Consider the following 56981-nt stretch of genomic DNA (forward strand, 5'->3'; position numbering starts at 1 on the left):
CGGTCCCGGCCGGGCGCACCGCTGCCTTGGGTCGTCCACCCCCTCAGCGGCAAGGCGCTCATCCTCTCCGAGCTTGACGGAAGAGACAGGGGCGTCCCCCCAGCGGTCATGAGCGATGCGAGGAGCGGGAAGCATGCCTTGGCCCCCGGGGGTGACGGGTGCTTTGCCGGGAGCGGTGCCCCATCGAACCAACTGGCCTGTCAGTGGGCGCGGTTAGGGCCGAGGCTGGAAGCAACAGGTTGTTGAGCGGGCAGGGGGCGGTGTCGGCATGGGGGACGGTATTCAGTGGCTGGTCGACCTGGACGATTGGATGTCCAGCGTGGTGTTCGCGCGCGGGATCTCCCCGCAGGAGCTGGCGGTGCGGATGGGCGGTGCTGCGGAGTGGACGAGCGAACCGATCACCGACGCCGAGGTCAACGAACTCGGCATGATCGGGTACCGGCCGGACGGGGACGGAGACGGCGTGGTGCGGGTCGGGGCGTGCGCTGGCTGGTCGTTCGCTCTGGAGTACGGCGACTCCACCGGCGGCGACCGGCTCACGGAGATCTCCTGTAGCGGTGTGGAAGTCATCAACTACTTCCCGATGGGCGCACGTCCACCAGCCACCGTCCGCTACGCCCGCGATGGCCGGTACGTGTGCGGTTTCGGACTCAATGAAGAGCACCGCCGCTGGGGTGCGGAGCCAGATCTGCTGCTGGCCGAGCTCGTCGCAGCAGGGGTGCTCGCGCCCGACGGGTATACGCGCTGCGCACCGGAGGATGAGCACTACAAGATCACCTATCGGCGCACCCTCGCCGTGGTCGAGGCACACTTCAGCCTCTCCCTCTCCCCCACCTGCCTCAATGAAGCCCACTTGCCCGCCTATGCGGTCCGTGGGACTCCGCGCATGAACACGCAGGCGGACCCCGACCTCGACGTCATCCGCAGCTGGGCCCAAGCCCAGGGTTACACGCTCGACCGGATTGGCCCCAAGCGGGTCCCGGTCGACATCCGTGAGGCGTACGCCAGAGCGACCCGCATCTGAGGCGCGCGCCAGAAGAATGGAGTTGCGGTGCTTCCGCCAGACCGGGACACTCGCCCGATGAGCCCCCGCACACCACCGGGTAGCTGGGACGGACCCTGGTACCGCGTTTCCACACAACACTTCGAAGCCGCCTTCCTGCCGGACGCCGACGAGGACCGCGAGTCCGTGGACAACGTCGAGGTCTTCGTGGACCTCAGGGACGGCTCCCGGTGGAGCGCGACCATGATCACTCTCGCTCAGGTCGGGGCCATCTCCGTCGGGCCGCCGACTCGCGATCACCGCGGAGGGGGTGTGCTGAGGGGTGACCGCACAATCGCGTGGCTGTTCCGATCACTGGCCATAGTCGGCTTCTGCGCGCCGCGTCCCCGGCTCTGGGCCCTGTGAGCCTGGACGAACCAGTGGCGTTCCCGCCGCCCCTCCCCGCGAACACAGCCTGGCCGCCCCCTGCTCGGACTCGGCATGCCGTCGCCGAACTCAAATCGGGGCGGGCGGGGGTGATTCGGCTGCCAGCTGTACGGAGTCCAGCTCCAACCAGACGTCAGCCATTTCAGCCAGCGGAATGCCGCCAGTACCCAGCCTTCCGCTTCCCGGTAACCAAGCTTCGCTTGGTGCGGTCATCAACCTCGGTTGCGGGTGATGCGACGCTCATGTGCTTCGCCTGCTTCGACGGGCGTCTAAAACGTGTCCCGTAAATGGTCTACGGCGTGCTCGTTGGCCGCCCGGATCTTCGTCATCCGGAGAGAGTGAGGTTATGCAGGCAGGCGACACCGAGCATCCTCATGGGTCTTCGGGCGCCGTCCAGCTGGAGTCGTGCGGGCGGTCGTCGGTGTCGCCTGCCTGCACGGTGGGGGCGTGGCTCAACCACTGGGGGGTTCGGAGCGGTACAGGCGCGTGTGGACGCTGTTGGCGAAGCTCATCATCTCGGTCTGCAACGCTTGGGTCGTGGCTTGGTAGCGTTCGGTGTCTCGGGCTGCGCGGCTCTCCTCGGTCTGATCCCCTGCCAGCCATGCGTCCGCGTCGTCGATAAGTGCCTGGTGCGTGGTGTAGACGGCGTTGACGAGGTCGGTGACCGAGGCCTGTTCCTCGTCGGCGAGCATGAGCCGCAGCACCCATTCGGCTGCTTGCATCTCCCGTATCCGGTCGTGGACGAAGGTGCGCTTCTCCTGGAACTCCGAGTCTGTTCCACGGGTGGGCCAGTTTGTCCGCATGTGCTGACGCACCATGCGCATCTGCCGACGTGTGGCGTCCGTGGTCAGGATGAGGTCGGCATACGCGGACCGCTTGCGCGCGATCGTCTCCGACTCACGCTGCGCGGCGTGCTCCAGTTGCGCTGCCCGGAGCTGAACGCGGGCTTGGAGCCTGACGTTGAACCACGACACAAGCGCCCCGACAACGGCCCCGCTGGCCCCCAGCCCGGCGCCCACGACAACCGCCCACTGTCCGTCCATGGGCCAGACGGTAGAGCACACAGGCTCCTTGACGAAGGCCCTTTGCGCGTTGGTGAGTGACGGCGTGGGTGCTCCAGGCGCATGGACGGAGATGAGGAGTTGCTGCGTGGCCGGGTCGACAGCGTCGACCACGGCGATCATGAACGGCCACCGGCCCCTGCGCCACGACTCCGACTTCGGCCGCGCGATCGCCGTCCTCGCCCGGGCCCAAGAGGACGCCACGTGGAATCTTCAACAGATCTCCAACCAGCTCCGCTCCCTGCTGCGGGAGTACTACCCCTCCACACTCGCGGCGGCCCGCGGCTGTACGCACCGTCTGTGTCGGCCCGAGATCCGGGAACTTCTCCGGGCCGCCCCACCCCCAGCTCCAGGGCACGCTCAAGCGAGCCGGCCGCCAGCGCGGATACCGAACGTCTTCGTTAGGCCTTCCGCGCTGAGCGGGTCCACCAGACGGCGCTCGTCGAGGAAGCCCTTGACAAACCAGATGCTGGCCCTCTTCATTCACCTCGGGGCAGCCTGCACCGCCGCTGACCACCTTGCCGAGCCGCCGGAATGGGTGCAGGCCCCCCGTCCTGCCCCAACTCGCCACTCAGTGCGACCCAGAACCGACACCCGCCGCACTGCTCGTCATACCACTCGTCCCGGTAATCGGGCGCTCCGGTCTTCCTGCTCAGCCCACGCAGCCATCGCTCGTGAATCCCATCGTTGTGTCCAGGGTCGTCCCCCGTCCAAGGCTCCCCCAGACATCAGCTGATCTCCCCGCTCTTCTTCGAACAAATCAAGAGGCTACACACGGATAGAGAGCACTGGGCTCGACTTCTTATGCGCCTGAGGTGTCGGCCACTACTTGCGCTCCAGCCCCGCAAGCGGCTTTACAAGAACGTGTGCACCGGTGCCGTTCCCGTGACTACCAGGCCGGGCGTGCTTCGCGTAGCTCCTCTGGGGTCTGCTCGGCCAGCGGATTACCCAGGTCGGTACGGACCAGGTGTCCCGGGTCTGGCGGGTAGTCGTGGTTGTCCGGGGCCGGCCGGTGAATCCGCTGCGTGCGCGGGAGGGCGACCTCGACCAACTTTCCGTCCTGGAGCATCCACAGGCCGAAGCAGTCGTCGTCCTGGTCGTGGATCAGCACCTGCACGCTCCCGGGATAGGGCCACGGCAGCGACTCCAGATGCGTGAGCAGGCCGCTGCGGTTGCGCACCCTTTCAAACTCCGCGGCCCAACCGAAGCCGAACGAGCCGCCCCACTGGCTCTCGATCGGCACAAATCGTCCGTACCACGTGCGCTCCGGGTCCTCACGGGTCAGTGGCTCCATGACCTCGTCCGCGTAGAGGGCCAGAACAACAACCTCTGCGTTTCTACTCATCAGGGAATAGCACCAGGTCAGCCAGCCCTGCCACAACCGAGTTCGACAGTCTGCGACGTTGCCAGCTCGTCCCGCAGTCGGCGCAGGGCGCCCTGATGCACCTCCGGGCCGTCGTAGCACCCGTGAGCCGTGGCGCGCGTCCACGAACCGTCTTCATGGAGCAGGTAGATGCTCCGGGGCGCGTCTTCGTGGTTACTGTCCGAGCGGTATTCCGATTCCGGGCACCAGCAGGTGCATCATCGACCGCACATCCCATGCGTCCGTCGGGCACCGGAGCGGGCAGCGGCTGTGGCTGACCTCGGACCCTTCGGCGGACTGGGCGTGGGCGAACAGGTCGTTCAACGCGCCTTGGTCGTTGTCGTAGCCGGCGCTATGGCGCGTGCGCATGAACGAGGGTGTCGACGGGGACATGTCCGGTGGCGCTGCCGTCTTCGGCCTTGTCCGCGACGATGATGAGGCCGGCGCCGCTCAATGTGGTCATCAGGCGTCCGCCTGGCCGCAAGGCGTTGAGCCACGACGTCGGGGGCTTTCGACCGAGTATCCGCAGCCTTCGGATGACGTGCTGAACCGCGTGTAGCCCGGTGGCCTGAGCAGACTCTGCCGTGCAGAGCATCGCTCCGTCACCGCACTTTCCACCCGCGGGGAGCGCCGGAAAGCTCTACGCGGCGCAGGACAGGGGTGCCCGGGGGGCAAGGATGTCGGTGCCGTTCACCACGTGCAGTGCGTAGAGCAGATCCCGCGTGCCGGCCGGCGAGGTCAGCTCACGGCCGATGAGAGCCTCAAGAGACCGAAGACGGGAGCGGACGGTGCCCTGGGAGACCCCGAGGACCTGTGCGGTCTGCTCGGTGTGGGCGTCGTGCGTCACCCAGGCATCGGCTGTGAGGATCAGAGGGCGCCGGTCCTGGAGCGCGGGAGCCAGCAAGGACGAGGCCCACGCCGCGATTTCGGGGGCGGACAGCAGCGACAGCAGGCTCGGCGGAGTGGCGTAGAAGCGGTCAGGGCCGGCCTCCTCGCGGCGGGTGACAATCTCCAGCGCCAGGGCGAGGGCCGTGCGTGTCGTCAGGGCCGCGAGGTCCATGCGCAGCAGTGCGGAGGCCTTGGACAGGTAGCGCGTGACGGTGTTGCGGTGCAGGCCGAGGCGGCGTGCTGCCTCGGTATGAGGGTAGGACAGCGCGATGGGAAGCGTGTCGCGCAGTTGCTCCCAGTCGGCCGTCTCTCGCATCAGAGGGCGCAGCAGGCAGCACGCCCAGGCATAGGCCTGCGGCTGGTGCAGCAGGTCGATGAGTTCGGTCGCCTGGGCGGAAAGAGCCACCGAGTCCGGCAGGTGGCGGGCCAGGGCCAGGGCGCCTTCGGCCTCCTGGCGCGCGTCGGCGAGCAGTCCCATCGCGTAGACGCTGCTGCCCCCGAGCCAGACGGAGGGGCCTAGTTCGCGGACCAGTCGGACGAGTTGCGCCGGAAGGTCTTCTGTGTCGACGCCGGGCTGAATGGGGTGAACGATCAGGGTCCGTCCGGTCAGGCTGGGGTCGGGTACCACGAGCGCCTGGTCAGCGCCGAGTCTGTCGCAGCGCTCTCTGACCTGGTCGCTCTTTGCGGTGTCGGCCTCGATGACGAAGACCCGGGCGTTCGGGGGACTGAGTAGTCCCGGGGTGAGCCTGCTCATGATCCGACGCGCTGCGGCTACCTCGGATTTGAAGAGAAGTTCCGCCACCGCTGCACGGGCGGCCCCGGTGGCGTCGGAGACGCGGCCGTATTCACGTTGTGCCTGATCGACCAGGCCAAGGAGCTTGGCCGCGTGCCGCAAGAGCTGCATCTCCTGGCTGGTGAAGGGTGTGTCGCGGGCGACCGCCAGCACGGGTTCGCGACCGCGGACTACGCCGAGCGGGAACAGCTGGGTGTGGGTGTCGCGAGCGGGTGGTGTCGGCGTGCCGGAGGTGAGTGTCTGGCGGATGACCAGCGGGGCTAGGTACTCGGCGGCGCTGGTGGGTGACGCCGCCTGTACGCCCCCCGGTTCGCTGACCATGACCTGCGCCGAGAGACTTGTGGCGAGCCAGCCGACGATGCGCTGCATGGCCTGGTGGTCGGCGAGCTGCGCGGGAAGCTGCTTGACCAGGGCCGTCATCTGCGCGGCCGTGCGCTCAGCGGCCACCACCCGGCCCCGCTGGATCTTCTCGTGGATGCTGGGCCATGGGTGAGCCGGGGCAGTGGAAGCCATCAGCCCGATGGCCAGCTCGTCCGCGAGATCGCGGACGGCGTGCGGGAGGGTCAGGCGCGAGCCGTGGCTGGTGGTGAACACGAGCACGGCGGCGTGTCCGGCCATGTGCCGCAGCAGACGGTCAAGGGCCGCCAGGTCACGACCGCGGAAGGGGCCGGGGGCGCCGGTCAGGACCACGACGCTCCCAGCAGGTACTGGCTCCAGCGGGCGCCCCTCGTGCAGCCGGGCGAACGGCAGGACAAACAGGCCCGTGACCGGCACGTCGCGGTACGGAGTGCTGACTTGGGGGCTCAGGAATGCGAGGTGCGCTTCCGGGTGGTCGGTGGGGAGAGAGCCGATAGTCGGCATGCGGCGCTCCTCGGTATGGCCCGTCTGCACGGGGTCGAAGGGCTGGAACAGGGCGGTCCTGGCAGACGCAGTCTGGTGGCACTGCGCACGCTGCGTGGCGTGCCGGGCGCTGGACCAAGAACGCGGTGGGGCCGGCACCGATGCCTTTCGCGTTGGCTACCTGTGCGAGGTGTTCGCTATCGCTGGACGTCTCGTCCTAGCGGCACGCTCCGCTGCTGCGTGACTGTGCGGTGTGCCTCGTCGCTGGTTGCCGCAGCAAGTCCTTCATGCTCTCCCCCGTCGGTCTTCCGTCTGTCCGTCAGTGGGGCTGCCGTCACCGAGGCAGCAGGGCGTTGGGCGCAGCTGCCGGCAGCGTGTGGGGCGAAGTCGGCGTCATATTCCGCGCGTTGCAGATCCTCGGGTACACAGCGTCATATTGTCAACGATTGTTGAATAGCTGGTGCGGCGTGTCGCCCTGGACTACCGGTCGAGGATTGCCATCACCCCGGTGACGAGGAGGATCCGGACAGCTAGAGTCAGGGTGTCGCCCCTTGGCGATCTGCGTGCACGACCACAACCTTCTTGGAGACCGCAGCCCCATGGATGCTGATGTGGCGGTGCCAGATGAGCTCGACAGCGTCTGGGAGTCCATCAAGGAGCTGCTGACTGCCGTCGATCTCACTGCCGATGACGTCATCGACTTCGGGCAGATCTCCCAGGTGTCGGGCTTGCCGGAAGAGCGGATACGGCAGTTGCTGCAAGACCCAGCGACACCGGCGGAGGATCCCGACACCCGCTTTCGAGAGCGGCTGGCCCGCTTGCGGGACCTTCGTCGGCGCCCGGACGGCCGCAAGCTCACCCTTGACGACATCGGTACGGGCATCGGCTGTTCGCACGCGCAGGTCGGCTATCTGCTCAACGGTGAACGGCAGCCCAGTCTGCGCCACGTCCAGGGTCTCGAGCTCTTCTTCCGGGTTTCGCCCGGGTTCTTCACCGCGACCGACCGGCAGAGCCTTGCTCGGGCGCTGGAACCCGTCCAGTCCAGCCTCGCCCAACTCGCCGTGCTCAAAGGCCACATCGCGCTGAGCACGGTCCGGCTGCGCGGAAGCACGGCACATCCCGAAACAGTCCTCGGGCAGGCCCTGGCGGAAGCCATCGCTGCCGCCGAGCCCGACGCCGAGGTGCGGGAGGTCGCCGACGCGATGCGCGCCCTGCCGCCTCCCCATCGGTCCCGCGTTGCCAGCGTCTTCCGAGGGATCCTGGGCCTGACCCAGGAGCGCCCCGGCCCTTCCGTCAACGATCGTTGAAATTTGGCTTGCCCATCGGCAAGCCTTCGGGCGTGGCGATACGTTCGCGGGCCATTTCGAAGCGGGTCCACGCCGCGACAGTGGCGAGTTCGCCTTTGACCCCGAGTAACTGGCCGAGGGCGCCGATGTGCCTGCGGGCGGTCCGCTCGTTGATGCTCAACGCCCGCGCGATCTGATCGTAGGTCCACTCGTTCACGCGCATCTTGATGATGGACCGCTGGATGCCGGTGATCCTTACCGCTTCAGGGACCGGCTCGGGCAGCGGTACGACCGCCCATGGAATCGCCTCCGCCCATTCGCCCTCGAAGATCTGGCGAGCGTACGCGACGAGGGCTGGATGCAGCAGCGCGACCGCTCGGTCCCGCGCCGGCTCACCGGTGGGGCCGAGTCGGGTGTAGTCCGGCACCACCGCCAGGTGGCTGTAGATGACCATGCGAGGGAAACGTCGGCTGCTCAAACGCACCTCGCCGCCGTTCGCGATGACGGTCTCCGCCCACTCCGACTCGCCAGGCCTGGCCCGTGCACTCACTGGGTAGATGGTGCGGATCCCGATGCCCGCGCGCAGATTCGCCTCTTCCTTGGGCTTGCGGGCCTTGGTCGCGGACTGGGGCCGGTCGAGGGGATGGGCGGTAAGCACTTCGCGCTGCTCTTTGGCCTCGGCCTCGCGCAGCAGACGGTTGGCCTCGTCCTTGCTGCTCAGGACGCGCAGGCCGCCCACGATGCCGTCGTGTGGGTCGGGCAGTGTGTCCAGCACCTGCCGCAGTTCCCGTAACCGGCAGGCGAGCGCCTCGAGTTCGTCGAGCCCGGCGTCCACTTGCTCCCGGTAGGCCGTTCCGGCCTCCAGGGCCATTTTGGGCCGGCCCGGCCGCAGATCGTTGGGGACGGTCAGCCCGTAGCGCTGCAACTCCGCCAGCTCCGGACCGAATTCGGCCTCGTCTACCTGCAGCGAGGCGTTGCGACGCATCATCAGGTACAGGTCGTACGCCCGCTGGGACAGCCTCGCGGATGCCTCATTCTCCCGCTTGTCCATGCATGCCTCCTATGCCCGGTGTCCGGATGCGGGTATGCCCGCATCCGGATCTCTGCTGCGGGTTGATCAGGATTATCAGATGCGTCAGCCTCATGGATACGGGGGCTTCGCCGGACATATGGCCGGCGGCGCACACGCGAGGCACCGCGGGGGCGCGGTGTCCGAGGGGAGACATATGAACAAGGTCCGCATCGCTGCTGCGGTGGCCGGGGTACTGCTTGCCGCCGGTGTGGCGGCTACGGGCGGCAGCCAACTGGCAGCCGCTGATCCCACGTGGGACTCGACCCGGCCGGTCGTGGCCGCGGACAGCGCGCCCACACCTCCGCCGTCGGCCCCGCTGGATCCCACCTGGGACTGACGGTCGGGCCGAAGGCGCCGCCCCGCACGGGGCGGCGTACGGCTCAGGGTCCGTGTTCACCGATGGAGGGAGACTGATCGGCCCCTCCAGACCTCCGCGTCCGCCCCAGCTCCGCAGCCCCGCCCACTAGTTGCACGCCGATTTGGCCAATTGAGAGAATCTCGCGCACCGGAGAATGCAGTGCCCGACAACGGCTCCCGCCCGCCAGCGGAGGATGACGACCCACGGAAACGATCCGCCGCGCCCGGCGCCACCGGTCGCTGGGCCGCGCTGCGCGAGCAATGGTCCATCCAGAAAACCACGTGGGCCATGACCCGGCTCATCCGCAGGGACATCGGACTTCGCCACGTCGCCGACCTCCAGGGGCTGCTCAACGCGGTGGCGGCGAAACTCGGCAAACCCATCACGGTGGTGACCGTCGACCTGCCGCCTGGCATCTCAGGCTTCAGTGCGCGCGGCCGGGACCGCTACTACATCGCGGTCGCCCGAACGGTAAGCGAATTCACCCGCATCACTACCACCCTGCACGAACTGGGTCATCTCTGGGTGAACCCGTCCTCCTGCGACGGAAGCGACGGACCCATGACCGAGGACATGGTGCGCCAGCTCCTGCCCGGCCTCAATCCCGGCCCGGTCCTCAAAATCCTGCGCCGCAGCCACTTCGACGACGCTCACGAGCGTGAGGTAGAGGTTTTCGCCACCCTGATCCTGCAACGGCTGCCCCTCGGCGATGACCAGATCCGCAGCGGATCCCTCACTTCGGGCCTGGCTCACCGGAGGTCCGGTGTCTGAAAGCATGTCCACGCTGGTGTATCTGTTCATCGCCGGGCTGGCTCTTGCCCTCGCGCTGTGGAAGATCGTCGCCCTGCTGCGCGACCCCACGCCGGCGCTGGCGCTGATGGCCTCCAACTTCCTCGTCGCGTCGGCTGTCTACGTGCTGGCGGCACCGCTGGTCTACCGTAAGGTCGGCGAGGCCGTCGACCATCTGTCGTTTGCAACGCTGCCCGTCTATGTCGGGATCCTGGTGTGCTTCGCCCACCTGCACCTTCTGACCCTATTATGGCACCCAGGCCTGCGACAGCACCCAGTCCGTCTCTACCGTGCCGTCGCCGCGTGGACCGCCGTCTACGTGCTCGCTGCTGCCGTCATGACCGTGCTGTTCTGTTCGGCCGACCTATCAGGGCCCGTCGACGGCGATCCTCTGACGTTCAACACTGATCACGCCGATGACCCGTTCGTGCTGCTGTTCCTCGCCCTGTTCCTCACCACCTTGGCCACCGGGACCCTGAGCACCTACCGGCACTGCCGCAACCCTCAGCCCGACGACCCCCGCATCGAGCACGCCCTGGCCTGGTTCGCGCGCGGAAGCCTCCTGGTGTTCGGGTATGTGCTGTGCAATGCCCCGGCCATCGCCGCCGCGGCCGCAGGCTCCCACGTCCTGGACCACGTCGGCGTGCTTGGCTCGACTTTCGGCGCTTCCGGGGCGCTGGTCGCCAGCTACGGCCTCACGGGAGCCGCCATCAGCGCATGGCGACGCGAGCGACGCGACATCAAGAAGCTGCGGCCCCTGTGGAACCTGGTCGTACGTGACGTCAACGCCTCGCTTGCCCTGAGCGCCCACAGCGCCCGAAGCCACCGTCGTCTGATGAACCGCCAGTACCTGCTGACGCGCCGGATCATCGAGATCCACGACGGAATGCAGGCACTCGGCCCCTGGATCTCTCCGCTCACCGCCGATGCCCTCCATCAGCTCGAGGCAGCCCGCCCCGGGAAGCTCTCCGAGTCTGAACTCACCGCGGTCGCAACCGCCGCGGCCCTGCGCGACGCGGCCACCATGCTGCGCTTGGCCCGGGCGGAGCAGGACAGCGACGACCCCGCGCCGCCGCCCCGGCCCGCCCTGCTCCCCGGCCGCCGGACCCGCGCCGTCGACGAGCGCCAACGGCTGCTACTGGTCTCTGGGGCCCTTGAACACCCGCTGACCAAGGCCGTCCTCGCTGCCTCCCACGCGTGGCGCACGAACGGCATCGCCTCCACCGGCCGGCCCGGCGGGTGACCTTTTCTCAATCCGCCTCACGCACAAGCTCCCAACGTGCCCCCACCGTCGGGTTAGGGTCCCTGGGACACCAACGGGCCTGCAGCACACAGGTAAACGGTACCGAGCAGAGGGATACGGACAGGTGAAGCACGCGATAGTGCTCGGAGGAAGTTTCGGCGGGCTCCTGGCCGCACGTGTCCTCAGTGATCAGGCCGACGAGGTCGTCGTCCTCGACACCGACGACCTGTCCACGACCGGGACGGGGCCGGGCGCTCCGCACCGCGACCAGCTGCACGCACTGCTGGCGATGGGCCATCTCCAGCTCGAGCGCTGGTTTCCCGGTTTCACCGAGGAGATTCTCGCCGCCGGGGCGCTTCTGGGCCAGGGGGCACAGGTCGAGTTCCATGTCGATGGCGTCCGCAAGGTCGACCTGCCCGAGGCGCGGATGCTGAGTGCGACACGCCCCTTCCTGGAAGGTCATCTGCGCCGCCGGGTCATGGCGCTGCCCAACGTCCGCTTCCTGCGCGGCCGGGCCAGCGGCCTGCTGGATGACGGCCGCCGCGTCACCGGGGTCCGCTTGACCACCGTGGCCCCTGCCCTGGAGCAGACGCACACCGGCGACCTCGTCCTCGACGCGGACCTCGTGGTGGATGCGATGGGCCGCTCCAGCCGTCTCGGCAGGTGGCTCCAGGACAACGGCTGGGCCGCCCCGCCCCTGGACCGCATGCGGGTCGACCTCGGCTATGCCACCGCTTCCTTCACCCGCGGCGACGAGCTCCCCTCCACTGTCATCGCCCACGCCACCCCCGGCCCTGCCCATGGCTACCAGCCCCGCCTCAGCGAACCCGGCGCCCTCGCAGCCGTGGAAGACAACCGGTGGTCCGTCGTCCTGGCCGGCTACACCGACTACCGTCCCGGCAGCGACCCCGAGCAGTTCCTGGCCCGCATGCGGCGCTGCGTCGCTCCTCTGCGCACCGTCGCCGATACCTGCGCGATGGCGGGTGAGGTCCGCACCTACCACTTCCGCGAGAGCGTACGCCGCGACTTCACCGGCCTCACCCGCTTTCCCGGCGGCCTCCTGGCCGTGGGCGACTCCGTCGCGTCGGTCAACCCCATCTATGGCCAGGGCCTGACCCTGGCCGCCCTCCAGGCGTCGTCGCTCGCTGTCCATCTGACGTCGGGTGCCCACCCGCACGCGCCGGCCTGGGGCTACTTCCGCCGCGCCCGCACCGTCGTCGGCGCCGCCTGGGACATGGCCACCACCGCAGACCTCGCCCAGCCGCACGTCACCGGCCCCTACCCGCGCGGCTACCGCCTCACCCGCTGGGCCGGCGACCAGCTCATCACCGCCTCCATCCACGACGCGCAGGTCAACCGTGCCTTCATGGACGTACTCCATTTGAAGGCCCATCCCCGCACCTTGACCCGTCCCTCCCTGCTCCTGCGCGCCGCGCTCACACGCCCAGCGCGCTGACACTTGCTACGACCATGCGGTCCCGTACCCACAAGTCCCATCGACAGCAAGGCGCGCCGACCGTGCCGACGTGGCCGCACACCCTGGACCGCGCAGGCATCACTAACCCCACCCTGCGCGATGTCTACAGCGCCCAGGCGGCCTCGTCGCCCGCTACGCCCGCGCAGAGTACACAGCCGTACGCCTGCAGCTCCCCGCGCCGCTTGTTCCGCACGTGATCGCCGCGACCGCCTTCACGCACCGCAGCGACACGCTCGCGGGCGGTGGGCCAGCCACCGCAGGATCATCAACGGGATCCTGTACCGGAACAGGACCGGGGTGCCGAGGCGTGATCTGCCTGCGCGGTTCGGCAAATGGAAGGCCGTGTACGACAGACACAGACGCTGGTCGGCGGACGGCACGTGGGACAACGTCTTCGCGGCCGTCCTGGTCAACGCGGATGCCCAGGGCCGCATCGACTGGTCGATGGTGTCGGTGGACTCCACCATCTGTCGATCACACCAGCACGCGGCCGGGCTCGCAAGAGGCCCCCGCGGGTGCCGGGAAAGGACATGCGCCCCGGCAGCACCGTCCCGACGAGGGGCTTGGACGTTCCCGGGGCGGGCACAACAGCAAGATGCATCTGGCCGGGGAAGGCGGGCGCCGCCCACTGGCCCTGCTGATCACACCGGGCCAGTGAGGCGACGCCCCGCAACTCATCCCCCTCATGGGACGCATCCGTCTCGGCCGCCGGGGCGGCGGGCGCCCCCGCACCCGCCCGGACCACGTCGGCGGCCACAAGGCGTACTCCTCCCGTCGCAACCGACGCTACCTGCGCAGACGGCAGATCAAGCACACCAGTTCCGGGTGGCAGTATCACTGGAGTGAACGGCCTGAGGCGTCGTCAACTCATCTTGGCGGCAAATGGATAGGAGCATTCTTCTTGCGACTGCAATCACGTAGCGCCTGGCATCGCTGCGGGCATCCCCACCCCGGCCCCTCCTGCTCGCCGCCCCGTCCCCTTCGCCGCCACGACGGTGCGGACCGCGGTGCCGGTGGCGCTGGTGTCCTCGTCCGCGGAAGAACCGGACGCCGACCACCTAAGGGCGGCCACAGTCCGGGTCCTCGCTGGCCCGTCTATCGGTCCGTATGTCAGTCGTGCCCGGCGGGAGCGTCGCCTCCCCGCTTGGTCGCAGGTTCTCCGCGCCGGACTGAGCCAGGGGCGCGGACGCCGGGGTGGTCAGCATGGGCCGCGGAGGTGAGTTGCCAGGGGACGCTGGTGACCATGACGCCTGGGGTGAACGGGAGGCGGCTCTTGAGCCAGAGCGCCGACTGTTTGTGCAGCAGGTTTTCCCACCAGTGCCCCACGGCGTATTCGGGGATGAAGACGGCGACGAATCACCGGTCACCTGCACTCCGTCACACTCACTGATCAGCAGCAACGAGGAAACCAACCGTGCAAGGCATAAGGTGGAGGCGTTCCTGAGGCTGGCCGAGGAACTCCAACGCTGAACACGATGCTCTACACGGTGATGACCGCGCCCGCCGCGCTCACCCGGCCGCCCACCACCTTCCTCTCCTGGCAACGGCCCGGAGGCCAAGCAGGCCGTACGCGGACTTCGCGCCGACCTCAGCTGGTACGAGGGGTGGATCACCGGCCTCGGCGGGATCGAAACCGCGCGAGCCGCCGAGGCCACGATCTTGTTCGTACCCCATGTGATCCGTTCCAGCGGATCGCGTCCTTCGCCGTCTCGATCAGCCGCTCAAAGCCGGACGCAACTCATATGGAGAATGACCGTAGGACGTGGCGACCCGGAGTACCGGAACGGCAGCCAGCGCGATTTCAAGCGGTCCACCTCAGTCGCGACCAGTTCGCTGAGACCCAAGCAGCCCGTTCGGATGGTGGTGCGGCGGGAGCCGAACAGCCCGGCGACCGACTGCTCGGTCTTCCAACGGTGCCGGGCGAGCCGTTCGCCCGATTCGATTCCCGGGCGCGCGTTGCGTGGGATGAGCCCGCGTTTGCACAGCCAGGTGAGGGCTTCGGAGAGCCACTGGCGGATGACAGGTCGAGGCGGGCCGGGACGGTGAATATGGCGCGTAGCCGGCGGGTAGTTCACTGGTCATGGCCGCATGCAAGCGGAACGGAACGCATACCGGCCATCAACCAAGGCCCCTACCCGCCCGCACCCTGTGGCGCCCGGTCGGCGTGTGGCGCCGCCTTCCCGCACAACAGGTGGAGACTCGCCGTGACGAGATCACCCGCCGTCTTCGTTTTCCGGAGCACACTGACACACACGGTCACGGGTGTCTTCCCCACCGCGGTTCAGCCCGGCGATCGCATGTCCATGGACGTACGAAAGAGGCCGGCTCGCCTGCGCCGTGGAGGGTCCACTTGAGGTGTGCCAGCTGGCTTTCTCGGGCGACGGCGACCGCTGTCACTGTCGTACTGGCACTGCTGCCGTCATACGCGGAAGCCACCGCAGGAGACCCGCCCGGCCCGGCGGACACCTTCACCGCCGAGAACAAAACGCCGGCGGGATGGGACACCTACCGTCGTCTCGACCACCTGCCGGACATCCCCGCAGGGGTGCGCACCCTACAGTTCTCCAGCTTCGACCGCACCGGCGGCAACACACAAGACGGCTTCTTCGGCACCTACTCGTGCTTGCGCACCACTGCGGACGGCTGCGTGATCGCGGAACAGCACGGTGCGGGGGAGATCGGGACCATCTGGTTCACGCGTGACAACGGCGATGTGTCCCACACCGGCACCCTGACCATCGAGCTCGACGGGAAGAAGGTTCTGCAGGCGCCGCTTCAGGACGTGGTGGACGGGCGACTCGGCGCGCCCTTCACGCCGCCTCTGGTGGCCAACGCGGACGCGTCATCAGGTGGCGTTCTCATCGAAGTGCCCATGCCCTACCGCACGTCCATGCGCATCACCACCCAGCACAATCCGCACTTCTACCACGTGACCTACCGCTCCTTCGCCGACGCCGACGGGATCGTCGCCTTCGATCCCCGCGACCCGGCGCAGGATGTCGCCACGCTCCTGACGGCAGCCGGCACCCGCGATCCGAAACCCACCCTGCCGGGGGCCCGTACGACTACCCGGGCGCTGAACATCCCGCCGGGCCGCACCCAGACGCTCGCCACGACCACCACCCCGGGACTCCTCACCGCACTGGAGATCCGTCTTCCCCAGGCCTCCGGCACCACCGCGCAGGAGGCCGGCGGCAGTCGAAGGCGGACTGGCGCACTCACCACTGACGTACGCGGGCGGATCACCGATGACGCCCGCACCGGGGCCATGGCGAGCGACCACGCCCACCTCTCCCGCACCGCGGCCTCCGCCCGGCGGGGCGCATACGCGACGGGGCTCGTCCCCACTCACAGCGACCCCACCGCGGCAGCGGTCGCCCGGACGCTGCTCACCGGGCTGCGCCTGCGGATGTCCTTCGACGGGCAACGTACGGTCGACGCTCCGCTCGGCGAGTTCTTCGGCACGGGACAGGATCTCGCGCCCGTACGGGCCCTCATGTTCGCCGCCGATCCCCCGACCCAGACCTTCCGCGCCTGGTGGCCCATGCCCTACGCCGCGCTGGCGCGCGTCCAGCTCTACAACGGCAGCGACATCCCCGTCACCGCGGGCAGTGCCTCGGTGAGCGAGGCCCCCTCCCCCGCCCACGCCCAGGCGGTGCGGACGAGGGCCGAAGGCCTTTTCCACGCCCTGTCCCACACCGGGCCGACGGTTCCCGGCACGAGCTGGTCATTCCTGAGCACACGGGGCCGGGGCAAATTCGTCGGCGTCAGCCACAGCATGCAGGGTGCCCTGGACCGGACCTACTTGGAGGGTGACGAACGGGTTTACGTCGACGGGGCGCGTAGTCCGCAGATCCACGGCACCGGTACCGAGGACTTCTACCAGAGCGGTTGGTACTTCAACCGCGGCCCCTACACCCTGCCCTTCAACGGGAACCCGAGCCACCTCACCGCCTCGTCGGGCTGTGCGACCGGGCGTGACTGCACGACTGCCTACCGCCTCCAGCTCCACGACGCGGTGGCCTTCACCCAGTCGATCGACCACACCATCGAGCACGGCCCCATGAACGACCGGCAGGCCGACTATTCCTCCACCGCGTTCTGGTACGGCAATTCCACACCCGCCTCGTACACGAGTGACATCGTGCGCCTCGGGGATCCCGCCAGCGAGAGGACTCATCACTACACATCCAGCACAACGGCCCCACTCACCATGCTCGACTCAGCCTTCGAAGGGGACGCGCACACACCGACCCGGTTGCGCGCCCCCACCCGGGCCACCCGAGCTCCGGTGACCTTCACCCTGGCCATCGACCCCGGCAACAACGGCGTCGAACTGCGCCACACCTGCGACCAGCAACAGGGCCCTCAGCAGACAGAGATCAGCGTCCAGGGGCACCCACTGCACGACTGGTACCAACCTCTCGTCAACACCGACCGCCGCTGGCTCGACGACACCTACCAGCTTCCCGCCGCTCTGACCCGCGGCCGAAGGATGCTCACCGTGACGCTCACCCCCGCACCGAACGGGCCCGCGTGGTCCGCCGCGGCGTACGAGGCCCGCAGTCTGACCTGAACTCTGTTGGAGATCCCTCAATGCCGCGAAACGGCCGGGGGCCGACGGATCGTGCTCGCCGGCCGCCACGAGGCCCGCACCGGTCTTGGCGGTGAGTTCGGGGCCATGGACGTGGTCGCCGAGCGCGGCAAGGAGGGCGTGGCCCGCGTCCGCGAACTGGCCGGCGGCGTGGTCGAAGACCACCACGTACTGGTCGCCCTCGCGGTAGGCATCCATCGGCATGGCCGACGACTTCGGCCAGCAGCCCTGCCCCGTCAGCTGCTGCGCCAGCCGGTCCAGCTCACGCAAGAGGCCGGTCCGCATCAGCACGGTGAAAACACCTCCAGCAGGATCAGGCACTTGCCACCAGTGCTTCACTGCTACCGTTGTCACATGTCATCCTATGGATGACAAACAAAATGTCATCAATGAGATGACAGCCCGAGGGAGGTGCCCATGACCGCAGTCGACCAGCCGTCCACGTCCGGCTCCGACGCCCACAGCCCGGCGTCCTTTCTCGCCGCCGCCGCTGCCCTGGCCGCCATAGATGACGCCCTGCGCGACGCCCGTCATGAGTCCCCCGACCCTGCCGGGCCGGAGCCTGCCGGGCCGGAGCCCGAGCAGGCGCTGGCCTCGCTGATGCTGCTGCGGCAGGTGCGCGAGCAGCTCGCCGGCTGGGAGACCGGCCTGATCGAGACCGCCCGCGACGCGGGCGCCAGCTGGGCCGACCTCGCCCCGCCCCTCGGCGTCGCCAGCCGCCAGGCCGCCGAGCGCCGCTACCTGCGCGGCCGTCCCGGCCCAGCCGGGACCACCGGCGAACAGCGCGTGACGGCCACCCGCCAGGCCCGTGCCGCCGACCGCACCACCGCCGCCTGGGCCCGCCGCAACGCCGCCGACCTGCGCCGCCTCGCCGGACAGATCACCGCACTCACCGACCTGGCAACCGAAGCACGCTCGACCCAAGCCGCCCTGGACACCGCCCTCGGCGCCACCGACGCGGCCGAGCTCATCGCGCCGTTGATCGCCATGCGCCCGCACCTCGATACCCGCCACACCGACCTCGTCAACCGTCTGGCCTTCCTGGACGACCGACTCACCCACGGCGACGAGAGATGACGATGCCTCCCGCACTATCCACGACCACATGAATCGGCGGCGGGCCGGTCCGACCCCGACCGCGCCGAGGCGAGGCGAGGCGACCACGGTCCCTCTCGGCCCAGCCCGACCGCTCACACCGTCCGTACCGTTCATGACCTTCATGACGTTCACACAGAAAGAGACCCGCATGGGCAGCAGCGCCGAGACACGGGAATTCCAGGCCGAGACACGCCAGTTGCTCCGACTGGTGATCCACTCGATCTACTCGAACAAGGACATCTTCCTGCGCGAGCTGATCTCGAATGCCTCCGACGCGCTGGACAAACTCCGGCTGGAATCCCTGACCGACTCCAGCCTCGGCGAGATCGACACCACCGACCTGCACATCTCGTTGGAGGTCGACAGGGACGCCCGTACGCTGACCGTCCGTGACAACGGCATCGGCATGAGCCGGGACGATCTCGTGGAGCTGATCGGCACCATCGCCAAGTCCGGCACCGCCGAGCTGCTGGAGAAGATCAAGGAGTCCAAGGACGCTGCCGCCGCCGAGAACCTGATCGGGCAGTTCGGCGTCGGTTTCTACTCGGCCTTCATGGTCGCCGACGAAGTCACCGTACGCACCCGGCGGGCCGGCACCGACTCGGGCACCCAGTGGCAGTCCAGCGGTGAGGGCGTCTACACCATCGAGGAAGTCGACGGCCTGCCGGTGGGCACCTCCGTCACCCTGCACCTCAAGCCCGCCGACAGCGAGGACGGACTCGCCGACTACCTGTCCGAGTCGAAGATCCGTCAGATCGTCAAGCAGTACTCCGACTTCATCCGCTGGCCGATCCGGATGGCCACCGAGCGCACCGGCACCGACGGCGCGTCCTCCCGCGAAGTCGACACGCTCAACTCGATGAAGGCACTGTGGGCCCGGTCGCGCAGCGAAGTGACCGAGGACGAGTACAACGAGTTCTACCAGCAGATCAGCCACGACTGGCTGCCTCCGGCCGAGACGATCCACATGCGCGCCGAAGGCACCTTCGAGTACGAGGCCCTGCTGTTCATCCCCTCGCAGGCGCCCTTCGACCTGTTCTCCCGCGAGACCAAGCGCGGCGTGCAGCTGTACGTCAAGCGGGTGTTCATCATGGACGACTGCGAAGCGCTCATGCCCAACTACCTGCGCTTCGTCAAGGGTGTCGTCGACGCCCACGACCTGTCCCTGAACGTCTCCCGCGAGATCCTCCAGCACGACCGCCAGATCCGCGGCGTGCGCCGACGCCTGGTCAAGAAGGTCCTCGGCGCCATCAAGACCATGCAGACCAAGGACGCCGAGCGCTACGCCAAGGTGTGGTCGCAGTTCGGCCGTGCCCTCAAGGAGGGTCTGCTGGAGGACACGGACAACACCGAGGCCCTGCTGGAGCTGGTCTCGGCCGCCTCCACCCACGACCCGGAGAAGCCCACCACGCTGCGCCAGTACGTCGAGCGCATGAAGGACGGTCAGGAGACCATCTACTACCTCACCGGCGAGACCCGCGCCATGGTGGAGAACTCCCCGCACATGGAGGCCTTCACCGCCAAGGGCTACGAGGTCCTGATCCTCACCGACCCGATCGACGAGGTCTGGGTCGACCAGGTCCGGTCCTTCGACGGTCACCCGCTCCAGTCCATCGCCAAGGGCCAGGTCGACCTCGACGGATCCGCCGAAGACAGCCAGGAGACCGACGCCGACAAGGCCCAGCGCGAGCAGGACTTCGCCGCCCTGCTGCCGTGGCTGACCGCCACCCTGTCCGAGCAGGTCAAGCAGGTCCGCCTGTCGTCACGTCTGACGACCTCGGCGGCGTGCATCGTCGGCGACGCCCACGACGTCACGCCCACCCTGGAGAAGATGTACCGGGCGATGGGACAGGAACTGCCGACCGTCAAGCGGATCCTGGAACTCAACCCCACGCATCCCCTGATCACCGCACTGCGCACGGCACACGCCGCGAACGCCGACGACCCCAAGCTGGCGGACACCGCCGAGCTGATCTACGGCAGCGCGCTGCTCGCCGAAGGCGGCGACCTGCCCGATCCGGCCCGCTTCACCCGCCTGCTCACCGACCGCCTGACCGGCACCCTGTAACCAGGGGCGCGGCCTGGCACCACCGATCACCCGGTCGCCCGCCCCCGCCCGGCCTCGCCTCTGCCCGCACTCGCACGATACGGGCAGGGGCGAGGCCGCACCCAGTAAGGAGGCGGGGTGGGCGTACGACCTCGAAGAGGCGGGGTGGGCGTACGACATGGCTGTACGCCATCGCCCGCGACGCAATCGTCGACGTCCGCCGTCGCCGTTACGCCCGGCCGCCGGTGGCCCCTGTGAAGGAGGCGGCCCGGAGTTTGGCCCGGCGGGTCGGAGGCGAGATTCCGATGAGCACGCCCCCGCCGTGGTCCCGGCCTCCTCGGTCCTAGGACGCAGGGCGCAGGGTGGCCAGGGTGCCCTCGTCGTGGGTGGTCACCGCGATGGGTCCCGGATGACCGTCCAGGGCGCCCGGGACCTCGTCGCGGGACGCGGGATGTCCCGGCCGTCCTGGCCGCCCGGTCGGTGCTCCAGTCGGCCCGGCCCGTGCGATCGCTGCCCGCAACTGCCCTTCCCCTCACGTCTCTTGTGTGAATTCCCTCAGGGCGGCAGCCGCCCGGGCCTGGTAGGTGCGGTACCGGCGCAGATAGGACCGGGCCATCGGGCCGGGAGGCACGCCCCGGGCGAAGGCACGCATATTGCGTTCGCCCGCGTTGTAGCCGAGGGCGAGGAGCTCATCGCGGGTGTAGCGGCGCGCGTGCCGTGCGGGCAGGCGCGCGTCGAGGTCGCTCAGGTGCAGGGCAGCCGCGCGGATGGCGAAGGCGGGGTCGTCGCGGAGATCCTGCCATCGCTGGGAGAGGCCGTGCGCGCGGCGCACCGCCTCGAAGGTGGCGCTGTGCATGTTGGCCACCCCGAAGGACGCGCCCGGCTTCCACCACTGCCACAGCCGTTCCCACAGCGGGTGGTGCGGCTTGTACGCCTCGTTGTACAGCACCGTCATGACCAGCAGGGGCGACACCCGCGCCTCGGCGGCTCCGCGCACCACGCATTCCACATAGTCGGCGGGATCGTACGCAGTGGGCCGCAGCGGAGGCGTGGACGTGGTCTCGCACGGGGCAGGCGGCTCCGGCGCGCCGCCGGACCGGGGTGATGCGGGCGCGCCGCCGGACCGGGGTGGGGTCGCGGGCACGCGGCCATCTCCCGCCGGTTGTGACTGTCGCTCCGGCGACGACAGCTCGGCCATCGTGGCCCTCCTTTCCCTGCGACCGTCCGCAGGACAGATCGTCCACCGCCATCCACCGCGTCGGAGCCCGCATGCCCCGGCACAGCGACCCCAATCGCGGCCGAACAGCGCAAAGGTCCCGCGCCCGTCAGCCGGCGGCATGGTCGCCTGGCGCGCCGAGGCAGCCCGACCGAAACGATTGAGCTGGTGACGGCCGAGAAGATCGGCACCCGGCCGGTGCCAAACGTCCGCCAGGACACGGAGTACGCCGCCGGGGCACATCCCCCGGGCGCCGCCCCCACCGAGAGCTCGGCGGCCTCGCCGCCAACGGCCAGGCGGCCGCTGACGGAGCGGTGGTGATGTGCGGGCACAGCGAACGCGCGATGACCGCGGCCAGCATCCTCGCCCGCCGAGGAGTCCGCAGCCTCTCGGTGCTGGCCGGCGGCGCGCGCGACTGGACAAAGGCCACCGGCCGGGCGCTGGTGACGGTGCTGCAGTGCCCTCGATCACCGGAGCTCTTGCGCAGGGGCGCCGTCGCTGTGACGGGTCGTCACATCCCTGTGGTCTACAGGTTCCCAGAGTCGTCACGACGGATCTGCCCTGGCTACCGGAGTTCTCAATCGATGCTCGCCTTGGCATCCAGGGCGACGGGTGGTACGTCCGGATAGGGGCGAGGATAGCGGGCGCCGATGCCGAAGCGGTCGGCGAGGGCGTCGGCGAAGGCGGCGGCGATGCGGAGTTCGCCATTGGGGTTGGGATGCGTGCCGTCCCAGGTGTGCTCGGTCGCGATGAACTCCGCCGCGGTTTCGGCGACCGCCAGGGGGGAGGACGGGGTGTCCAGGTCCTCGGCCACTGCGCGCAGCCGGTTGTTGCAGGCGTCGACGCGGGCGCCGAAGTCCGGGTCGTCGACCGCCTTGCGGCACGGCAGGACAGTGCCCAGCACGATCGTCAGTCCCGGGTTGGCCCGACGGGCGCACGCGACGAATTCCCGCAGGTTCGCCTCGAACTGCGGAGGCTCGACGCCGTACCAGAAGAGGTCGTTGATACCGAGCAGCACCAGGAGGTAGTCGGGCTCGTGTTCGCGGACCTTGGCCTCGATCTCGTCCTTCTCGGTGAGGTAGGGGCGGCCCCACTGGGCGTCGTGGTCGGGGTCGAACTCCGGGTCGGCGTATGTGGCGTCGTCGTCGCCGACCTCGGCCGTACGGATGTTGTCGAGCGTGTCCTTGGGGCCGACCAGGTCGATGTTGCTGCCGTGCTCGCGCAGGTGCTTCCAGAACCGGTAGCGCCAGGTCCAGTCGCCGCTGCTGCCGTGGCTGATCGAGTCGCCGACGATCATGATGTTGATCATGTCGGGGGTGTGGGCGGGGTGGGCCAGGGACATAATCCTCCTCCAGCTGCTCATGGCTTCAGGTCTTCAGGCCGCCGGGCCCTCAGCGCCAGGTTCGAGACCAGACATCCAAATCCTCGCCCGCTGGGCGAGCCCAGCCCGTCTCCGGGTCGTAGCAACGCAGGATCCGGGCGGGCACGCCGCCGACGAGGCAGTGATCAGGGAACTCGCCGCGGACGACGGAGCCCCCGGCCACCGCGACGTTGCGTCCGAGGCGGGCGCCGGGCAACACGAGGGCGCCCGTGCCGATCCAGCAGCCGCCGCCGATCACCACCGGGCGATTGCGCGGAGGCTGACAGCCGATGGGGTGGTCGGGGTCCGTGTAGGTGTGGTTCTGGTCAGTGATGTACACGTACGGAGCAATGGACACCTGGTCGCCGATCGTCACCGACTGGTGGGCCACGACGTGGCTCCCCAGGCCGATCAGGCAGCCCCTGCCGATCCGCAGGACCGGCTCCGGTCCCAGCTCGAGGCCGGGGAGCAAACCCGCGGTGAGAGTGACATGACGCCCGATCAGCGTGCCGTCCCCGATCTCCATCCAGGGCTCACCGTAGAGCGAGCCGACGGGGAATCCGATGCACACCCCTTCACCCAGGTAGCCGAACCGGTGGCGGCCGGGGGCCTCGGAGGTGATCCGCCCGTGTTGCTCCACCCATGACCAGGCGCCACGGGCCACAGCCGCCCCGAGGCGACGGGCCTGCAGAGTGAGGCGGCCCTTGCACAGACCGGCTGTCCGAGACATGCACCTCACGCTACGAAGACCACCACCGCCACGCCCTCGGGCGCGGCCACTCGGGTGACAGCCCTTCCCCCGGCTTTCCGCGCCTGCGAGCGGCACCCCGTACGCGGCACCGCGCCCACGCCCCACCTACCTGGCGAGCCGCACTTTCACCCCGCTCCCCCGCCCATCTGCAGAGTGTCAGAGGCTGACGAGCGGCGTTGGAGATCCTTGCGCGTCTTTCTGGCCGACGGGAGGCCGGGGTGGTCCGATTCGTCGACAAGCTCGGTCGGCGGCAGGAAGGTCACGGCAGGCGTTCAGCGGGGTGCCAGTGGCGCGGTCGCCGGGCGCCCGGCGACAGGCGCGGCGGTCGGACCCGTGCCGGTCGGCCCCGCTCCCGCGCCGGCTCCTGTCTGCTCGGGGCTCGGCTGGGCGAGGGTGTGATCCAGCCTGTCGGGGACCGCGGGGGCAGGACCGTGCGAGCGCAGCGGAGGGCCAGCGAGGGGCGGCCAGTTAGCCTCTGATCGGCTCCGTTGCTTGCGTTAGAGCGCCGAGATGGAAGCCGGTGCGCGTTCGCTGCGGCTCAGGGCGCGCAGGACGTTGGTGGCGCCGTGCCGGCGTAGGGCGATCCGTGACAGCAAGTCCACGACGGTCTCGACGGCAGGGGCCGGGAACTGTGGGGTCGGCAACCCGACACTGTGCGCAAGGTCGTCGGAGTGAACAACAAGCTCCAGCATCCGGCTGGTGATGAAGTCGTCGAGCCTGATCGACCAGGGCCCCCAAGTGGGCCGACGAACCAGGCGATCCGGCGCGGTGGGCAGAATGCCGCGCAGTTCCTCGACGCATGCGGCGACTCGCGCGGCCAGTGCGGCCGGACCGTCGGCCGCCTCTTCCTCGCCGCCGGATCGGATGGCCTGGTTGAACGGAGTGTCAAGGTCCGAGCCGATCCAGCTGACTCGCGCGTAGTACTCGTGTATCGAGATGGCGGGCTCGGTAGGTACCGGCTCTGCCAGCACGGTAGGGATGAAGAAGACCTGCCCGGCCAGGTGACCCGCCAGCCCCTGGACGCTGAGCTTCGCCAGTGCGGAGGGCTGGTGCCAGCCGTCGGCGACCTCCGGTGCGGCCAACAGCTTCGCCGCTGTGTCCGCCACACTCAGGTAAAGCTCCCTCACCTGTGTCACCTTGCTGTCCCCTGTCGCCGTCGGTGGATGTCTGCCCGGTCAACCTCGCGGCAGTGGCGACGCATTCCCAACGAGACGGCCGTTGATGCGGCGGGGGTTGCATCACGGGGCCCGCCTCATTCGAAATCCCGGGCAGCGTAAGGGACTTAGGTCGGAATTGTTGTCACGGGCGTTGACTTCCGCGCTGGGCTCCCCTTACGTTCGGCGCCATTATGTCCGACAATTCGATAGCTGTTCGAGATATCGAACCCTATAGACGCAACACGCCCGCCCGTAAACGTCTGATCGAGGACGGATCGTGGACATCACAAGACGACGTCAGTTCGGCCGGCTCACCGCGGTCGGCGCCGGGTCCCTCGTGCCGCCAGGACTGCTGCCACCGGGCAGAGCCGCGTCGCCCCGTCACGGGAGGCGGCAGGGCCGACGACCCGTGCTGATCCAGTATCCCGACGTCGCCAGGTCCAGCGATGGACGTCCCCGCGCGACACCGGCCGGCCCCTGCGGCTCGGGCGCCGCCCCGACCACCGCGCCCCGGCGCCGCCACGACCGAACAAGCACTCTCTCGTCATCGAAAGGTGCAAGATGTCGCCCATAGTCAGCAGACGGAGAATTCTGCAAATAGCCGGGGCCGCCGCTGTGACCTCTGCCGAGGGGTTCATCATCGGCGGTTCTCCCGCCCGCGCCGCAAACCCCTCCGCGCGGGCCGCCGCCGGAGTCTTGGCACAGCCCTTCGCACTGGGCCAAGTCCGGCTCACCGCAAGCCGGTGGCTGGACAACCAGAACCGTACAGGGAACTATCTCCGGTTCGTCGATGTCGACCGCTTGTTGTACAACTTCCGCGCCAACCACAGGCTGTCCACCGGCGGAGCGGCCGCCACGGGCGGTTGGGACGCGCCCACCTTCCCCTTCCGCACCCACGTCCAGGGGCACTTCCTCACCGCGTGGGCGCAGCTGTACGCCGTGACCGGGGACACGGTCTGCCGTGACAAGGCGACGTACATGGTGGCGGAGTTGGCCAAGTGCCAGGCCAACAACAGCGCCGCCGGCTTCAACACCGGATACCTCTCCGGTTACCCCGAGTCCGACTTCACCGCTCTCGAGCAGGGGACCCTGACCAACGGCAACGTGCCGTACTACACCGTCCACAAAACCCTCGCCGGCCTCCTGGACGTATGGCGCCACATCGGCAGTACGCAGGCCAGGGACATGCTGTTCGCCCTGGCGGGGTGGGTCGACCGGCGCACCAGCAGGCTGAGCAGTCAGCAGATGCAGGCCATGCTCGGGACCGAGTTCGGCGGCATGAACGCCGTGCTGACCGATCTCTCTTCGCAGACCGGTGACACCCGGTGGCTCGCCGTCGCCCAGCGGTTCGACCACGCCGCGGTGTTCGACCCCCTCGCGGCCAACCAGGACAGGCTCAACGGGTTGCACGCCAACACCCAGGTGCCCAAGTGGATCGGAGCCGCGCGGGAGTTCAAGGCCACCGGCACGACCCGCTACCGGGACATCGCCACCAACGCCTGGGACATCTGTGTCGGCTCGCACACCTACGCCATCGGCGGCAACAGTCAGGCGGAGCATTTCCGCGCGCCGAACGTCATCGCCGGATACCTCAACAAGGACACGTGCGAGAGCTGCAACACCGTCAACATGCTCACCCTCACCCGGGAACTCTTCGAACTGGACCCGGACCGGGCCGCGCTGTTCGACTACTACGAGCGGGCCTGGCTCAACCAGATGATCGGCCAGCAGAACCCGGCCGACGACCACGGCCACGTCACGTACTTCACCCCGCTCAGTCCCGGAGGCCGACGCGGCGTCGGACCGGCCTGGGGCGGGGGCACCTGGAGCACCGACTACGGAACGTTCTGGTGCTGCCAGGGCACGGGCCTGGAGATGCACACCAGGCTGATGAACTCCCTCTACTTCCACCGTGACAACACGCTGATCGTGAACCTGTTCGTGCCCTCGGTACTCACCTGGACAGAACGCGGAATGACGGTCACCCAGACCACGTCGTACCCGACCAGTGACACCACGACCTTGCAGGTCACCGGTAACGTGGGTGGGACCTGGGCGATGCGCATCCGCATCCCGAGCTGGACGAGCGGCGCCACGGTCAGCGTCAACGGTGTCGTGCAACCCCTCACCGCGACCCCCGGCAGCTACGCCACCCTGAGCCGCTCGTGGACCTCCGGCGACACCGTCACCGTCCGCCTGCCCATGCGGATCATCATGCGGGCGGCCAACGACAACCCCAACGTCGCGGCGATCACATACGGTCCGGTCGTCCTGTCCGGCAACTACGGCGACTCGGCGCTGAGCACTCCCCCCGCCCTGACTACTTCCTCCATCAGGCGGACCAGCAGCAGTTCGCTCGCCTTCACCGCCACCGCCGACGGATCCACCGTCAACCTGGGCCCGTTCCACGACGCGCACGGGCACAACTACGCCGTCTACTGGAACACCGGCGCCACCGTACGGCTCGCCAACGCGGGCAGCGGTCTGGTCCTTGGCATCCAGAACATGTCCACCGGCGACGGCGGCCGCGCGCTCCAGTGGCACGACTCGGGCACGGCCGACCACAACTGGGAGATGGTCGCCGACGGAAACGCGGTCCGCTTCCGCAACGCCCACAGCGGCAAGGTGCTCGGCGTCCTGAACATGTCCACGGACAACGACGCGACCGTCCTTCAGTGGTCGGACAACGGCACCGCCGACCACCGGTGGACGCTGCTCGACCAGGGGGACGGGACCTACAAGATCCGCAACGTACACAGCGGCAAGTTGCTCGCCCTCGCGAACAACTCCACCGCTGTGGGTGCGTTCGCCGTACAGGCCCCGGACGACGGCACGGCCGACAACCGGTGGCGCATCGTGCGGAACTAGGGACCGCACAGCTCCTCCCGCGCACCCGCATGCCACCCCCATGCAGAACAAAGGAGTTGTGCATGTCCGGACTTCTCTCCCGACTGGCGGCGGCCATCATCGCCGTCGGCCTGCTCCTCACCTCCCACACCCTCGTGACGCCCGGGCGCGCCGCCGCCGCAGATCCGGGCTACCTGATGGTGCACTTCACCGGCGACTCCGCGACCGGTCAGATGCTGTACCTCGCGCACAGCGCGGACGGGACACACTGGAACGATCTCAACGGCGGGGCGCCGATCCTGAACTCCTTGATCGGCACGAAGGGGGTACGTGACCCCGCTCTGGTGCGCTCGCCCGACGGGAGCAAGTACCGGATCATCGCGACCGACCTGTGTATCCGCTGCGGCTCGACGTACGAGAACGGCAGCCCCGACTTCGTGGTGTGGGAGTCGACCGACCTCGTGACCTGGTCGAAGCCGTGGCTGCTCAACGCTACCGGACTGATTCCCGGCGCAAAGAACGCCTGGGCGCCGGAGGCGATCTGGAACCCCGAGACCAACGACTACGTCGTGTACTGGGCGACGAACGCCACCGTGAACGGCGTGTTCAAGTACCGGATCTACTACGCCCGCACCAAGGACTTCCGCACCCTCACCACCCCGCGGATCTGGATCGACCCGCCCGGTACCACGCCGGTCGTCGACACGCAGATGACGGAGATGCCCGCCGGCATCGGCACCTATCGCTACGTACGGGTCTCCGGCGACGGCAAGAACACGGTCGAGGGCAGCAACTCGATCCTGGGGACGTGGACCGGCCTCGGCAACCTCTCCAGCATCGGCCTCACCGGCAATGTGGTCGAGGGACCGGTCTGGATGAAGTTCAGGGATCGCGAGGAGTGGGCCCTCTACATCGACTACAACAGTCCGCGAGGCATACGCGAGTACCGGCCGATCCTGACGAAGAACCCCTTCGACGTCAGTACTTACCGGCTTCAGCCGCCGTCCGACTACGACATGGGCGGCACCCCGAAGCGCCACGGCGCCATCCTGAACCTGACGGCCGCCGAGGAGAGCCACGTGCTCGCACGCTGGCCCAGCACTCCGGCCCAGCGGCTGCAGTCATACAACTACCCGGACCGGTACGTGCGGCACACCACCGACCTGGACGTGCGCATCGACCCGGCCGTCAGCCCAGCGGCCGACGCGCAATTCCGGCTCAGGACCGGCCTGGCCGGCACCGGCACCGTTTCCTTCGAGTCGGTGAACCACCCCGGGTACTTCCTGCGGCACGCCACCTACGACTTCCAGCTCGTACGCAATGACGGCACCGCCCAATTCGCCGCGGACGCCACGTTCCGGAAGGTCGCAGGCCTCGCCGACGCGAGCTGGTCGTCGTTCCAGTCGTACAACCACCCCGACCGCTACCTCCGGCACTACGCCTACCAACTGCGCCTCGACCCGATCACCACTGCGACGGGCCGCAGCGACGCCACCTTCCGTGTGACGAGCTGACGCGAGGCCGGCAGGTGTTGCGTATCCGAGCTCCACCCCAGGCCCGTGACCTGAGTGTCCAGTCCCCCCACCACTGGTGAAGGAGTCTCATGACCACACCACCGCTGATCCGACGCGTCACCCGCGCCCTCTTCGCGGCGGCCGCCACCGCCGCACTCACCGGCGGCCTGCTCGCCACCACGGCGACCACCTCGCAGGCCGCCAACCAGGGCCCGTGCGACATCTACGCCGCGGGCAACACGCCCTGCGTCGCCGCACACAGCACCACCCGCGCCCTGTACGGAACGTACAACGGCCCGCTGTACCAGGTCAGCCGGGCCTCCGACAACGCGACCAAGGACATCGGACTGCTGAGCCCCGGCGGATACGCGGACGCCGCCGCACAGGACTCCTTCTGCGCGGGCACCAGCTGCGTCATCAGCGTCATCTACGACCAGTCCGGCAAGGGCAACCAACTCACCCGGGCGCTCAAGGGCCACTGGCCCGGCCCTGCCGAGGGCGGGAACGACAACCTGGCCAACGCCTTCGAAGCGCCGGTCACCGTCGCCGGGCACAAGGCGTACGGCGTCTACGTGGCCCCTGGCACCGGCTACCGGAACAACAACACCCACGGCATCGCCACCGGCGACCAGCCCGAGGGCATGTACGCGATCTTCGATGGTACGCACTTCAACGGCGGCTGCTGCTTCGACTACGGCAACGCGGAGACGACCGGCAACGACGACGGCAACGGCACCATGGAGGCCCTCTACTTCGGCAACAGCACGGGGTGGGGCTACGGCAGCGGCAGCGGCCCCTGGGTCATGGCGGACATGGAGAACGGCCTGTTCTCCGGCGTCAACACGCGCTACAACGACATCCCCTCCGTCAGCCACCGGTTCCTGACCGCCACACTGAAGGGCGGTCCGAACCAGTGGGCCATCCGTGGGGGCAACGCCCAGACAGGCGGTCTGTCCACGTACTACAACGGCGTACGCCCCCATGCCCCCGGCTACAACCCGATGAAGAAGCAGGGCGCGATCATCCTCGGCATCGGCGGCGACAACAGCGTCACCGGCCAAGGCACCTTCTACGAAGGCATCATGACCTCCGGCTACCCCTCGGACACCACCGAGAACGCCGTACAGGCGAACATCACCGCCGCCGGGTACAGCAACGCCACGACCGGCACCGGGACCCTCACCCCCGGCTCGCGGGTCTCCCTGAAGGCCACCACCTCACCCTGCTGCACCTCGCACTACCTGCGACGCAATGCCGCCGACAGCACGGCCGGCATCGCCGTCGTCAACTCCTCGAGCCCGGCCGCGGACAAGGCGGACGCCACCTGGATCGTACGAGCCGGCCTGGCCAACAGCTCCTGTCTGACCCTCGAATCCGCCGGCAAACCCGGCCAGTTCCTGCGCCACCGCAACTACCAGCTCTCCGTGAGCGCCGACACCGGCGGCGCCTCGTTCGCACAGGACGCGACCTTCTGCGCCACCACGGGCAACAGCGGGAGCGGTAGCTCCCTCAAGTCCGTCAACTTCCCGACAAAGTACATCCGCCACTACCAGTACGCGGCCTACATCGCCTCCAACGGCGGCCCCAACACCTGGGACTCCACGACCTCGTGGGCCCAGGACACCAGTTGGCTCACGGCGACTCCCCTGAGCTGACGAGCTGTCCCTGACCGGCGCTGTGACCGTCGCACGCCAGTCGGCGAGGGCCGCAACTCAATCCCCTCCGTCATGAGCTACTTCGGCCCGCATCGCGCGGTCAGCGCCGACGGGTTGCAGTGAATACCGCTGAACCAGAGCCAGCCCGCCGTCACCCCCAGGGGGGTGACGGCGGGCTGCGCGACCCCTTCATTCTGCCCACGCGGGACGGCACGTTCGTCGTCCTCGCGACTGACCCCACGAAGGGGCGGGACCACCGCGAACAACACGCCCAGCCTTCAATGGCCTTGGCACGAATTATGATCACTCATCAAGCACTGTAGACACTGTCTACAAAGCTTGGTAGACAGTGTCTATGACTGATGAGAGCTCCCTTCGGGAGCGGCTGATCGATGTCGGGGTGGACCTTGTGCTGACCGAGGGCTCCGCATCCGTGGGCCTGCGGGAAATAGCCCGCCGAGCGGGGGTGTCGCACGGCGCGCCGCGCCGGCACTTCCCCACGCACCACGCACTGCTCTCGGCTATCGGCCGCCGCGGCTTCGACGACCTTGAAACCCTGTTCGAGGCCGCGGCTGTCGGCGCGACCACACCGCGCGGTCAGCTGGAGGCCCTCGCACGGGCGTACGTCGGGTACGCACGGGAACGTCGCGGCATGTTCGAGCTCATGTGGCGGCACGACCTGCTCGACAGCACGGCGCAGGCGCAGGCACCGGACCAACCGAGGCTGCGCGAGTCGACGCTCCCCCTGTTCAGGCGCTTCACCGCACTCGTCGGCCGATGCCGCTCGGAGGGGGATGCCGCGCGAAACGCCGACGGGCCGAACGAGGCCGGACCGCCGGCCGCGGTCACTGCCGCCGCCCTGTGGTCGAACCTGCACGGCATGGCCCAACTGTGGGCCTGGGGCAGCCTGCAACTCGCCCTCGGCCCCCCACCGCTGGGCGACGACCCCGGCGACGGCCAACGCGACCGGCTCATCGCGGCGGTTCTGGACGCCCATCTCGGCCCGGTGCTCTCATGAGAGCACCCGCACAGCGGCAGATTGCACTTCTGGTCAGCGTGGCCGGCGCGATGATCGTCGCACTGGACGGAACCATCCTGCTCATGGCGCAGCCCGGCATGCAGCGTGATCTCGGCGCGAGCGTGTCGCAGATCCAGTGGACGAGCACCGGCTATCTCGTCGCTGTGGCCGCGCTACTCGTGATCGCCGGGCGCCTCGGGGATCGGTACGGGCACCAGCGCCTGCTACTCGTCGGCGTCCTCGGCTTCGGGGCTGCCTCGGCCGGGATCGCGCTCGCGCCGGGCGTCGGCTGGGTGATCGTCCTGCGCGCGGTGCAGGGCGGGTTCGCCGCGTTCCTGCAACCTGCGACGCTCGCGCTGCTACGGCTGGCGTACCCCGCGGACCGGCTCGGCACACCGATCGCCATCCGCACCAGCGCGATCGCGGTAGCGGCAGGGTCCGGTCCGCTCCTGGGCGGTGTTCTCGTGGCTCATCTGGGATGGCGCGCAGCCTTCTGGGTCAACGTACCCCTGGCGTCCGTCATCGCCGTTCTCACCCTCGCCGTTCGGGCGCCAACACCTCAATGTGCCAACCCTCCACGGCTCAACCTCACCAGCGCGGGCCTGCTAGCGGTCGCACTCGCCACCTTGGTCCACGCCTTGTCCGATGTACCCGCGCGGGGGTGGACCGCCTCGCCGACCCTGCTCGAGTTCTCCGCCGTCATCGGCGTCGCAGCGGTGCTCGCCCGGCACGAACGCCGTACGACGCACGCGATCGTTCCACCAGCCGTAGCGGGGTCCGTACCGGTGACAGCGTCGATGGCGATCCTGCTGGTCACCGGCGCCGGCGTGTTCGGAGCGCTGTTCAAGGCCACGTTCTACCTCCAGGACGTACTTCGACTCGACCCGCTCGCCAGCGGCCTGCGCGTGCTCCCGCTGACCGTGCTCATGGTCCTCGGCTCACCCGTAGCGGTCGCCGCACTCCGCCGGTACGGCGCCCGGCGCACGGCGATCGCCGGTACGGTCCTCGTCGTGGCCGGCATAGCGGGGCTGTCCCGGCTCGGTCCCGCCAGCACGTGGATGGCCATGGCTGCGGTCTTTGCCACCATCGGTGCCGGGTTCGCCACCGTGATGGTCACCGCTACCGGGACCGTCGTCGGTGACGCGCCGCCCGGGTACGCCGGAGTCGTCAGCGGGCTCAAGCAGACCGCCATGAACATCGGACCGACCTTCGGCATCGCCGTCGCGGCCGGCGCAACCGGCCAGGCTGCTTCAACGATGAGCTCCACTCTGCTGATCCTGGCCGCACTCGCCGCTCTTGGCCTGCTGCCCGCCTCGCGGCTGCCCGGGCGCCCGGCGCACCTAAATGGAGACGGCCCGGCCGCTGGGTTCCCGGCGCGAGCACCCATCCCACAGGCGGCACCCGCTCGACACGCAAAGGCAATTGAGCAACCGCCGAACGCGCCAGGCTGATGTGGTCATGTATCCAGAGTGATCTCCAGCGTCGCCAGACGACCATGTATCGACACCATGATGATGCCGATTATCCCCCGGCGGGTCATCGCGTCGGAGGGGTCCGTCAAACGAGTGCTGTAACTGGGGATCGTTGAGGTGACTCACGGGCCTCGTGTAGTTCCGCAGCAGGTGGACCGCGCAAGTCGCCACGATGGTCCGCAGCCAGATGGTCTCGACCGCGTCGGGCAGAACCTTCAGCCCGTCACAGACGAGCCAGGTGCGGCCGTCGTCGGTGGATGAGCGCAGGGCGGCCATCGCTCCGGTACCTGTGGCGTCTGCCGAGTTGGGTGTGCCGCTCGTCCGAGAAGTGGAAGGGCAGATGGTTTCCCGGTCGCGGCAAAGAGGGCACTTTGGATGGCCGGTGAGGTGCAAACGGCGCCACTGGCTGTCCGTGCTCTCGGCCGCGCTGTCGGCCTCGTTCGAGATCACCAGGACGCCAATGGGCCGTGCCTAGCTGTACGACCCCGCCGCCGGGGTGCTGCGGATCGTGGCCTAGCACGGGTTCCACCACCCGTTCTTGATGTTCTTCGAGACGGTGACGGACCCGGAGAGCGTCTGCGGCGTGGCCGCACAGGAACGGCAGCCGGGTCATCGTCGAAGAGGTGACGGCCTGCCCGGTCTGCCTGGACACCCCGGCCCTGATGCGCAAGCAGCAGGGGCGCTAGCGTGCGCGTATGGATCTTGAAGCTGGAAAGACCGTGCCCTCCACTCCCGTTCCTCTCGATACCGAACTTCAGGTCGCCTATGACGCCTACCTGGCGCAGGAACCGGACTTGGCGCCGATGAGTCTCGAGAAGCTGTCGGTGATCCGCCGCGCGGAGGCCGACGCCGCAGTGGCGGCGCTCGAGGACCTCAGCCATGGCGGGCGCTTCACCGTCTTGCAGCCTTCGGTCCCCGGCCTGGACGGCGCCCCCGAGATACCGCTGCTGGTGTGCACGCCCTCCGGCGCGCCCGCATCGCGGCCGGCGCTCTACTTCATACACGGCGGCGGCTTCTACGGCGGCGATCATCGCACCGGGCTCGACCAGATACTCGAGACGGCCGAGCGGTTCGGGGCCACGCTGATCTCGGTCGGCTATCGGCTCGCGCCCGAGCACCCCTACCCCGCCCAGATCGACGACGCCTACGCCGGTCTGCTGTGGGCCGCCGACCACGCGGACGAGTTCGGCATCGACCGGGAGCGCATCGTCGTCACGGGGTTCAGCGCCGGCGCCACCATCAGCGCCGCGCTGGCGTTGACCGTACGCGACAAGGGCGGTCCCCGCCTGCTCGGCCAGCTGCTGATGGCCCCGCTGCTCGACGACCGCAACGACAGTGCTTCCGCCCTGCAGATGGACGACGTCGAACTCTTCGACCGCAGCCGCAACGGGTTCGCCTGGAGCGCGCTGCTCGGCGGTGTCGAGGGCGGATTTGACGTGCCGCAGTACGCTGCACCCGCCCGCGCCACCCACCTGGCCGGACTGCCGCCCACCTACCTCGATGTCGGCTCCGCCGAGTGTCTGCGCGATGAGGTCCTCGCCTACGCCGACCGGATCTGGCAGGCCGGCGGCGAAGCCGAGTTGCACGTGTGGCCCGGCGGAATCCACGGTTTCGACCGGAAAGCCCCCGAGGCGCGGATCAGCAAGGCCGCTGTCGCGGCACGCCGTAACTGGCTGGAGCGCCTTTTCGCCACCAACTGACGTCTCCCTGCGGCTGTAGTCGGTCGCGGGATGGACAACGTACCGGCCAGGCATCCCGTAGCAGGGAGCAATCGTCGTGCTGCTACCCGGTCACCGGGCCGCCTTTCGCCGTGAGCGGCCGGGCCGCGGAGTGCCCCACCAACTGGTCTCCAAGGGGACTGCGGCCGTACAGCACCTGCCGTCCGTCGCGTGTCCGGGTCAGGAGGCCCGTGGCGTGCAGTACGCGCAGGTGCTGGGACACGGCGCTCGGGGTGACCCTGAACCGGCGGGCGATCTCGACCGTGGGCAGCGGTTCGTCCAGGAGGGACAGCAGCTTGGCCCTGGGGGCGCCCAGCAGCGCCACCAGGGCGGTGGCGTCGGGGGTGGGCGCCGCGGCCCACAGCGTCGCCACTCCCCGGGTCGGGTAGGACAGCACCGGCGGCTCCTCCGGGCTGACCGGGGGCGCGGGCTTGTGGGCGAAGACCGAGGGCAGGAGCAGCAGGCCACGGCCGGATACCGCGACGTGGTACCTGCTGATCATCTGGTCGATGTGCAGGACGCCGTCCTGCCAGCGCAGGTTCGGGTGCATGTCCGCGAACAGCAGCCGGGCGCCGCCCAGCGCCAGTTGCCGTGCGCGGTAGGTCATGTCGGCTTCCAGCAGCAGTCGCATCTGCGCCCACATGGGCGCGATGGCGATCTCCCAGTACTGCGCCAAGAGGTCGCATACGGTGTCGCGCAGGGCGAGGGCGCGGGTGTCGGCGGCGGTGGCGTCGCGCAGCGGTTCGGGAAGCGCGTCCGGCGCATACGTGGCCAGCAGGTCGCGGCGCACCGTCTGGGGAAGGGTGCGGCGGACGACGGCCAGTTCGTCCTCGAAGGCCGGGGCGAAGGCGGCGGGCCGCGGGGTCAGGAAGTCCGGGAGGGTGCGCCGGGGTGCGACCAGGGACATCAGCAGGCTCGTGTCGAGGGCTCCGAGCCGGTCGAGTACGCGTCTGCGCCACGGCAGATGCAGCGCGGACAACCCCGGGTCCCGCAGCACGCGCAGGCTGACCACGGTTTCGTGCAGGGGCGAGAGGGCGAACCGGGTGTCCGCGAGATCCTCGACGTCGAGCACCATCCTGATCATTAAGCTCTACGCTACATCGATTGGCAACGGCTCGCAGCTGTCGTGGACTTCGGCGCATGACCCATACACCTCCCGAGCAGTGCACGGCGATCGTCACGGGTGCGGCCCGCGGCATCGGCGCCGCGGTGGCCGTACGGCTGGCGCACGACGGCATGGCGGTCGGCGTGATCGACCTGGACGAGGCGGACTGCGCCGACACCGTCGACGCCATCACCCGCAGCGGCGGAACAGCGACGGCCGTGGCCGCCGATGTCTCCGACGAGAGCGCGGTGACGCAGGCCGTCGCCCGGATCGCCGCCACCCTGGGGCCGCCGACAGTCCTGGTCAACAACGCCGGCATCGGTCCGCGTGCCGAGCTGGTCGAGATGAGCACGCGGCAGTGGGACACCGTGACCGGGGTCAATTTGCGCGGCCCCTTCCTCCTCGCCCGCAGCGTCTGCCCGTACATGATCGAGGCAGAGTGGGGGCGGATCGTGAACATGTCCAGCATCTCCGCCGTCGGTGACGCCGCGCGCGTCGACTACGGCAGCGCGAAGGCCGGTCTCATCGGCTTCACCAAGTCGCTGGCTCTCCAACTCGGACGGCACGGCATCACCGCCAACGCCATCGCCCCGGGCTTCGTCGTGAGCGACATGACCAGGGCATCGGCCCGGCGGCTCGGCCGCGACTTCGAGGAGTTCCGCCGCAGCGCGGCGCAGTCCATCCCGGTCGGGCGCGTCGGCGAACCGGAGGACATCGCCCACACGGCGTCGTTCCTGGTGAGCCGCGCGGCGGGATTCGTCTCCGGCCAGGTCATCTACGTCGCCGGCGGACCGGTGGACTGAGGATGAACCGGCGCACGACCCTGATCCTTGCCCTGACCTGCGCGGTAGCCGTAGGCAACATCTACTTCCCGCAGGCTGTCATCCCGTTGATCGCCGAAGGACTGCACGTCTCCCCCGGCACCGCGTCGCTGGCCGTGACCGCCACCCAGATCGGCTACACGGCCGGGATGCTCCTGCTGGTGCCCCTCGGCGACCGGCTTCCCCCACGCTCGTTCCTCGTCACCCTGCTCGCCCTGACGAGCCTGGGCCTGCTCGTCGCGGGATGCGCCCCGGGCCTGCCGCTCCTCGTCGCCGCCAGCGCCCTCATCGGCCTGACCACGGTGGCCGCCCAGGTTGTCGGCCCGTTGGCCGCCGGGCTGGTGGCCGCCGACCGCCGAGGCGCGGTGATCGGCACCCTGCTGAGCGGCTCGATCGGCGGCATGCTGCTCGCCCGCGCCTTCAGCGGCTCGCTCGGCGAATGGCTGGGCTGGCGGGCCCCCTATCTGGCGGCCGCCGCCGTGACCCTGCTGCTCGCAGGCGTGGTGGCCCTCAACGTGCCCATGACGACGCCCTCCACACGACAGCCCTACCCGGCGCTCCTGGCCGCGTCACTGCGTCTGCTGCGCACCGAGCCGGACCTGCGCCGCTCCTGCTTCTACCAGGCGCTGGTCTTCGCCGGGTTCTCGGCCGTGTGGACCTGCTTGGCGCTGCTCCTGAACGGCCCGTCGTACGGCATGGGCGCCCAGGCCGTCGGACTGCTCGCCCTCGTCGGCGGCGCGACCATGCTCTGCACGCCGCTCGCGGGGCGTCTGGTGGACCGCCACGGGCCGGACCCGGTGAACCTCGTCAGCATGCTCGGGGTCCTCGTCTCGGCCGGGGTCCTGGCTGCCGGCGTCCTCGGCGGCGTACCGGGCATGACCGCTCTGGTCGTGGGAACACTGCTCCTCGACATCGCGATGCAGTCCGGCATGGTCGCCAACCACGCCCGTGTCTACGCGCTGCGTCCCGATGCGCGCAGCAGGCTCAACACCGCCTATATGACCTGCGCTTATCTGGGCGGCAGCGTGGGTTCCTGGCTGGGAGTACGCGTCTACGGCCGCGCCGGGTGGCAGGCGGTGTGCGCGCTCGTGGCGCTCCTCACCGCGCTGGCGCTGGCCCGCCACCTCATGGCAGTGAGCAAGCATTCTCACACCGCGCTCTGGCGCAGAAACACCTCAAGCTCTCCGGCGAAGCCCGGTGCCGCGGCGACGAAGTGACCGGCGCCCGGATACACACCGCGCCGGCCGCCGAGCGCCTTCGCGAGCGCGTCGCAGATCCGCTCAAGGGCGGGCGCGTGGTCGCCGGAGGCGACGAGCACGGGGACGCCCGCGTCCCGGATCGCGTCGAGTCGGGGGCGCGCCTGGCTGGTCGGCCGAGCACCGTGCGCGCGCCGCACACCGGCGACGACACCCTCGGGAAGCGGGCCGTCGCCGACGGGCGCGCCCGCGATACGGAGGAACTCGCGCAGCTCGCCCGGGTCGGTGTCCAGCCCGTACGTGAGGACCGCGTCGCCGATCCGCTCGAGCCGCGCCACCTCGGGGTCGTCAGGGACAAGGTAGTTGAGCGGCGGTTCGATCAGCGTCAGCGAGCGCACACTGCCCGGCGCGGCAGCGGCCGCGATCAACGTCCCGAGGACACCGTAGGAGTGGGCGACCACGTGCGGGCGGTCGACGAGCAGCGGCGCCAGATCCAGGGCATCCACCTCGAAGTCCTGGCGCTCGCGCGGGGGCGGACTGGGCGGATAGCCGCGGCGATGGAGGTAGGCCAGCGTCCAACGGTCAGCCAGCGCGGCGAGTGCACCCCATGTCGTCCGAGGACCGGCACCCCCGTGCACCAGCAGGACCTCGGGCCCGGAGCCTTCGCGCACCACCACGATCTCACCCACGCAGGCGAGGATAGCGGCGTACGAAGGGAGTTGGCGCGGAGAGCCGTACCGTCGGCCCTTGGCGGAGTGGGACTTCTCCAGCCGACGGGCCGTGAAGCGGAGGAAATCCCCCCGCACGCTGCCCGCACGCTGCCCGCACGCCCCCGCCGCACCTCCGCTCCGGGCCCACCCGCCTCGCGGGCGGCCCGGAGCGGTCCCGCCGGGACCGGTGGGATCACTGCTTGGTCGAAAGGAGCATGACCAGCGAGTTGCGGATGTCTCGGATGTTGCGGAACGTACGGGTGCCCACCCTCCGTGCCTGCGGCTGCTCGCCCCGGAGCAGTTGTCGGGTGAAGCCCGTCAGCGCGCTCCAGTCGTTCTCCAGCCTGAGGTTGTCGTCGGACTGGGTGCCACGGTCGCCACCGTCCGGTATCGCGTTGAGGATGCTGTCGTACACCGGCCGGAAACGGGCCGCCTCGGACGTCGCGGCCACCAGGGTGAGCGCGGCCGTGGCCACCCTCCGATTGTCGTCCATGCCCGACCTGTTCGCGAAGTTGTAGAGGTCGTTCAACTGGGAGACGAGTGTGGCACGCTCGAAGGTGATGTGAGCGCGGTCGACGTACGAGTTGGCTTCGAGGTGCCCGTACTCGCGGCCGTACCGGCCGTTGAACGGCAGGATGCGCGAGGAGCGGCCCATCTGGCGGCCGAGGTCGAAGTCGTCGAACTGCACCACGTCCCCGCCCCCGACCGAGAACCCGCGCAGGTAGAGGTTGTCGGCCGTGTAGTGGAGGTTGACGAAGCGGTTCCCCGGGAGCTGCACGCGCAGCGTCACGATGTCGGGGGTTGTGCTGGTCTCCAGCAGCGTCGGGTCGGCTTGGAGGTGGTGGCCGACCGCTGTGCGCAGTCCGGCGATGACCCGGCCGTAGGTGGTGCGGACCGCGGCGTCGTCGGTCTGGGTGAGGTCCCAGATGTACGGTGCATCGATCGCCTGAGGCTCCACCGCGGCGACCGCCGTCGTCACAGAGGCGTGTCCGCCGGCGGCCTGCGCTGCGGGTGCCACGCCGGTGAGCAGGGCAGCGGTGAGCAGAAGAGCGGGTATTTCCTTGCGCATGGTGTTCCTTACGAGAGAGAGGGCGTCGAAGGGCCGCCCTGTGGCGGCCGACCGGTCAGGCCTTGCGGATCCGGAAGGTGACCTGCGCGTTCTTGCCGCCACCGCCCGACTGGTCGCACGCGAACCCGGTGGGCACGTTGCAGGAGTAGCTGTTGCCGCCGGAGAACGGGTTGTTCCAGCTGATCGAGACGATGCCGCCTTCCGACATCATGTACGAGGCCCGCCCCTCGGTGCCGGTCATGAAGCCGTCGGACTCACTCTTCCAAGAGCCGCTGGCGCCGGGGTTGATGAGCGAGGCCGGCAGGGAGTTGTCGCTCCAGACGCCGTGCGACAGGCTCGCCCCGGTCCGCACGAGCGCACGGCCGGAGTCGTTCAGCACGTTGACCGCGGTGCTGCGCACGGGCGTGGCGGCGGCGACGGCGGATGCCTTCAGCGTCGCGGGGCCGCCGGAGAGAGTGATGCGGACAGTGGCGTTGTTGCCGCTGCCACCGCTGATCGTGCACTGATAGCCGGACGGTGCGTCGCACCAGTAGCCGTTTCGGCCGGAGTACGGGTTGTTCCAATGCATCCGCACCTCGTCCGAGGTGCCCGCGATCCGGTAGTTGGTGTATCCCTCGGTGCCGGTGAGCATTCCGCAGGAGTGGCTGCCCCAGGAGGGGCTGGTGTGCTTGGCCACGTAGTCCGGCGGGAGGTTGTCGTCGTCCCAGCAACCGTGGGAGAGGCTGGAGTAGGTGCGGATCAGCTGCTGGTTGGTGTTGTTGCTGAAGGCCACGCCCACGCTGCGGGCAGAGGACGCGCTGACGCCGGCGGAGGAGACAGAGGAGGTGGCGGGGGCGGTGGTCGCGGCCTGCACGGCTTGCGCGGCCGGGGCCAGGCTCACACCGGCACCGGCGAGAGCGGTCACGGCCAGGGCCAGGGTCCGCAGGCGGGCGGGACGGCGGGAGGAACGGGGAGAACGTACGAACATGGTCGACATGCCTTCCGAGGAGAGGGATTGGGGCGCCGTGGTCGGGCGGGGCGCCGACCGGGGCCGACGTGCCGCGCTGACGGGCGACCGCCGGCCCGGCCGGATGACCGGGCCGGCCCGGGGGTCAGTTCACGTAGAACAGGTCGAACTCGTCGCGCCCGTTGTCCACGCACTCGTAGCGGCTGAACAGCCCCATGCCGACACTGAGCGAACCCGCCGCGCGGCAGGAGTCGTACGTCTTGTAATGCCCGCCGAAGTAGCGGTAGTCGGCCGCCTGCGCGGACTGGGCGGCGGCGCCGCCGAGCAGGAGGGCTGCCAGGAGCAGGGATCCGGTAGCGGTCGTTCTCATGCGCATGAGCCAGGTCCACCGTTCGGTGTTAGCCGCGTGCGGCTGTGTCTGTCAGGGACGTGACGAGCCTTTCGCTGCCCGCCGACGTTTCACCGACGTACCGCTGACGCTTCGCTCACGCCCGCCGCTTCCCCTCTCCCGCCCGGGCGGCCAGCGCCGCACGACGCTCGGCGTACTCCTCGGCGCCGGTGATCCGCGAGAGCAGTTCCAGAGCCCGCCCGGCCGTCTCGTCGAGCCGGTGCGCCTCCGCCTGCCCCGCCGACTCCTCCAGCTCCGCCAGCGCCTCGGCGGTGCGCCCGAGGTCCCACAGGGCCTGCCCGCTCTGCAGGTGCAGCCACGCCCGCCCGACCACCTCCTCCTCACCAGTGAGCGTCAGCGCGTGTCGGGCGTGAGCCAGCGCCTGCTCGGGGCGCCCGCCGTCGAGGGCGAACCTGGCGAGGTGCTGCAAGGCCAGCCGCTGGGTCGGCAGATGGCCGCAGCGGACCGCCAGCGCCAGTGCGCGCAGACACTGGGTACGCGCGGGCCGGGACTCGCCCGCCCTGGCGTAGGCCATGCCGAGGTTGATCCGGGCCGTCGCCTCGGAGACCGGATGGGTGGCCATCGCGGGCGCCGGTTCCAGGCAGCTCAGTGCCTCGGGCAGCCGGCCCTGCTCGACCAAGAGCCAGCCGAGCAGCGCGCGGACACGCGACTCGCCGTCCGCGCCCGCCGCGTGGGGGTCGCGCTGCACGGAGTCGAGGGCGTCGGTGAGCAGGGGGCACCACTCGTCGCGCGGACGCAGGACCATCAGCGGCCACTGCAGGATCCCCAGCCGCCAGGCCTGGGCGTGCAGGTGCTCGGCACGCGCCGCGGTGACCGTCCGGGCGAGCAGTTCACGCTGATCGGCGTACCAGTCCAGGGCCTGGGGCCGGGAGGTGAACTCCGTCTGGGAGGAGGGCTGCCAAGTGCCGGGCGGCAGGACGCAGCACGCCTGGGAACCCGGTTCGGCTGCCTCGTTGGCGGCCAGGCACGTGTGCAGCAGCAGGTCCACCAGCCGCCGCAGCGCACTGTCCGCAGCCGCCCCGGCCAGGCCGCCGCCCGAAACCTCCCCGGCGGTACGGGCGTACAGGCGGACCAAGTCGTGCAGGGACCAGTCGCCGTCGCGCCCCTCCACCACAAGGTGGGCGCCGGTCAACGCGTCGAGTGCGCGCAGCGCGGCGTCCTCGGTGGTACCGGCCAGGGCGGCCGCCGCGTGGAGGTCGATGCGTCCGCCCGGGTGCGACGTCAGGGCGTACAGCATCCGGCGGTCCTCGGGCGCGACGTGCCGCAGGGAGGCGCCGAGTGCGGCGCGCGGCCCCTGGTCGTCGACGGAGAGGAGGGCCAGTCTTCGGTTGCCGTCCAGGAGTTGTGCGGCCATCCGTTCCAGGGAGGCGTCCGGCTGGTAGGCGAGGCGGGCCGCCACCACGCGCAGGGCCAGTGGCAGTCCGCCGCACAGTCCGGCCAGTCGGCGGGCGGCGACGGGCTCGGCGGCGACGCGCCGGGCTCCGAGTACGGAGACCAGCAGGGCCGTGGCGTCGGCGTCGTCCAAGGTGTCGACCGGTACGGGCCGGGCGTCCTCGCAGACGACGAGTCCTCCCAACCGGTCCCGCGAGGTGACCAGCGTGACGCAGCCGGCTCCGGCGGGCAGCAGCGGGCGCACCTGCGCGGAGGAGCCCGCGTCGTCGAGCACCACCAGGAGGCGGAGGTTGGCGGTCAGCTCCCGGTAGAGCGCGGTGGCGCCCTCGGCCGAGTCCGGAACGTGCTCGGGGGCGACGCCCAGGCACCGTAGGAACCTCTGGAGCACGAGGTCGCCGTCCGCCGGGCCGCGCGCCCCGAAGCCGCCCAGTTCGGCGAAGAGCAGGCCGTCGGGGAAGCGGTCGGCGTTGCGGTGGGCCCAGTGCACGGCGAGCGCGGACTTGCCGACACCCGCGGGGCCGGTGACCAGGCAGACCGGTGATTCCTCGGCGATCAGCGCGTCCAGCCGGGCGAGTTGGGCGGCACGGCCGGTGAAGCCGCCTGGGGGGCGCGGCAGGGCGCCCCGGGCGGTGCGGCGGGCGGTGCGGGCACCGGGTAGGGCACCGGGTAGGGACATCATCGCTGCGGCGGATGGCGGCTCGGCCGGAGCCGGGGGCTGGGGCTGGGGCTGGGAACGCGCCGCCGGGGAGGGGGCGTCGGGGCCCGCTGCGGGCGCAGGGGCCTCGGGTGCCGGGGCCTCGGGTGCCGGGGACGAGGGCTCGGGACACAGCGCCCGGGACGCGGTTTCAGGGCACGGTGCCGGGACCACGGGACGCGCCGGCGGGGCCGGGGTTCGGGAGTACGCCGCCGGGGCCAGGGCCTCAGGGCCCGTTGCCGGGGGTTGGGGGTACGGCGCCGGGGCTGGGGGCTCAGAGCCCCTTGCCGGAGGTTGGAGGTACGGCGCCGGAGCCGCCGTCTCAGGGCAGGAGGGTGTCGGGGATTCGGGGGACGCCGCCGGAGCCGAGGTCTCCGTACGCGTCCTCGCCCGCGCGGGCCGCTCGCGGGGCGGGGCCGGCGGCACATCGCGCAGCACCTCCTCGAATGCCTGGGCGAGCTGGGGGCCGGGGCACACGCCCAACTCCTCGGCGAGCAGTCGGCGCGTGTGGTGGTAGCGCTCCACCGCCCGCGCCCGGTGGCCCGATCGATGCAGGGCCAGGACCAGGGCGGCGGCCAGCGATTCGCGCAGCGGGTAGGCGGCCGTCTCGGCACTCAGCTCCGCCGCCGCCCGCTCGTGCCGACCCAGCCGGGCGTACCCTTCCGCCAATTGCTCCACCGCGCCGACCCGCTCCTCCTCCAGCGCGCGGGCCGCGTCCAGCAGCAGGGGGCCGGAGGTGGTCCCCGTGAGGGCGGGGCCCTGCCACAGCGCCAGCGCCTGGTGCAGCAGACGCACCGCCTCGGCGGCGTCCGTCAGGGCACCGGCCCGGCGCACCAGGTCCTTGAATCGTGCGCTGTCCACCTTGGCGGGCGGGGTACGCAGTTCATAGGCACCGGTGTGGGTGATCAGGTCCACACCGTGCGCGGCGCCGCCCGCCTCCGTGATCAGGGCGCGCAGCTGGGAGACATGGCCCTGGACGACCGAGCGCGCTCGAGCCGGTGGCTCGCCCTCCCACAGCGCCTTGCCCAGGGCGGTGAGCGGAACGGGCCGATTGGGCAGCAACAGCAGGGCGGCCAGCAGACCGCACCGCTTGGGCGGGCCGAGCGCAAGCCCGCCCGACTCCGTGTCGATCCCCACCGTCCCCAACAGCCTGAACTCCACCGCGCCTCCTCCGGGCCTGCCTGCAACCCGAAGAGGACAGGGAGTGACCGCAGGTTGCCACAGAGCGAGATCGCGCCGATCCCTGGCCGAAAACGGCCAGGGACAGAGGGCAGGGCCTCCGGCTCCAGCCCGTGCGGGGCCTCGGGCTGGACCAGGACTGCGTGGGTCGCCCAGATGCCCGGCCTGGTGAGTTTCGTCTTTCTGTAGGTCCGTCCATTTGCGGCAGGTTCGGTGAGTCCGTGGAACTTCACTGGATCCGACCGGCTCAGAGTGAGGGTGGACACCTCACTGGCTCTCGCTCTCCAGGTACTGGGCAACGCCATTGCCCAGGGACCAGTCAGCATGCGAGTTCTCCGTCAGCACGACGAACATGTTGCGTGGTGCGACGCTCGCGTACGCCTCGGCGAGTTCGGCTATGCGCCGATACAACGCCTGCTTCTGGGCATCCGGGCGGCCGGTCCGCAAGGTGATGGCCACATACACGATGCCGTCGTCGCGGGGTACACCGAGATAGGTGCCGTGGCGCAGCAGCCCGTGTCGCCCGTCGTGGCCAGTCAGGATCTGGAAACGGTCCTCGTCAGGGAAGCCCATCGTCTCGCCGAGCGCCTCGTGGACGGCCCGCCCCAGGGCCTTCAGGCGCTCAGCGTCACAGTGCATGGCGTCGATGCGGACGAGTGGCATGTCGGGTGCCTCCAAGGTCGGTCAGCGGTGCTGCGCAATCACTACTGTACATACCAGTAGGTACAGTAGAGGAATACTTCTTGGCTCGAGGCGGTCTTCGGGTGCCCGCACTTCGCGACGTCGACTACTCGGTCAGGCTCCCTGGCTCCGGTCCATCGTCTGATCGTCGGTTGATGCGTGTGGGTAACTGACGCCCAATGCGCCTGTATTGAGCTGTTGCTGCCGGACCGGACACCGCGAGCAGACCGTGACCCGCTTACGGGTCTACCTCGCCGGACTCCACCTCCCCGCCATCTTCATCTGCTCAACAAGATGATCCAAAGGAAAGGCCCCAGTCGTGGTGTTCGGCCGGCCTCTGCCGGGAACCGCAACGACCGCCGGGCCTGGGCCGAGTCCGGCGCCAAGCGGGCGGTCGGCAACACTACGACGATCGCGGACGGCGGCTACCCGGGCACTGGGCTGATCATGCCGCACCGCTGGCGCAAGACCGAGGAACCGCCCGAGGGGACTCAGGCGTCCACCGCCCAAGGGGAGGCTGTCAAAGCCAGGGAAAGGGGGCAACCATCCCTCGCACTCTGCTCTACCGGCTCGTCCACCAGGCTGCTCCGGTGCCACTGACAGTGCTGACGAGCGTGATCAGCCACATCGGCACACGCTGGATAGTTAAGTGCAGTCCTCCCCAGCGAAGTTCGAACTGCGGCTGTCGCCGAACGCTGTCTGCTCTACGAGTTGTAGCCACGGGGCGTGCTCCTCTTTTCCGGTCTCTTGTTGCGGAGGGGCGAGGTTGAACGCAAGCGACGTGCGGAGTCGACGGGGACTTTTCTGCCGCGTCGTACCGCCACGTCAGTGGCAACGATCTTTCCTCGGGCATCAGGCCGTGATCGTGGGCATACCGGGTTGGTGCACAGATAACGGAACAGCGCAGGTGGGAAAGCCTCGGCTGGTGCTTGGTTCAGATGCAACGCTACCGCGCTCAGCCCCTGTACCGCGGTGGGCCCTATCTGTATAAAACGTCCGGGCCGGACTTCGCCCTTATGTACAACTGGGCCGCTGGCCTGTGGATTAGGAAGTAGTCCCTTGACGCTGGCCCCTCCCCCAGCTGTGAAGCCCCGGGGGCAGTGGGCACACCTGCGCCAGCGAACGCTCGGACGGCCTCTCGGCCGCGCCGTGCAGGTTGAGCCGCCGCGCCCACCTACATAACTGATCTAGGCACCCCAGAGTGAGGAAGATCCAGGTCATCCCCACCGAAGGCCCTTTACGCCGCCGCCCCAGTCAGCAAGGCAAAGAGTGGGTGTCCGTGAAGAGTGCCGTTCCAGTCCCAGGCCACATGCGCAACACACGAGTCCAACGGAAGGCCGCCGAAGCAGTCGCCCTCCGCCGGCTTCCGCACCGCTCGTTCCTGAACGGCGCTGCCGTCAAGCAACTGGCAGCCGACGGCTTCCCCATCATCGATTGAGCTGCTCACCCGACTCTCCCCGCTTCAGTACGACCACATCGACTTCCTGGGTCGGTATGCCTTCACCCGGCCTCCGCCGCCGGACGTGCGGCGGATGCGCGACCCGCACAGCGACGACGAGACGGACGACGGCGAGGGCGAGGGCCGAGGGCGAGTAACCACATGCCCCACCGCCGAAAGCGGTCCGGCCCGGAGTCACCGCCTATGACTCTGGCCCGGACCACCTTGCGCAAGGCTCAACCGGTGGGCAGCGTGCGCGAGCTGTGCTGGCCGGATTAGGACGGGACGTTCTCGCATCGGTAGCCGACTCGGGCCAGGACTCTCCTCTCCCATGCCCTTCTTACCTGCCAACCGCACGCGACGGTGGCAGCACCTGGCTTACGAATGGAGTGTCTCCGCGAGCACGGCGTCGGGTGGTGCTGCCGGGCCGTACCAGTGCTGTAGCGCCTGGTGGAGCCCGTCGACGTGGTCGTGACCCCCGGTGTGCAGCCAGGCAGTGTGTCCGTCCGGCCGCAGGAGGAGGGCATGGAGTTCGGGATGGTCGGGGCATGCAGCAGTGACGAGGTCCACTCGGTCTGCCCATCCTGCAGCGGACTCGCGGATCGCGCTTCCACCGGTCAGGTCGAGCAGCAGGCCGCGACCCGAGGCGAGCAACTCAGCGAGGCGGGAACGGTCGTCGCCCGTAGTCAAGACGAGGTCAGGCGCCAGGCGGCCAAGCCAGGGGTGGTTGGCATCGGGACGCATCTGGTAACGGGTGTCCAGTCCAGTGATGGTCTCGGCGAAGGCGCGGTTTCCCGCAGGGTGGCCGGCGACGCGGGTCAGCAGGTCGGTGAGCGGCGCAAGCCGATCGTCGGCCTCGCCGAGCAGCACCTGGGCCTGTGTGTTGGCCAGCACGTGTGCACCGGCGGTGTGGCGTTCGGCGTGGTAACTGTCGAGCAGATGGGCCGGTGCGGTGCCGCGGACGGTGGCGGCGAGTTTCCAGCCGAGGTTGAAGGTATCGTCCAGCGCGACATTGACTCCGATCGCCCCGGCCGGTGGGTGGATGTGCGCGGCGTCCCCGGCCAGGATGACCCTGCCCCGGACGTACTCGGCTGCCTGCCGGGCGGCGTTGCCGAACCGAGTCAGCCAGCGCGCGGCGCGCAGCTCGACGTGGCGGCCGAGCGCGTCGTCCACAGCGGTTTGCAGCAGATCCAGAGTGACCGGGGTGTCCTTGTCCGCAGGGGGTTGCCGATCGGAGGTGATGATCCTGACGTAGCCAGGGCGGGGTATGACGAAGACAGCTCCGCCGGGGCCGGTGGTCACGCCGAACGGCAATGCCTCCGGGTCGGCGATCTCGACGTCGCCGAGCAGGGAGAAATTGGTCGCCTCGGTACCGGGGAACTCGATGCCGGTCTGTTTACGGACGGTGCTGCGGCCACCGTCGCAACCGACCAGGTACGCGGCCCGGATGCGATACTCACCATCGTCGGTGGCGACAACGGCTGTTACCGACTGGCAATCCTGTTCCAAAGCGAGCAGTTCGTGTCCGCGCCGGATGTCAGCTCCCCGACTGAGAGCGTGCTCCTCAAGGATTTCCTCGACCCTGGTCTGCGGGATGCCCAGCGAGTACGGATGGTCGGTAAGCGTGCCCGCGAGGGTGAGTGTCACTGGCAGGCCGGAGAACGCGGCGTGGGGCACTTGCCAGCCCTCACCGACAAGCCTCTCAGCAAGACCGCGCCGTGCCAGCAGGTCCAGGGCGCGGGCGTTGAGGTTGAAGCCCCGGCAGAAGCCCGGTCGCTGCGCGTGGCGTTCGACAACGACGGTGTCGACGCCGGCGAGCCGGAGCTCGCTGGCGAGTAACAGCCCGGCCGGACCCGCTCCCACGATCAACACGTCGGTCATCGATTGCTTCCTCTTCCGTCTGAAGGGGCGGACCAGGTCCATCCCTGTTCGGTTCGCTCGGCCTCGGGCCAGAACAGGCTGCCGTCGCGGATCTCGTCGATGGTCCGCCGCGTCCAGGCCAACTCGGCCTCCCAGGCATGCAACACGCACTCGACTTCGATCATGAACAACCGGGGGACCTGCCCGGAGCCGACCGTGTCGGCCAGCACCCTGTTCGTCTCATCGATCCGCTCGGCCAGATGCCCGGCCCGTTCGGCCAGCGCCTCTGCTGCCCTGTCCGGACCGAGCGCGCCGAGGTAGGACACCGCGGCCATGAACTTCGGGTACTCCGCGACGGGCATGCGGAGGAGTTCGTCGATCCAGCGAACGAACTCGTCTTGGCCCAACTGCGTTGCCGCGTACACAGTTCGCTCCGGCCGCCTGCCGTCGCGCGCCGTCTCCACCGGTTCTATCCAGCCATGCCGAACCAACGCCTCGACCGTGTCGTACAGCGATCCAGAGTTGATCTTGAAGCTGCTGTCCTTGTGCCGCTCCCGCAGGGTGGACGCCATCTCGTAGGGGTGCATCGGCCGTTCTTGCAACAGGCCCAGCACCGCCAGCGCCAGCGTGTTGGAGATCTTCCGTTTCGCCATCTACATCACCGATCCCTGATAGTCGGAACCGACTATACGGAATCGGCTATAGAAGCCAAGTCCCCGGCTGCGGGCGCTGGTCGACGGCACACAGCGGCATTCCGGCAACGTCCCGGACAGCAGCGGCTTTGCACGCGGAGAAGAGGACAAGACCAGACCCGTAGGCGGGCGATGTCCTCGATGCGCGGGGTGTAGCCGAAGGAGGCTATGCACCCGAGCCGAGCGCTCCAGCCCCCTTCGGCAGACCCCCGTCGGCAGAGAAGAAGATGAGTATCCGTGCTCATGCCTCGCGCCGAGGGCGCGGCGACGATGGCGGCATGGTCACCACTTCGATACGTGCCCGCTCGCACCCGGGCGCCCGGGTCGCCGGGGCCGCTGCCCTTCTGATCGCCGCTGCGCCCGTCGCCGCCTGGTGGCTGATGGGACAGCAGAATGTGGATGGGGTTCCGCCGGCCGAACTTGACTACGCCTTTCGCCCCCTCGCCATCGGGCCGACGCAGGAGACCGCGCTGGGTGCGTCCGCACTGCTGCTGACGCTCTGCTCGGCCGTGTTCCTCCTGGACGCCTCCCGGCGCGGGCGGTTCGATACGCGATGGTGGCAGGTCATCCTTCCCCTGCTCGCCGCGGGGCTGCTGCTCGGGGTGGGCTGGCGCATCCTCACAGCGGGAGTGATCGGAGCCAACATCGGCGCAGGACTAACCCTCTTCCTCGCCGGCCCCACCGTCGCCGCCCTGGTAGCGGGCGCCGTGACCCGGGGAGTGTGGCTGCGCTTCACCAAGCATCCCCACTGACCCGCTCGCGGCACGGAAAGAGGGCACGGGCAGCCTGGGCAGCGGACCCGGGCCTGCTTCGCCGGTGCGACAGGGACGAGGGGTCTCGCAGTAACCCCTGCCACCGGCTCCGATCGATCCCGTCGCTGAGCCGGTGACCCGGTGACACAAAGCGCCTGCCGGGCGAGAACCGCCTCGCCTGGGCCTGTTACGAAAGTGACGGTAGCTGCTGCTGTGAGTGCCAATGCGGCCGACTGCTACTTTCCGGAGCCATGACCGACAACGTGTACGTAGGCAACGCTGGCAGGGACGCGGCTCTGGATCGGGGGTGGCTGCTGGGACATTTCAAGGACGCCTCCGATCCTCGTCATAGCGAGGACGTGGAGATCAAATGGGGCGTGCACCCGCGGGGGGATGAGCGGGCTCAGTGGGTGACCGGCGAAGAGCGCACGGCCCTGTTGGTCCTCATCAGCGGGCGCTTCCGAGTGGAACTGCCTGGGCGCAGTGTTCTCCTGGCCGAGCAGGGGGACTACGTCGTGTGGGGCCAGGGCGTCGATCATTCCTGGTCCGCAGAGGAAGAGTCCGTGGTTCTGACGGTCCGCTGGCCCTCGGTCCCCGGCTACAAAGTGACTGATGAGGACGATTCCGTTACTGGGCACAGCCATTCGTCCAGGAACGCGACCAGCACAGTCGCCTCGTAGCGGACGGCCACTTTGTCGTAGCGGGTGGCCACCGCACGGTGGCGCTTGAGGCGCTTGATCTTCCGCATCCGACCGCTTGGCGTTCGCGTTGGTCGATCTTGCCGCGGCCCGCACCCAGTCCGGGCGCTTACGACGCCGCCCCAGACCGAGCCGGTACTCACGGACCTCACGCGCGGGCGCCAGGCCTTGCCCCGCCTGGGCAGTTGGATGGGTCAGCGAGGCACTGGGCGGACCGGGTGCCGCCAGGGCTCAGACGGGGTGGCGGCCGGCGTCGCTGCCGCCAAGATCATCCATGAGTGCCAGGCGGGCGGTGACCCGTTTGCCGACGGGCTCGCGCTGCGCTTCGAAGCCCTGGGCGATGGCCATGACGATCTCCAGCCCGTGCTGACCCACCCGGCCCACATCCGCGGCCCGGGCCATGGGCAACACCGGATCGCTGTCCCAGACCGCGATCTCCACCATTCCAGCGGCCACGCGCAGGTCCAGCAGCACCGGGCCGGGCGCGTACTTCAGGGCATTGGTGACCAGTTCGCTCACCACCAGTTGCGTCAGCTCCATCACTCGTACGGAGACGGGTACCCCCTGCTCGCCCTGGAGCCGGGCCAGGAAGTCAGCCGCGAAGTGACGGGCCTCGGCGATACAGCCGCCGTCACCGTCCAGCGCCGCGGACGCTTGCCAGGACCTCGGCTGGCGCACTATGTGGCCCTCCCCGCACAAAGGGATGGCTTCCACCCCGATCATCTTTTACCCCCCGTTCATACGACGGGGCGCGCATACCCGCGACTGTCACTTCTACACCTACGGTTCCGCATGCCTCCCCCCGTCGTGCCGTCGGCCTACCCATAGGATCACCGGAAGCCGGCAGCACGTCGGCACCGTACACACCGAGCATCGTGGAGGCACCCGTGACAGACAGCAGCGCAGCGGGCGGCCACCTCGCCGTCACCGTCACGCACCGCGACGGCGTCAGCGTCATCACGGTCGGCGGCGAGATCGACCACGACAGTGGCGACGCCCTGCGCGAAGCCCTTGCCCTGTCCACGGACACAGACAAGCCGCGGATCGTGGTGGACCTCAGCGCGGTCACGTTCCTGGACTCCAGCGGTATCAACATCCTCATCCACGCGCACCACCGCATCAGGAGCGGCGGCGGCTGGCTCCGCCTGGCCGCACCCACCCGGCCCGTCCTGCGTACCCTGCAACTCGTCGGCCTCGACCAGGTCATCGCCTGCCACCCCACTCTTGACGATGCCCTGAACACCTGACACCAGGTCGGCCCGCAACCATCACAGTGGTGAACGGGGAGCCCGTACGGCATGTTGCAGAAGGCCCAAGGCGGGACATTTTCCTTGTATGGGCGCTGTGTTGCAGGCTGGGCCGGAGTGGGTGGCTTGGTCACTGCCCTGGCGGACCGGGTCCAGCCGACAGGCACCGCGCCGCCAGCTCCGCGACCACGCGCAGGCGTCCCTTCCTCCTACGAGCCCTGCCCCTCCGACGGCAGCTCGAGATAGACCCACGCCTCATAGGTACCTGAGAGGAGCGACCAGAGCGACAGGGACGCGAGCAGATAGATCCCTGTCTGCTCCCACAGCAGCCCGGCAACCACCATGCCACCGAACGCACCCAGGCTGATGAACGACAGCTTGAACTGCTGCCGGTCAAATGACTCGCGCCGGCTCCGAGGGGTTCGGGCGTACGTGACCCAGTACGTGCCCAGCACCGCCAGACCGATCAGCCCCGTCAGGATCGCCGCCACACGCCAAGGACGGGCGGGCATCGCCATGATCAAAGCGATCAGCAAGGGCGCACCGAACTCCCACACCGTGAAAACGGCGGTCAGATGCCGTAGCCGACCACCTCTGCGCCAAATTTCGATCTTCAGCTGGAACGTCACGAAGGACACGGCAAGCAGGGCAGCAGCCGCACCCGCAAGAGTGGAGAAGAAACCGCTCCACTGTTCCATAGCAAACCCTCTCCCCCTGACACCCCGCCGCGCACACAGCATTTTCCAACGAAAATGCGAGTTGCGGGGAGTCGCGCGACGCGGCTCGCGGCGACCGTGGTTCGACGCAGGCGGACGATTTCCTCGTGCTGGGCGGCGAGCCCGGCCAGGGCTTGGGTGCGGAAGTCGGTGAGTGAGTCGATCGTCTGTTTCGACTTGGCCAGCCGCTCTTTGAGTCTGGTGTTCTCGGCCTTGAGTCAGGCGATTTGGGCCTCGCGAGGGTGGGGGATCTCTCCGGCATCGTGGAGTGCCTGGAGGCGCCGCTCGAACTCGGCGCGGAGGTGAGCGTGGGGGCGGGTGCCGTAGAACGCGGTCCGGTCAGCGGTTACTTCGTGGGGCGAGGGTCTTGATGTCGCGCTTTCCGCCGGGCGGGACCTCGTCTCGGAAGAGCCGGTCCATGGCGGCCCGGATGCGGTTCTCGTTCCCGGTCCGCTGGACTGCGTAGATCCTCATGCGGAACGGAGGCCCTCCAGACCGGCGGCGGATGGGGCGCGCGGGGTCGGATGTCAGAGCCCCCAGGTACGGTCTCCGTCATGAACGATCAAGAGCGATTCCGGTCTGCGATCTACCAGTTCGAGACCTGGGAGCCCCTGCTGCGGCTCCTGCGGGCGGAGAACGCGGAGCAGCTCGCCGCCCCGGGCGGCCGGGTGCTGGGCCGTATCACGCGGAGCGGTTGGAGCGTGCCCCTGAAGCAGCTGTACAACGACGGTGTGCGGCGGGTGCACGACCTCCTGGTGCGGGACGGCATCGGTGCCGTGACGTTTGTGATGGAGATGGAGACGACGGGACACACCCGGCTCCATCTGCTCGTGCCCAGTGAGGCGGTGGAGCTCGGCATCGGGTTCAATCCTGGTGCGCTCGTCCTGGTCGAGGGCGCGCTCCCCGAGCCCTGGCGGCGCCTTCCCGAACCGACGCCCCAGGCGGTGCCGGCGCCTTCGGCGGATCCGGCGCTGGTCGCAAGGACGGTGCGTGGGCGTCTGCCCGACGCCGTCGGCGCCACCGAGGCCGAGATCGCGGCGGCCGAGTTGCGTCTGGGTGTCGCCTTGCCCGAGGAGCTCAAGGCGCTGTACCGGGTGACGCGGGCCAAGTGGTCGGACTGGGGCGGTGACTACGAGGCGTCGAGCCGCCACTCCCAAGCGGTCCGGTGCGAACTATTCGACCTGGAAGCGCTGTACGTCGCCGAGGCGGTGACCCGCGAGTGCCCGTGGGAGCACGCGGCGATGGAGGCGGTCCAGACGCGGCCCTCCGCCGCTGTGCAGGGGCTGGCTGGTTCGCCGGGCTGGATCGCGTTCGGCGACAACGGGGGTGGCGACCGCTTGGCCGTCGATCTGACGCCGGGCCCCCACGGGCACCTCGGGCAGGTCATCCTCATATCCCACGAGCAGAACATCGGCGCCCGCCTCGTCGCCGACTCTCTGACGGACCTGCTGGTGGATCGTCTCGCAGCGAAATCGGCCGACGTGGAGTCCCAGGCGCCGGCGGCGACGTCGTTCGCGTACGACGAGGAGAGCCTCGGGCGCGCCGTGCACCCCGGTCTGGAAGCCCTGGCCCTCGACGTCCGGGGCGGACGGCCGGTCGGTCTCGCGCCGCTCATGGGGCTGCCCCGACTGCGCTCACTCGTCGCGCACCCCGGTGCCCTCGCCGACCCCACGGAGATCGCGGGGCTCACCCGGCTCGAATACCTGGGGATGGGATCTCGGGAGTGGGGCGATGTCCTTGATGCCGATGCCGTCCCGGAGGGGCTGTTGGCGGTTGCCGTCACCGGGCCCTTCGACGAGGATCCCCTCGCCGTCGCCGGCCTTGCCAACGAACTTCTCGCACTGTGGGGCCGACCCCGCATCGCCCAGTCAGTCGTCGAGGGCGACCTCGGCCCGGAAGGTCAGGCCGACACGCCGACCGACAAATGACCCGGGCAGTTACGTTGCGATGCCGTTGCTCCCGGACCGCACGCCGAAGCGGGGCGGTCGCTGGGGCGGGATCATCAGGGGGTGATCGACGCAATCGCCCCGGCCGACGCCGATGAGAACCGGTCCTGGCCGGGACTGGGCGGTGTCGCTGGACTCCACAATCGTACGAGAGCCCCCTCCCGCCTCGCTGTCCAGTGCAATGGTCGAGGATGGTCTCATGGCAGGGGACGAGAGCGGGATCACTCTGAGTAGACAAGACCTCCGTGAGGTCACCGCGTTCGCTGCGGCGTGCGCGGAAGCGGTGCTGGACGTATTCGAGGCCGATCAGCCTGACGACTCGCGACCGCGAGACGCTATCGGTGCCGCGTGGACGTTCGCACGGGGTGGCGAGCGAGGGAAGTCTTTGCGCGACACAGCATGGGCGGCCCTCAAGGCAGCCCAGAGTGCGGACACTCCGGCTGCGCGCGAGGCGGCTCGGGCAGCGATGTCTGCGGCGGGCGCCGCCTACTTGCATCCGCTGGCGAAGGCTACCCAGGTCAAGCACATTCTCGGAGCCGGCGCGCACGCGGCCAGAGCAGCCGAACTCGTCGCTGGCCACAACCTGGGCATCGGCGCCGAACACGTTGAGCAGGCGGTGCATCGTGCAACACCGGTCGTCGTGGAGGTGCTCAAACGCTTCCCGGCGGCACCGGGCGGCGGTGGACGGGTTGGTGAACTGATTCGGATGTTGGACGCCGGCCTTCGTTCGGCCCCGCTCACCGAATGACCTTCAGCACGCCTGGTTGACATGGAGGATTCTTTGCATGATCGGGTTCCACCTGGGTTGCTGTTTGGCGACACTCCGGCAGGGCACGCGATGCGCAGGAGCGGCTGGTCATGACGACTCCCTCCGGTATTCAGATTCCGCACCACAGGTATCGACGAAGGAGTCCTGAATGAGCAACGACATGTGGAGCTATGTTCCGACCGCCGGTCACGGCCCGGACAGTGACCTCACGGGGTACAAGGTCGAAGCCGCCGATGGGCACATCGGCAAGGTCGACAAGCATTCCAACGAGGTCGCCAATCAGTACATCGTCGTCGACACCGGCGTATGGATCTTCGGCAAGGAGGTCCTGCTGCCCGCCAGCACCGTGACGGCCATTGACAACGAGGAGCGGCGGATCCTGGTCTCACTCACCAAGGAGCAGATCAAGAACGCCCCGGAGTTCGACAAGGAAAAGCACCTGGGCGACCCCGCCTATCGCGACCAGCTCGGCGGGTACTACGGCGGTTCGGGCCACTGAGTCCGCTCAGAGCGGCGCAGGTGGGCCACGGCAGCCGCCGTCAGCAGCAGCGCCGGCCCGATCGCGGCGGCCATCCCGATGGGGGCGGAAGTCAGACCGAGTGCCAGCGCGACGGCTCCGGCCACTTTCCGGTGTCGACGACCCGGTAGCGACGGTCGGGGGCATCCACGGCTGCCGGGTTGACGACCTGTTCGACCGGGGCGCCCTGCCGGATACGAGGTCCAGCGGGCGCCGGGCATCCGCTCCTCCGCGAAGCAAGTCCATGATGCGGCTGTCGGCGACGGCCTGCGGATCGGGCGTCATGAAGGGGTACGGGTACGGCTTAGTCATCGTGTGGCGCTCCTCAGCAGGCTGTCCCCTACGGTCCGTGGGGACGGGGCGGGGCTGCGCGTGGTGTGCAGGAGAGACGCCCAGGCGGCGGTGTCGGTGAAGTCGTGGCAGCCGGCCGGGATCACGTCCATGACGACGCGGTCGGGGCGCAGCAGGACGGCGTCCGCCCGGCCGGCGCGCAGCCAGGCGGCGAGGGTTCCGTCGTCACGGAGGTCGGTCACGGGGATCGCCGGGACACCGAGCCCGTGCGCGAGGGCGCGCAGCGAGGGCCCGGGATCGGCGGTGGTCAGGACGGTGAAACTGTCGCCGAGCAGGTCGTCGAGGCGGCTGCGCCGATCGTCGAGTGCCACCCATGGTTGCGGGCAGTGGGTGCCCACCAGGCTCCTGCGCATACGCCGCTGCCGGACGAGGGGCCCGGCGGTCAGGGGCGGGCTGAGGTCGCGGCCCGCCGCCGTGGTGAGGCCGGGTATGCGGCAAGCCGCGGCCAGGACCCTGCGGCGCAGTGCGGCAGCGCCGTCCTGGCCGCCGGTCATGGCCCAGCCCATGGCGACCGCCAGCCGGATCGCGTGCCGTGCGTGCGGCTTGCGCTCGCTCTCGTAGGTGTCCAGCAGCCGTTCGTCGCCGCCCTGCCCCAGGACGCGGGCCAGCTTCCAGGTGAGGTTGTAGGCGTCCCGCAGGCCCGAGCACAGCCCCTGCCCGATGAACGGTGGGGTGAGGTGGGCGGCGTCGCCGAGGAGGAAGACCCGTCCACCGCGCCACCGGTCGGCCACCCGTGCCCGGAAGGTG

46 protein-coding genes and 8 pseudogenes (1 of these 54 running past the window's edge) are annotated in these 56981 nt (G+C 69.3%); 29 read left to right on the forward strand and 25 right to left on the reverse strand.

The genetic code is table 11. The annotated features are described in order from the left end of the window. Positions 1 to 268: 268 nt before the first annotated feature. Positions 269 to 1024: a DUF6461 domain-containing protein gene (locus ABD236_RS23590; RefSeq protein ID WP_344076451.1), complete on the forward strand. Its 756-nt coding sequence runs from the start codon at positions 269 to 271 to the stop codon at positions 1022 to 1024. 57 nt (positions 1025 to 1081) lie between these two features. Further along, positions 1082 to 1408, forward strand: coding sequence for a hypothetical protein (locus ABD236_RS23595; RefSeq protein WP_344076453.1), 327 nt, complete (start codon positions 1082 to 1084; stop codon positions 1406 to 1408). A 473-nt stretch (positions 1409 to 1881) separates the two neighbouring features. Here ABD236_RS23595 and ABD236_RS23600 read toward each other — a convergent pair whose 3' ends face one another. From ABD236_RS23600 to ABD236_RS23610, 3 genes are all read right to left on the reverse strand, one after another. After that, positions 1882 to 2613, reverse strand: a complete 732-nt coding sequence (locus ABD236_RS23600; RefSeq protein WP_344076456.1) for a hypothetical protein — start codon at positions 2611 to 2613, stop codon at positions 1882 to 1884. A gap of 766 nt (positions 2614 to 3379) precedes the next feature. Continuing rightward, the gene (locus ABD236_RS23605) at positions 3380 to 3835 is read right to left on the reverse strand and encodes a hypothetical protein (RefSeq protein ID WP_344076458.1); all 456 of its coding nucleotides are present in this window, start codon (positions 3833 to 3835) and stop codon (positions 3380 to 3382) included. A gap of 658 nt (positions 3836 to 4493) precedes the next feature. Then, entirely contained in the window at positions 4494 to 6395 is a 1902-nt protein-coding gene (locus ABD236_RS23610) for a helix-turn-helix domain-containing protein (RefSeq protein ID WP_344076460.1), read from the reverse strand. Positions 6396 to 6973: 578 nt separating this feature from the next. Between ABD236_RS23610 and ABD236_RS23615 the strand changes: the two genes are divergently transcribed. Continuing rightward, complete coding sequence (locus tag ABD236_RS23615) at positions 6974 to 7681, forward strand: helix-turn-helix domain-containing protein (protein WP_344076462.1); 708 nt, start codon at positions 6974 to 6976, stop codon at positions 7679 to 7681. On the opposite strand, the gene ABD236_RS23620 is transcribed toward ABD236_RS23615, so the two are convergent. Next, entirely contained in the window at positions 7668 to 8711 is a 1044-nt protein-coding gene (locus ABD236_RS23620) for a hypothetical protein (protein ID WP_344076464.1), read from the reverse strand. The genes ABD236_RS23615 and ABD236_RS23620 overlap by 14 nt on opposite strands. Before the next feature lie 175 nt (positions 8712 to 8886). Between ABD236_RS23620 and ABD236_RS23625 the strand changes: the two genes are divergently transcribed. From ABD236_RS23625 to ABD236_RS23645, 5 genes and pseudogenes are all read left to right on the forward strand, one after another. Continuing rightward, positions 8887 to 9069, forward strand: a complete 183-nt coding sequence (locus ABD236_RS23625; RefSeq protein WP_344076466.1) for a hypothetical protein — start codon at positions 8887 to 8889, stop codon at positions 9067 to 9069. 180 nt (positions 9070 to 9249) lie between these two features. Further along, a complete protein-coding gene (locus ABD236_RS23630) occupies positions 9250 to 9861 on the forward strand; it encodes a M78 family metallopeptidase domain-containing protein (RefSeq protein ID WP_344076468.1) in 612 nt (203 codons plus the stop codon). Between the two features lie 4 nt (positions 9862 to 9865). Beyond that, complete coding sequence (locus ABD236_RS23635; protein ID WP_344076471.1) at positions 9866 to 11122, forward strand: MAB_1171c family putative transporter; 1257 nt, start codon at positions 9866 to 9868, stop codon at positions 11120 to 11122. Between the two features lie 124 nt (positions 11123 to 11246). After that, complete coding sequence (locus ABD236_RS23640) at positions 11247 to 12578, forward strand: FAD-dependent oxidoreductase (protein ID WP_344076473.1); 1332 nt, start codon at positions 11247 to 11249, stop codon at positions 12576 to 12578. Between the two features lie 255 nt (positions 12579 to 12833). Continuing rightward, positions 12834 to 13416: pseudogene (locus ABD236_RS23645) on the forward strand (IS5 family transposase); the annotation flags it as partial. Between the two features lie 293 nt (positions 13417 to 13709). On the opposite strand, the pseudogene ABD236_RS23650 reads toward ABD236_RS23645, so the two are convergent. Next, positions 13710 to 13952, reverse strand: a pseudogene (locus ABD236_RS23650) (DNA-binding protein); the annotation flags it as partial. A 98-nt stretch (positions 13953 to 14050) separates the two neighbouring features. On the opposite strand from ABD236_RS23650, the pseudogene ABD236_RS23655 reads away from it, so the two are divergent. From ABD236_RS23655 to ABD236_RS23670, 3 genes and pseudogenes are all read left to right on the forward strand, one after another. Continuing rightward, positions 14051 to 14320: pseudogene (locus ABD236_RS23655) on the forward strand (NADPH-dependent F420 reductase); the annotation flags it as partial. Positions 14321 to 15144: 824 nt separating this feature from the next. After that, positions 15145 to 17175 (forward strand): glycoside hydrolase family 172 protein, encoded by a 2031-nt coding sequence (locus ABD236_RS23665; protein WP_344076476.1) that lies wholly within the window; start codon positions 15145 to 15147, stop codon positions 17173 to 17175. A 36-nt stretch (positions 17176 to 17211) separates the two neighbouring features. Next, positions 17212 to 17346: pseudogene (locus ABD236_RS23670) on the forward strand (IMP dehydrogenase); the annotation flags it as partial. On the opposite strand, the pseudogene ABD236_RS23675 reads toward ABD236_RS23670, so the two are convergent. Next, a pseudogene (locus ABD236_RS23675) lies at positions 17320 to 17484 on the reverse strand (Hsp20/alpha crystallin family protein); the annotation flags it as partial. The pseudogenes ABD236_RS23670 and ABD236_RS23675 overlap by 27 nt on opposite strands. Before the next feature lie 126 nt (positions 17485 to 17610). Here ABD236_RS23675 and ABD236_RS23680 point away from each other — a divergent pair. Together ABD236_RS23680 and htpG are read left to right on the forward strand one after the other, a co-directional pair. Then, positions 17611 to 18270, forward strand: a complete 660-nt coding sequence (locus ABD236_RS23680; protein ID WP_344076478.1) for a type III effector protein — start codon at positions 17611 to 17613, stop codon at positions 18268 to 18270. Positions 18271 to 18439: 169 nt separating this feature from the next. Next, positions 18440 to 20359 carry a molecular chaperone HtpG gene (gene htpG, locus ABD236_RS23685; RefSeq protein ID WP_344076481.1) on the forward strand — a complete coding sequence of 640 codons (1920 nt, stop codon included), beginning with the start codon at positions 18440 to 18442 and terminating at the stop codon, positions 20357 to 20359. A gap of 511 nt (positions 20360 to 20870) precedes the next feature. Here the strand turns inward: htpG and ABD236_RS23690 are convergent. From ABD236_RS23690 to ABD236_RS23705, 4 genes are all read right to left on the reverse strand, one after another. Beyond that, positions 20871 to 21338: a lysozyme family protein gene (locus ABD236_RS23690; RefSeq protein ID WP_344076483.1), complete on the reverse strand. Its 468-nt coding sequence runs from the start codon at positions 21336 to 21338 to the stop codon at positions 20871 to 20873. Positions 21339 to 22131: 793 nt separating this feature from the next. Then, on the reverse strand, positions 22132 to 22896 hold the full coding sequence (locus tag ABD236_RS23695; protein ID WP_344076486.1) for an SGNH/GDSL hydrolase family protein: 765 nt from the start codon (positions 22894 to 22896) through the stop codon (positions 22132 to 22134). 49 nt (positions 22897 to 22945) lie between these two features. Continuing rightward, a complete protein-coding gene (locus ABD236_RS23700) occupies positions 22946 to 23644 on the reverse strand; it encodes an acyltransferase (RefSeq protein ID WP_344076488.1) in 699 nt (232 codons plus the stop codon). Between the two features lie 518 nt (positions 23645 to 24162). Continuing rightward, the gene (locus ABD236_RS23705) at positions 24163 to 24792 is read right to left on the reverse strand and encodes a maleylpyruvate isomerase N-terminal domain-containing protein (RefSeq protein WP_344076490.1); all 630 of its coding nucleotides are present in this window, start codon (positions 24790 to 24792) and stop codon (positions 24163 to 24165) included. 591 nt (positions 24793 to 25383) lie between these two features. Between ABD236_RS23705 and ABD236_RS23710 the strand changes: the two genes are divergently transcribed. The 6 genes and pseudogenes from ABD236_RS23710 (at position 25384) to ABD236_RS23730 (ending at position 33307) form a co-directional block, all read left to right on the forward strand. Then, positions 25384 to 27690, forward strand: coding sequence for a beta-L-arabinofuranosidase domain-containing protein (locus tag ABD236_RS23710; protein ID WP_344076492.1), 2307 nt, complete (start codon positions 25384 to 25386; stop codon positions 27688 to 27690). Positions 27691 to 27752: 62 nt separating this feature from the next. After that, on the forward strand, positions 27753 to 29183 hold the full coding sequence (locus tag ABD236_RS23715) for a glycoside hydrolase family 43 protein (RefSeq protein WP_344076494.1): 1431 nt from the start codon (positions 27753 to 27755) through the stop codon (positions 29181 to 29183). An 89-nt stretch (positions 29184 to 29272) separates the two neighbouring features. Beyond that, the gene (locus ABD236_RS23720) at positions 29273 to 30838 is read left to right on the forward strand and encodes an alpha-L-arabinofuranosidase B (protein WP_344076496.1); all 1566 of its coding nucleotides are present in this window, start codon (positions 29273 to 29275) and stop codon (positions 30836 to 30838) included. 4 nt (positions 30839 to 30842) lie between these two features. After that, a pseudogene (locus tag ABD236_RS35055) lies at positions 30843 to 31092 on the forward strand (alpha-L-arabinofuranosidase); the annotation flags it as partial. A gap of 101 nt (positions 31093 to 31193) precedes the next feature. Next, a complete protein-coding gene (locus ABD236_RS23725) occupies positions 31194 to 31856 on the forward strand; it encodes a TetR/AcrR family transcriptional regulator (protein ID WP_344076498.1) in 663 nt (220 codons plus the stop codon). Next, entirely contained in the window at positions 31853 to 33307 is a 1455-nt protein-coding gene (locus ABD236_RS23730) for an MFS transporter (RefSeq protein ID WP_344076500.1), read from the forward strand. Before ABD236_RS23725 ends, ABD236_RS23730 begins: the two co-directional genes overlap by 4 nt. On the opposite strand, the pseudogene ABD236_RS23735 reads toward ABD236_RS23730, so the two are convergent. After that, positions 33197 to 33562: pseudogene (locus ABD236_RS23735) on the reverse strand (transposase); the annotation flags it as partial. The gene ABD236_RS23730 and the pseudogene ABD236_RS23735 overlap by 111 nt on opposite strands. A 461-nt stretch (positions 33563 to 34023) precedes the next feature. On the opposite strand from ABD236_RS23735, the gene ABD236_RS23740 reads away from it, so the two are divergent. After that, a complete protein-coding gene (locus ABD236_RS23740; RefSeq protein WP_344076503.1) occupies positions 34024 to 35028 on the forward strand; it encodes an alpha/beta hydrolase in 1005 nt (334 codons plus the stop codon). Between the two features lie 82 nt (positions 35029 to 35110). Here the strand turns inward: ABD236_RS23740 and ABD236_RS23745 are convergent, their stop codons facing one another. Further along, positions 35111 to 36130, reverse strand: coding sequence for an ArsR/SmtB family transcription factor (locus ABD236_RS23745; protein ID WP_344076506.1), 1020 nt, complete (start codon positions 36128 to 36130; stop codon positions 35111 to 35113). Between the two features lie 56 nt (positions 36131 to 36186). Here ABD236_RS23745 and ABD236_RS23750 point away from each other — a divergent pair, with 56 nt between their 5' ends. Together ABD236_RS23750 and ABD236_RS23755 are read left to right on the forward strand one after the other, a co-directional pair. Beyond that, entirely contained in the window at positions 36187 to 36954 is a 768-nt protein-coding gene (locus ABD236_RS23750; protein WP_344076508.1) for an SDR family NAD(P)-dependent oxidoreductase, read from the forward strand. A 2-nt stretch (positions 36955 to 36956) separates the two neighbouring features. Beyond that, a complete protein-coding gene (locus ABD236_RS23755; RefSeq protein WP_344076510.1) occupies positions 36957 to 38189 on the forward strand; it encodes an MFS transporter in 1233 nt (410 codons plus the stop codon). Here ABD236_RS23755 and ABD236_RS23760 read toward each other — a convergent pair. The 6 genes from ABD236_RS23760 to ABD236_RS23785 form a co-directional block, all read right to left on the reverse strand. Continuing rightward, positions 38120 to 38857, reverse strand: a complete 738-nt coding sequence (locus ABD236_RS23760) for an alpha/beta fold hydrolase (RefSeq protein ID WP_344076512.1) — start codon at positions 38855 to 38857, stop codon at positions 38120 to 38122. The two genes, ABD236_RS23755 and ABD236_RS23760, sit on opposite strands and share 70 nt — an antisense overlap. Before the next feature lie 214 nt (positions 38858 to 39071). After that, complete coding sequence (locus tag ABD236_RS23765) at positions 39072 to 39947, reverse strand: ribosome-inactivating family protein (protein WP_344076514.1); 876 nt, start codon at positions 39945 to 39947, stop codon at positions 39072 to 39074. 55 nt (positions 39948 to 40002) lie between these two features. Next, positions 40003 to 40923, reverse strand: a complete 921-nt coding sequence (locus ABD236_RS23770) for a Crystal protein ET79 (RefSeq protein WP_344076516.1) — start codon at positions 40921 to 40923, stop codon at positions 40003 to 40005. Positions 40924 to 41038: 115 nt separating this feature from the next. After that, the gene (locus tag ABD236_RS23775) at positions 41039 to 41263 is read right to left on the reverse strand and encodes a hypothetical protein (RefSeq protein WP_344076518.1); all 225 of its coding nucleotides are present in this window, start codon (positions 41261 to 41263) and stop codon (positions 41039 to 41041) included. Between the two features lie 115 nt (positions 41264 to 41378). Beyond that, a complete protein-coding gene (locus tag ABD236_RS23780; RefSeq protein ID WP_344076521.1) occupies positions 41379 to 44549 on the reverse strand; it encodes an AfsR/SARP family transcriptional regulator in 3171 nt (1056 codons plus the stop codon). A gap of 285 nt (positions 44550 to 44834) precedes the next feature. Continuing rightward, positions 44835 to 45230, reverse strand: a complete 396-nt coding sequence (locus ABD236_RS23785; RefSeq protein WP_344076524.1) for a tautomerase family protein — start codon at positions 45228 to 45230, stop codon at positions 44835 to 44837. 334 nt (positions 45231 to 45564) lie between these two features. On the opposite strand from ABD236_RS23785, the pseudogene ABD236_RS23790 reads away from it, so the two are divergent. Then, positions 45565 to 45711 (forward strand): annotated as a pseudogene (locus tag ABD236_RS23790) (IS5/IS1182 family transposase); the annotation flags it as partial. Between the two features lie 1353 nt (positions 45712 to 47064). Here ABD236_RS23790 and ABD236_RS23795 read toward each other — a convergent pair. Together ABD236_RS23795 and ABD236_RS23800 are read right to left on the reverse strand one after the other, a co-directional pair. After that, complete coding sequence (locus ABD236_RS23795; RefSeq protein ID WP_344076526.1) at positions 47065 to 48567, reverse strand: FAD-dependent monooxygenase; 1503 nt, start codon at positions 48565 to 48567, stop codon at positions 47065 to 47067. Next, a complete protein-coding gene (locus ABD236_RS23800) occupies positions 48564 to 49199 on the reverse strand; it encodes a PadR family transcriptional regulator (RefSeq protein WP_344076528.1) in 636 nt (211 codons plus the stop codon). The genes ABD236_RS23795 and ABD236_RS23800 overlap by 4 nt, the downstream gene beginning before the upstream one ends. 317 nt (positions 49200 to 49516) lie before the next feature. Here ABD236_RS23800 and ABD236_RS23805 point away from each other — a divergent pair, with 317 nt between their 5' ends. After that, positions 49517 to 49990 (forward strand): hypothetical protein, encoded by a 474-nt coding sequence (locus ABD236_RS23805; protein ID WP_344076530.1) that lies wholly within the window; start codon positions 49517 to 49519, stop codon positions 49988 to 49990. A gap of 251 nt (positions 49991 to 50241) precedes the next feature. Next, the gene (locus ABD236_RS23810) at positions 50242 to 50670 is read left to right on the forward strand and encodes a cupin domain-containing protein (RefSeq protein WP_344076532.1); all 429 of its coding nucleotides are present in this window, start codon (positions 50242 to 50244) and stop codon (positions 50668 to 50670) included. A 249-nt stretch (positions 50671 to 50919) separates the two neighbouring features. On the opposite strand, the gene ABD236_RS23815 is transcribed toward ABD236_RS23810, so the two are convergent. Further along, positions 50920 to 51393, reverse strand: a complete 474-nt coding sequence (locus ABD236_RS23815; RefSeq protein WP_344076702.1) for an ATP-binding protein — start codon at positions 51391 to 51393, stop codon at positions 50920 to 50922. Between the two features lie 182 nt (positions 51394 to 51575). Between ABD236_RS23815 and ABD236_RS23820 the strand changes: the two genes are divergently transcribed. Beyond that, entirely contained in the window at positions 51576 to 51935 is a 360-nt protein-coding gene (locus tag ABD236_RS23820; RefSeq protein WP_344076534.1) for an STAS domain-containing protein, read from the forward strand. A 209-nt stretch (positions 51936 to 52144) separates the two neighbouring features. On the opposite strand, the gene ABD236_RS23825 is transcribed toward ABD236_RS23820, so the two are convergent. Both ABD236_RS23825 and ABD236_RS23830 read right to left on the reverse strand, forming a co-directional pair. After that, positions 52145 to 52633 carry a hypothetical protein gene (locus ABD236_RS23825; RefSeq protein ID WP_344076536.1) on the reverse strand — a complete coding sequence of 163 codons (489 nt, stop codon included), beginning with the start codon at positions 52631 to 52633 and terminating at the stop codon, positions 52145 to 52147. 357 nt (positions 52634 to 52990) lie between these two features. Beyond that, the gene (locus ABD236_RS23830; RefSeq protein WP_344076538.1) at positions 52991 to 53125 is read right to left on the reverse strand and encodes a hypothetical protein; all 135 of its coding nucleotides are present in this window, start codon (positions 53123 to 53125) and stop codon (positions 52991 to 52993) included. Positions 53126 to 53205: 80 nt separating this feature from the next. Between ABD236_RS23830 and ABD236_RS23835 the strand changes: the two genes are divergently transcribed. The 3 genes from ABD236_RS23835 to ABD236_RS23845 all read left to right on the forward strand — a co-directional run bounded on the left by ABD236_RS23835 (position 53206) and on the right by ABD236_RS23845 (position 55865). Continuing rightward, positions 53206 to 54579 (forward strand): SMI1/KNR4 family protein, encoded by a 1374-nt coding sequence (locus ABD236_RS23835; RefSeq protein ID WP_344076541.1) that lies wholly within the window; start codon positions 53206 to 53208, stop codon positions 54577 to 54579. Positions 54580 to 54796: 217 nt separating this feature from the next. Then, a complete protein-coding gene (locus ABD236_RS23840; protein ID WP_344076543.1) occupies positions 54797 to 55345 on the forward strand; it encodes a putative immunity protein in 549 nt (182 codons plus the stop codon). 169 nt (positions 55346 to 55514) lie between these two features. After that, positions 55515 to 55865 carry a PRC-barrel domain-containing protein gene (locus ABD236_RS23845; RefSeq protein WP_344076545.1) on the forward strand — a complete coding sequence of 117 codons (351 nt, stop codon included), beginning with the start codon at positions 55515 to 55517 and terminating at the stop codon, positions 55863 to 55865. On the opposite strand, the gene ABD236_RS23850 is transcribed toward ABD236_RS23845, so the two are convergent. Then, positions 55844 to 56104, reverse strand: a complete 261-nt coding sequence (locus ABD236_RS23850; protein WP_344076547.1) for a DoxX family protein — start codon at positions 56102 to 56104, stop codon at positions 55844 to 55846. The genes ABD236_RS23845 and ABD236_RS23850 overlap by 22 nt on opposite strands. A gap of 87 nt (positions 56105 to 56191) precedes the next feature. After that, positions 56192 to 56981: the end of a bifunctional 3-(3-hydroxy-phenyl)propionate/3-hydroxycinnamic acid hydroxylase MhpA gene (mhpA, locus tag ABD236_RS23855; RefSeq protein ID WP_344076549.1), read on the reverse strand. The gene runs 860 nt beyond the window's last position; only the last 790 of its 1650 coding nucleotides appear in the window; its start codon lies beyond the right edge, outside the window — the gene reads right to left on this strand; the stop codon is at positions 56192 to 56194.

The organism is Streptomyces crystallinus (assembly GCF_039521265.1).
In the GTDB taxonomy this organism is placed as follows: domain Bacteria; phylum Actinomycetota; class Actinomycetes; order Streptomycetales; family Streptomycetaceae; genus Streptomyces; species Streptomyces crystallinus.

What these genes read in the sequence shown, in the direction of transcription:
- ABD236_RS23625 (WP_344076466.1), top strand. Translation starts at nt 8,887, where the DNA reads ATGAACAAGGTCCGCATCGCTGCTGCGGTGGCCGGGGTACTGCTTGCC.
- ABD236_RS23710 (WP_344076492.1), top strand. Translation starts at nt 25,384, where the DNA reads ATGTCGCCCATAGTCAGCAGACGGAGAATTCTGCAAATAGCCGGGGCC.
- ABD236_RS23765 (WP_344076514.1), bottom strand. Translation starts at nt 39,947, where the DNA reads ATGCGCAAGGAAATACCCGCTCTTCTGCTCACCGCTGCCCTGCTCACC.
- htpG (WP_344076481.1), top strand. Translation starts at nt 18,440, where the DNA reads ATGGGCAGCAGCGCCGAGACACGGGAATTCCAGGCCGAGACACGCCAG.
- ABD236_RS23595 (WP_344076453.1), top strand. Translation starts at nt 1,082, where the DNA reads ATGAGCCCCCGCACACCACCGGGTAGCTGGGACGGACCCTGGTACCGC.
- ABD236_RS23635 (WP_344076471.1), top strand. Translation starts at nt 9,866, where the DNA reads ATGTCCACGCTGGTGTATCTGTTCATCGCCGGGCTGGCTCTTGCCCTC.
- ABD236_RS23715 (WP_344076494.1), top strand. Translation starts at nt 27,753, where the DNA reads ATGTCCGGACTTCTCTCCCGACTGGCGGCGGCCATCATCGCCGTCGGC.
- ABD236_RS23725 (WP_344076498.1), top strand. Translation starts at nt 31,194, where the DNA reads ATGACTGATGAGAGCTCCCTTCGGGAGCGGCTGATCGATGTCGGGGTG.
- ABD236_RS23775 (WP_344076518.1), bottom strand. Translation starts at nt 41,263, where the DNA reads ATGAGAACGACCGCTACCGGATCCCTGCTCCTGGCAGCCCTCCTGCTC.
- ABD236_RS23730 (WP_344076500.1), top strand. Translation starts at nt 31,853, where the DNA reads ATGAGAGCACCCGCACAGCGGCAGATTGCACTTCTGGTCAGCGTGGCC.
- ABD236_RS23850 (WP_344076547.1), bottom strand. Translation starts at nt 56,104, where the DNA reads ATGCCCGGCGCCCGCTGGACCTCGTATCCGGCAGGGCGCCCCGGTCGA.
- ABD236_RS23720 (WP_344076496.1), top strand. Translation starts at nt 29,273, where the DNA reads ATGACCACACCACCGCTGATCCGACGCGTCACCCGCGCCCTCTTCGCG.
- ABD236_RS23795 (WP_344076526.1), bottom strand. Translation starts at nt 48,567, where the DNA reads ATGACCGACGTGTTGATCGTGGGAGCGGGTCCGGCCGGGCTGTTACTC.
- ABD236_RS23840 (WP_344076543.1), top strand. Translation starts at nt 54,797, where the DNA reads ATGGCAGGGGACGAGAGCGGGATCACTCTGAGTAGACAAGACCTCCGT.
- ABD236_RS23605 (WP_344076458.1), bottom strand. Translation starts at nt 3,835, where the DNA reads ATGAGTAGAAACGCAGAGGTTGTTGTTCTGGCCCTCTACGCGGACGAG.
- ABD236_RS23835 (WP_344076541.1), top strand. Translation starts at nt 53,206, where the DNA reads ATGAACGATCAAGAGCGATTCCGGTCTGCGATCTACCAGTTCGAGACC.
- ABD236_RS23740 (WP_344076503.1), top strand. Translation starts at nt 34,024, where the DNA reads ATGGATCTTGAAGCTGGAAAGACCGTGCCCTCCACTCCCGTTCCTCTC.
- ABD236_RS23680 (WP_344076478.1), top strand. Translation starts at nt 17,611, where the DNA reads ATGACCGCAGTCGACCAGCCGTCCACGTCCGGCTCCGACGCCCACAGC.
- ABD236_RS23805 (WP_344076530.1), top strand. Translation starts at nt 49,517, where the DNA reads ATGGTCACCACTTCGATACGTGCCCGCTCGCACCCGGGCGCCCGGGTC.
- ABD236_RS23770 (WP_344076516.1), bottom strand. Translation starts at nt 40,923, where the DNA reads ATGTCGACCATGTTCGTACGTTCTCCCCGTTCCTCCCGCCGTCCCGCC.
- ABD236_RS23610 (WP_344076460.1), bottom strand. Translation starts at nt 6,395, where the DNA reads ATGCCGACTATCGGCTCTCTCCCCACCGACCACCCGGAAGCGCACCTC.
- ABD236_RS23830 (WP_344076538.1), bottom strand. Translation starts at nt 53,125, where the DNA reads ATGAGGATCTACGCAGTCCAGCGGACCGGGAACGAGAACCGCATCCGG.
- ABD236_RS23700 (WP_344076488.1), bottom strand. Translation starts at nt 23,644, where the DNA reads ATGTCTCGGACAGCCGGTCTGTGCAAGGGCCGCCTCACTCTGCAGGCC.
- ABD236_RS23845 (WP_344076545.1), top strand. Translation starts at nt 55,515, where the DNA reads ATGAGCAACGACATGTGGAGCTATGTTCCGACCGCCGGTCACGGCCCG.
- ABD236_RS23810 (WP_344076532.1), top strand. Translation starts at nt 50,242, where the DNA reads ATGACCGACAACGTGTACGTAGGCAACGCTGGCAGGGACGCGGCTCTG.
- ABD236_RS23745 (WP_344076506.1), bottom strand. Translation starts at nt 36,130, where the DNA reads ATGATCAGGATGGTGCTCGACGTCGAGGATCTCGCGGACACCCGGTTC.
- ABD236_RS23600 (WP_344076456.1), bottom strand. Translation starts at nt 2,613, where the DNA reads ATGATCGCCGTGGTCGACGCTGTCGACCCGGCCACGCAGCAACTCCTC.
- ABD236_RS23825 (WP_344076536.1), bottom strand. Translation starts at nt 52,633, where the DNA reads ATGGAACAGTGGAGCGGTTTCTTCTCCACTCTTGCGGGTGCGGCTGCT.
- ABD236_RS23615 (WP_344076462.1), top strand. Translation starts at nt 6,974, where the DNA reads ATGGATGCTGATGTGGCGGTGCCAGATGAGCTCGACAGCGTCTGGGAG.
- ABD236_RS23755 (WP_344076510.1), top strand. Translation starts at nt 36,957, where the DNA reads ATGAACCGGCGCACGACCCTGATCCTTGCCCTGACCTGCGCGGTAGCC.
- ABD236_RS23750 (WP_344076508.1), top strand. Translation starts at nt 36,187, where the DNA reads ATGACCCATACACCTCCCGAGCAGTGCACGGCGATCGTCACGGGTGCG.
- ABD236_RS23785 (WP_344076524.1), bottom strand. Translation starts at nt 45,230, where the DNA reads ATGCCACTCGTCCGCATCGACGCCATGCACTGTGACGCTGAGCGCCTG.
- ABD236_RS23590 (WP_344076451.1), top strand. Translation starts at nt 269, where the DNA reads ATGGGGGACGGTATTCAGTGGCTGGTCGACCTGGACGATTGGATGTCC.
- ABD236_RS23800 (WP_344076528.1), bottom strand. Translation starts at nt 49,199, where the DNA reads ATGGCGAAACGGAAGATCTCCAACACGCTGGCGCTGGCGGTGCTGGGC.
- ABD236_RS23695 (WP_344076486.1), bottom strand. Translation starts at nt 22,896, where the DNA reads ATGTCCCTGGCCCACCCCGCCCACACCCCCGACATGATCAACATCATG.
- ABD236_RS23620 (WP_344076464.1), bottom strand. Translation starts at nt 8,711, where the DNA reads ATGGACAAGCGGGAGAATGAGGCATCCGCGAGGCTGTCCCAGCGGGCG.